The organism is Pseudomonas sp. CCI1.1, assembly GCF_034348165.1.
Classification (GTDB): Bacteria; Pseudomonadota; Gammaproteobacteria; order Pseudomonadales; family Pseudomonadaceae; genus Aquipseudomonas; species Aquipseudomonas paracarnis.
In genome coordinates this window covers 4637332-4695002 of sequence record NZ_CP133780.1, presented here as the reverse complement: position 1 = coordinate 4695002, position 57671 = coordinate 4637332, and the positions used below count along the sequence as shown (strand labels likewise).

Annotated in this window: 50 protein-coding genes (1 of these 50 running past the window's edge); 37 read left to right on the top strand and 13 right to left on the bottom strand. The window is 57.2% G+C overall.

The genetic code is table 11. From position 1 onward, the window contains the following. Both dprA and RHM69_RS21320 read right to left on the bottom strand, forming a co-directional pair. Positions 1–773, bottom strand: the 5' portion of a protein-coding gene (gene dprA, locus RHM69_RS21325; protein ID WP_200599941.1) for a DNA-processing protein DprA. The gene continues 331 nt to the left of window position 1, outside the view; the window shows 773 of its 1104 coding nt (coding positions 1–773); it begins with the start codon at positions 771–773; its stop codon lies off the left edge, out of view. 63 nt (positions 774–836) lie between these two features. Beyond that, positions 837–1613 (bottom strand): hypothetical protein, encoded by a 777-nt coding sequence (locus RHM69_RS21320; RefSeq protein WP_014716290.1) that lies wholly within the window; start codon positions 1611–1613, stop codon positions 837–839. Between the two features lie 135 nt (positions 1614–1748). On the opposite strand from RHM69_RS21320, the gene def reads away from it, so the two are divergent. The 5 genes from def (at position 1749) to RHM69_RS21295 (ending at position 6427) form a co-directional block, all read left to right on the top strand. After that, positions 1749–2255: a peptide deformylase gene (gene def / locus RHM69_RS21315; RefSeq protein ID WP_003187273.1), complete on the top strand. Its 507-nt coding sequence runs from the start codon at positions 1749–1751 to the stop codon at positions 2253–2255. 69 nt (positions 2256–2324) lie between these two features. Then, complete coding sequence (gene fmt, locus RHM69_RS21310) at positions 2325–3278, top strand: methionyl-tRNA formyltransferase (protein ID WP_200599933.1); 954 nt, start codon at positions 2325–2327, stop codon at positions 3276–3278. Next, the gene (gene rsmB, locus RHM69_RS21305) at positions 3275–4585 is read left to right on the top strand and encodes a 16S rRNA (cytosine(967)-C(5))-methyltransferase RsmB (protein WP_200599931.1); all 1311 of its coding nucleotides are present in this window, start codon (positions 3275–3277) and stop codon (positions 4583–4585) included. Before fmt ends, rsmB begins: the two co-directional genes overlap by 4 nt. 22 nt (positions 4586–4607) lie before the next feature. Then, the gene (gene trkA, locus RHM69_RS21300) at positions 4608–5981 is read left to right on the top strand and encodes a Trk system potassium transporter TrkA (protein WP_014716287.1); all 1374 of its coding nucleotides are present in this window, start codon (positions 4608–4610) and stop codon (positions 5979–5981) included. A 134-nt stretch (positions 5982–6115) separates the two neighbouring features. Next, on the top strand, positions 6116–6427 hold the full coding sequence (locus RHM69_RS21295; RefSeq protein WP_044270209.1) for a tetratricopeptide repeat protein: 312 nt from the start codon (positions 6116–6118) through the stop codon (positions 6425–6427). Positions 6428–6558: 131 nt separating this feature from the next. Here the strand turns inward: RHM69_RS21295 and RHM69_RS21290 are convergent, their stop codons facing one another. Beyond that, positions 6559–7446 (bottom strand): lysophospholipid acyltransferase, encoded by an 888-nt coding sequence (locus RHM69_RS21290; protein ID WP_014716285.1) that lies wholly within the window; start codon positions 7444–7446, stop codon positions 6559–6561. 40 nt (positions 7447–7486) lie between these two features. Further along, positions 7487–8044, bottom strand: coding sequence for a DNA-3-methyladenine glycosylase I (locus tag RHM69_RS21285; protein ID WP_014716284.1), 558 nt, complete (start codon positions 8042–8044; stop codon positions 7487–7489). Between the two features lie 81 nt (positions 8045–8125). On the opposite strand from RHM69_RS21285, the gene glyQ reads away from it, so the two are divergent. The 4 genes from glyQ to RHM69_RS21265 all read left to right on the top strand — a co-directional run bounded on the left by glyQ (position 8126) and on the right by RHM69_RS21265 (position 12522). Next, positions 8126–9079: a glycine--tRNA ligase subunit alpha gene (glyQ, locus tag RHM69_RS21280; protein ID WP_003187265.1), complete on the top strand. Its 954-nt coding sequence runs from the start codon at positions 8126–8128 to the stop codon at positions 9077–9079. Beyond that, positions 9076–11130, top strand: a complete 2055-nt coding sequence (gene glyS / locus RHM69_RS21275; RefSeq protein ID WP_014716283.1) for a glycine--tRNA ligase subunit beta — start codon at positions 9076–9078, stop codon at positions 11128–11130. Before glyQ ends, glyS begins: the two co-directional genes overlap by 4 nt. Next, positions 11130–11669: a D-glycero-beta-D-manno-heptose 1,7-bisphosphate 7-phosphatase gene (gene gmhB, locus RHM69_RS21270; protein ID WP_173877514.1), complete on the top strand. Its 540-nt coding sequence runs from the start codon at positions 11130–11132 to the stop codon at positions 11667–11669. Before glyS ends, gmhB begins: the two co-directional genes overlap by 1 nt. A gap of 82 nt (positions 11670–11751) precedes the next feature. Then, positions 11752–12522, top strand: coding sequence for a lysophospholipid acyltransferase family protein (locus RHM69_RS21265; RefSeq protein WP_003187258.1), 771 nt, complete (start codon positions 11752–11754; stop codon positions 12520–12522). A 181-nt stretch (positions 12523–12703) separates the two neighbouring features. Here the strand turns inward: RHM69_RS21265 and RHM69_RS21260 are convergent, their stop codons facing one another. Then, positions 12704–14983: a CHASE2 domain-containing protein gene (locus RHM69_RS21260; protein WP_020302120.1), complete on the bottom strand. Its 2280-nt coding sequence runs from the start codon at positions 14981–14983 to the stop codon at positions 12704–12706. 410 nt (positions 14984–15393) lie between these two features. Between RHM69_RS21260 and RHM69_RS21255 the strand changes: the two genes are divergently transcribed. Further along, positions 15394–16116 (top strand): response regulator transcription factor, encoded by a 723-nt coding sequence (locus RHM69_RS21255; protein ID WP_014716281.1) that lies wholly within the window; start codon positions 15394–15396, stop codon positions 16114–16116. Between the two features lie 105 nt (positions 16117–16221). Here RHM69_RS21255 and gyrB read toward each other — a convergent pair whose 3' ends face one another. From gyrB to dnaA, 4 genes are read right to left on the bottom strand one after another with little or no spacing between them, the layout of a single operon-like run. After that, positions 16222–18639 (bottom strand): DNA topoisomerase (ATP-hydrolyzing) subunit B, encoded by a 2418-nt coding sequence (gene gyrB, locus RHM69_RS21250; RefSeq protein WP_003187253.1) that lies wholly within the window; start codon positions 18637–18639, stop codon positions 16222–16224. Positions 18640–18643: 4 nt separating this feature from the next. Next, positions 18644–19747, bottom strand: coding sequence for a DNA replication/repair protein RecF (recF, locus tag RHM69_RS21245; RefSeq protein WP_003187251.1), 1104 nt, complete (start codon positions 19745–19747; stop codon positions 18644–18646). 20 nt (positions 19748–19767) lie between these two features. Next, entirely contained in the window at positions 19768–20871 is a 1104-nt protein-coding gene (gene dnaN / locus RHM69_RS21240) for a DNA polymerase III subunit beta (protein ID WP_003187250.1), read from the bottom strand. Between the two features lie 38 nt (positions 20872–20909). Then, positions 20910–22430, bottom strand: a complete 1521-nt coding sequence (gene dnaA, locus RHM69_RS21235) for a chromosomal replication initiator protein DnaA (RefSeq protein ID WP_032901521.1) — start codon at positions 22428–22430, stop codon at positions 20910–20912. 585 nt (positions 22431–23015) lie between these two features. On the opposite strand from dnaA, the gene rpmH reads away from it, so the two are divergent. The 5 genes from rpmH to mnmE all read left to right on the top strand — a co-directional run bounded on the left by rpmH (position 23016) and on the right by mnmE (position 26944). After that, the gene (rpmH, locus tag RHM69_RS21230) at positions 23016–23150 is read left to right on the top strand and encodes a 50S ribosomal protein L34 (protein WP_003213577.1); all 135 of its coding nucleotides are present in this window, start codon (positions 23016–23018) and stop codon (positions 23148–23150) included. Positions 23151–23163: 13 nt separating this feature from the next. Beyond that, entirely contained in the window at positions 23164–23571 is a 408-nt protein-coding gene (gene rnpA / locus RHM69_RS21225; protein ID WP_020302575.1) for a ribonuclease P protein component, read from the top strand. After that, positions 23564–23809: a membrane protein insertion efficiency factor YidD gene (gene yidD / locus RHM69_RS21220; protein ID WP_019816912.1), complete on the top strand. Its 246-nt coding sequence runs from the start codon at positions 23564–23566 to the stop codon at positions 23807–23809. Before rnpA ends, yidD begins: the two co-directional genes overlap by 8 nt. A 2-nt stretch (positions 23810–23811) precedes the next feature. Next, a complete protein-coding gene (gene yidC, locus RHM69_RS21215; protein WP_014720596.1) occupies positions 23812–25494 on the top strand; it encodes a membrane protein insertase YidC in 1683 nt (560 codons plus the stop codon). 79 nt (positions 25495–25573) lie between these two features. Beyond that, positions 25574–26944 carry a tRNA uridine-5-carboxymethylaminomethyl(34) synthesis GTPase MnmE gene (gene mnmE, locus RHM69_RS21210; protein WP_014720595.1) on the top strand — a complete coding sequence of 457 codons (1371 nt, stop codon included), beginning with the start codon at positions 25574–25576 and terminating at the stop codon, positions 26942–26944. Between the two features lie 18 nt (positions 26945–26962). On the opposite strand, the gene RHM69_RS21205 is transcribed toward mnmE, so the two are convergent. The 3 genes from RHM69_RS21205 to RHM69_RS21195 form a co-directional block, all read right to left on the bottom strand. Then, complete coding sequence (locus RHM69_RS21205; protein ID WP_014720594.1) at positions 26963–29353, bottom strand: TonB-dependent siderophore receptor; 2391 nt, start codon at positions 29351–29353, stop codon at positions 26963–26965. A gap of 135 nt (positions 29354–29488) precedes the next feature. Next, positions 29489–30433 carry a FecR domain-containing protein gene (locus RHM69_RS21200; RefSeq protein ID WP_073452715.1) on the bottom strand — a complete coding sequence of 315 codons (945 nt, stop codon included), beginning with the start codon at positions 30431–30433 and terminating at the stop codon, positions 29489–29491. Beyond that, positions 30433–30939 carry a sigma-70 family RNA polymerase sigma factor gene (locus RHM69_RS21195; RefSeq protein WP_200599929.1) on the bottom strand — a complete coding sequence of 169 codons (507 nt, stop codon included), beginning with the start codon at positions 30937–30939 and terminating at the stop codon, positions 30433–30435. The genes RHM69_RS21200 and RHM69_RS21195 overlap by 1 nt, the downstream gene beginning before the upstream one ends. A gap of 541 nt (positions 30940–31480) precedes the next feature. Here RHM69_RS21195 and mnmG point away from each other — a divergent pair. The 21 genes from mnmG (at position 31481) to RHM69_RS21090 (ending at position 55741) form a co-directional block, all read left to right on the top strand. Continuing rightward, the gene (mnmG, locus tag RHM69_RS21190; protein WP_014720591.1) at positions 31481–33373 is read left to right on the top strand and encodes a tRNA uridine-5-carboxymethylaminomethyl(34) synthesis enzyme MnmG; all 1893 of its coding nucleotides are present in this window, start codon (positions 31481–31483) and stop codon (positions 33371–33373) included. Then, positions 33370–34014, top strand: coding sequence for a 16S rRNA (guanine(527)-N(7))-methyltransferase RsmG (gene rsmG / locus RHM69_RS21185; protein WP_020302581.1), 645 nt, complete (start codon positions 33370–33372; stop codon positions 34012–34014). Before mnmG ends, rsmG begins: the two co-directional genes overlap by 4 nt. An 18-nt stretch (positions 34015–34032) precedes the next feature. After that, a complete protein-coding gene (locus RHM69_RS21180) occupies positions 34033–34830 on the top strand; it encodes a ParA family protein (protein WP_003195891.1) in 798 nt (265 codons plus the stop codon). A gap of 9 nt (positions 34831–34839) precedes the next feature. After that, positions 34840–35712 carry a ParB/RepB/Spo0J family partition protein gene (locus tag RHM69_RS21175; protein WP_003195890.1) on the top strand — a complete coding sequence of 291 codons (873 nt, stop codon included), beginning with the start codon at positions 34840–34842 and terminating at the stop codon, positions 35710–35712. Positions 35713–35860: 148 nt separating this feature from the next. After that, complete coding sequence (locus RHM69_RS21170; RefSeq protein ID WP_010565865.1) at positions 35861–36268, top strand: F0F1 ATP synthase subunit I; 408 nt, start codon at positions 35861–35863, stop codon at positions 36266–36268. Positions 36269–36284: 16 nt separating this feature from the next. Further along, positions 36285–37154: a F0F1 ATP synthase subunit A gene (gene atpB / locus RHM69_RS21165; protein ID WP_014720589.1), complete on the top strand. Its 870-nt coding sequence runs from the start codon at positions 36285–36287 to the stop codon at positions 37152–37154. Between the two features lie 133 nt (positions 37155–37287). Then, positions 37288–37545, top strand: a complete 258-nt coding sequence (atpE, locus tag RHM69_RS21160; protein ID WP_002555987.1) for a F0F1 ATP synthase subunit C — start codon at positions 37288–37290, stop codon at positions 37543–37545. Positions 37546–37601: 56 nt separating this feature from the next. Further along, the gene (locus RHM69_RS21155; RefSeq protein ID WP_200599927.1) at positions 37602–38072 is read left to right on the top strand and encodes a F0F1 ATP synthase subunit B; all 471 of its coding nucleotides are present in this window, start codon (positions 37602–37604) and stop codon (positions 38070–38072) included. A gap of 12 nt (positions 38073–38084) precedes the next feature. Next, entirely contained in the window at positions 38085–38621 is a 537-nt protein-coding gene (locus RHM69_RS21150; protein ID WP_003195833.1) for a F0F1 ATP synthase subunit delta, read from the top strand. Positions 38622–38642: 21 nt separating this feature from the next. Next, on the top strand, positions 38643–40187 hold the full coding sequence (gene atpA, locus RHM69_RS21145) for a F0F1 ATP synthase subunit alpha (RefSeq protein WP_003195831.1): 1545 nt from the start codon (positions 38643–38645) through the stop codon (positions 40185–40187). Positions 40188–40237: 50 nt separating this feature from the next. Then, a complete protein-coding gene (atpG, locus tag RHM69_RS21140; protein WP_005792602.1) occupies positions 40238–41098 on the top strand; it encodes a F0F1 ATP synthase subunit gamma in 861 nt (286 codons plus the stop codon). Positions 41099–41125: 27 nt separating this feature from the next. Further along, positions 41126–42502: a F0F1 ATP synthase subunit beta gene (atpD, locus tag RHM69_RS21135; protein ID WP_003195827.1), complete on the top strand. Its 1377-nt coding sequence runs from the start codon at positions 41126–41128 to the stop codon at positions 42500–42502. Positions 42503–42546: 44 nt separating this feature from the next. Continuing rightward, positions 42547–42963: a F0F1 ATP synthase subunit epsilon gene (locus tag RHM69_RS21130; protein ID WP_003195825.1), complete on the top strand. Its 417-nt coding sequence runs from the start codon at positions 42547–42549 to the stop codon at positions 42961–42963. Between the two features lie 122 nt (positions 42964–43085). Beyond that, the gene (gene glmU, locus RHM69_RS21125) at positions 43086–44453 is read left to right on the top strand and encodes a bifunctional UDP-N-acetylglucosamine diphosphorylase/glucosamine-1-phosphate N-acetyltransferase GlmU (protein WP_122300916.1); all 1368 of its coding nucleotides are present in this window, start codon (positions 43086–43088) and stop codon (positions 44451–44453) included. A 238-nt stretch (positions 44454–44691) separates the two neighbouring features. Further along, entirely contained in the window at positions 44692–45459 is a 768-nt protein-coding gene (locus tag RHM69_RS21120; RefSeq protein WP_014720586.1) for a DeoR/GlpR family DNA-binding transcription regulator, read from the top strand. Positions 45460–45469: 10 nt separating this feature from the next. Next, on the top strand, positions 45470–47302 hold the full coding sequence (gene glmS, locus RHM69_RS21115; protein WP_322255315.1) for a glutamine--fructose-6-phosphate transaminase (isomerizing): 1833 nt from the start codon (positions 45470–45472) through the stop codon (positions 47300–47302). Positions 47303–47586: 284 nt separating this feature from the next. Continuing rightward, positions 47587–48441 (top strand): TnsA endonuclease N-terminal domain-containing protein, encoded by an 855-nt coding sequence (locus RHM69_RS21110; protein ID WP_045061250.1) that lies wholly within the window; start codon positions 47587–47589, stop codon positions 48439–48441. Then, on the top strand, positions 48438–50606 hold the full coding sequence (locus RHM69_RS21105) for a Mu transposase C-terminal domain-containing protein (RefSeq protein ID WP_045061251.1): 2169 nt from the start codon (positions 48438–48440) through the stop codon (positions 50604–50606). The genes RHM69_RS21110 and RHM69_RS21105 overlap by 4 nt, the downstream gene beginning before the upstream one ends. Further along, positions 50603–52063 carry an ATP-binding protein gene (locus RHM69_RS21100; RefSeq protein ID WP_019816907.1) on the top strand — a complete coding sequence of 487 codons (1461 nt, stop codon included), beginning with the start codon at positions 50603–50605 and terminating at the stop codon, positions 52061–52063. The genes RHM69_RS21105 and RHM69_RS21100 overlap by 4 nt, the downstream gene beginning before the upstream one ends. A 17-nt stretch (positions 52064–52080) precedes the next feature. Beyond that, complete coding sequence (locus RHM69_RS21095; RefSeq protein WP_069556941.1) at positions 52081–53748, top strand: TnsD family Tn7-like transposition protein; 1668 nt, start codon at positions 52081–52083, stop codon at positions 53746–53748. A gap of 361 nt (positions 53749–54109) precedes the next feature. Then, positions 54110–55741, top strand: a complete 1632-nt coding sequence (locus RHM69_RS21090; RefSeq protein WP_158080547.1) for a TnsD family Tn7-like transposition protein — start codon at positions 54110–54112, stop codon at positions 55739–55741. A gap of 211 nt (positions 55742–55952) precedes the next feature. On the opposite strand, the gene RHM69_RS21085 is transcribed toward RHM69_RS21090, so the two are convergent. Beyond that, complete coding sequence (locus RHM69_RS21085; protein ID WP_010466230.1) at positions 55953–56933, bottom strand: IS5-like element IS1384 family transposase; 981 nt, start codon at positions 56931–56933, stop codon at positions 55953–55955. Positions 56934–57123: 190 nt separating this feature from the next. Here RHM69_RS21085 and RHM69_RS21080 point away from each other — a divergent pair, with 190 nt between their 5' ends. Then, entirely contained in the window at positions 57124–57456 is a 333-nt protein-coding gene (locus RHM69_RS21080) for a DUF2790 domain-containing protein (protein WP_032874284.1), read from the top strand. Positions 57457–57671 lie beyond the last annotated feature (215 nt).

Sequence of the window (57671 nt, the reverse complement as noted above, 5' to 3'; positions counted from 1 at the left end):
CCTTGCTCCGCCGCCAGGCGTGCGGTGATCAGCGAGCCGCTGGACATACTGGCCTCCACCACCAGCACGCCTAACGACAACCCGCTGATAATCCGGTTGCGCCGTGGGAAATTACCGGCCTGGGGCGCGGTATCCAGTGGAAACTCGGAAACCACGGCGCTGCCTTGGGCGATCATCGCCGCAGCAAGCTTGCGATGGCGCTGTGGATAAAAATTTTCCAGGCCAGTGCCAAGCACGCCGATGGTATGGCCGCCCACGTCCAATGCCGCCTGGTGCGCCGCGCCGTCAATGCCCACCGCCAGCCCACTGGTGATGACAAAACCGGCGCTCGCCAGGCTGCGGGAAAAGGCCGCTGCCGTGTCCATGCCTGGGCGAGAGGCACGCCGGCTTCCGACCATGGCCAACTGTGGTTTTTCCAGAATACCGGGGTCGCCCGCCACGAATAACAACGGCGGCGCATCGTCGATCTGCGCGAGCAACGCCGGGTACTCTGGTTGGTCCCACATCAGCAAATGCTGGGCCGGGCGCGCCAGCCAGGCCAACGCCTCACTGGCACCGTCACGGACTTTGGGGCTACGTCGGGCCTCGGCACTGATGGCGGGCAAACCGAGGGAACGCCAGGCGCTGGCGGGAGCACTCAGAGCCTTGGAAGCGCAACCAAAGGCTTCGATCAACACGTGAAAACGCTTGGGCCCCAGTTCTGGCAGCCTGTGCAAGCGTAGCCGGGCTTCCAGCTCTGCCGGGGAAATATCGCTACTGTTTATCGGATTCATATGATCATCCTTGACCGGAACAAGCTGTGGATAACTCTGTTGGTAACTTATTTAGCAGGCTATTTATTGCGCTTGTTGAGCCGTCTCGAAACGGTCTTGCACGGCCAACGACCTTGAAGCACTGAGCACCAGGGCATAGCTGAGCTTTTCGTAGGTGCGAAACACCAGCAGGGTGCCCGCTCGCTCATCCGGGAGCGGCGTGGGCGTACCGGTGAGGGCGTCTCGCACGGTGGCGCCAGCCTTGATCACCGTGAGCAGTTGGCCTTCCATCAGGCCATCGCGGCGGCCCTTGTTCAGGGTCACAGCATCGAGCACGCCAATCTGCGTGACGCCCTTGGGGATGTCGATGATGTGCCCTGTAATCAAGGGTGCGGGTTTGCAGGGTTCCAGGCTGGCCAAAGCAACGGGAGGCTCGGCGCGCAACAAACGGTCACCCGGGCGAATTTCCTGGGTCACCCGTTGCACTGCCAAGGTGGTGAGGCTGTCGGCAAGCACAAAGCGTGCAGTGCCGATGTCGTCGGCATTGATGCCGAGTAATTCCTGGGTAACGGGGTCGGTGTAGGCCTTGCCCCGCCGAAAGATCCCGTAGCTGGGCTGGGCCGGGTCCAGATGCCCGCGCGCATGCACACGCTCGTCGTTGGCACCCAGCACGCGCCCGCCTTGAGCCGCAATAATATAAGGCGCGTTGTCCAGGTCGTGGGGGGAGTCAAAAATACGGTTGTGCAGTAAAAAATGCTGAATGGCCTGTTGCGCGGCCTGATCCAGACGCTCAGTGGGTTGCACAATCAATGCCGTGGCGAACGGGGCCCACAGCAGCAAGACGAGTAGCGATTTCCTCATGGGGTGAATCTCCTTTATTATGTGCGTTCGCGTGAAATGCCATAGCCTTCGCGGCTTCCGAGCGTTTCACACCGGCCGTATGGGTCCATCCCACCGCCGATTTGTCTCTTCCTCACATGTGCAGCAATTACGCTTATGGCTATTTTGAACATCCTCGAATTTCCCGACTCGCGCCTGCGCACGATCGCCAAGCCGGTGGCCGTAGTGGACGACAAGGTTCGTCAGTTGGTCGATGACATGTTTGAAACAATGTATGAAGCCCCGGGCATCGGCCTCGCCGCTACCCAGGTCAACGTGCACCTGCGTGTCGTGGTCATGGACCTGTCGGAAGATCGCAGCGAACCTCGGGTGTACATCAACCCTGAGTTCGAACCGCTGACCGAAGAGATGGGCGAATACCAGGAAGGCTGCCTGTCGGTGCCGGAGTTCTACGAAAACGTTGAACGCCCGCTGCGCGTGAAGATCAAGGCGCTGGACCGTGACGGCAAGCCGTTTGAGCTGATTGCCGAAGGTCTGTTGGCGGTGTGCATCCAGCATGAATGCGACCACCTCAACGGCAAACTGTTTGTCGATTACCTGTCCACGCTCAAGCGGGACAGGATCAAGAAAAAGCTGGAAAAAAAGCATCGCCAGCAAGCTTGATGCCCTTCTTCCAAAGGCTTGCTGCGGCAAGCCTTTTTCTTTTGTGACTGTTTTTAACCGAGAACTCCCATGACCGAGCCATTGCGCATTGTTTTTGCCGGCACTCCTGAATTTGCCGCCGAACACCTCAAGGCGCTGCTTGCCAGCCCTTATGACATCGTCGCGGTGTACACCCAGCCGGATCGCCCGGCCGGTCGCGGGCAAAAACTGATGCCGAGCCCGGTCAAGCAATTAGCACTGGAGCACAACATTCCGGTGCTGCAACCGCCGACCCTGCGTAACGCCGACGCCCAGGCCGAACTGGCCGCGCTGAAGCCGGACCTGCTGGTGGTGGTGGCTTACGGTTTGATCCTGCCTCAGGCTGTGCTGGATATACCGCGCCTGGGTTGCATCAACAGTCATGCTTCACTGCTGCCCCGCTGGCGCGGTGCGGCGCCGATTCAACGTGCCGTTGAAGCAGGCGACAGCGAGAGCGGCGTGACCGTGATGCGCATGGAAGCCGGCCTGGATACCGGGCCGATGCTGCTCAAAGTCACCACACCGATCACCGCCCAAGACACCGGCGGCAGCCTGCACGACCGCCTCGCTGAACTGGGGCCGCCCGCCGTGATCCAGGCCATCGCCGGCCTGGCTGCCGGCACCCTGCAAGGTGAAATCCAAGACGACAGCCTGGCCACCTACGCCCACAAGCTGAACAAGGACGAAGCGCGCATCGACTGGAGCCGCCCAGCCGTGGAACTGGAGCGCCTGGTACGTGCCTTCAACCCATGGCCGATCTGCCACAGCACCCTGAACGGCGAGGCTTTGAAAGTGTTGGCCGCGACCCTGGCCGATGGCGCAGGCGCTCCCGGCGAGATCATCGGCGCCAGCAAAGACGGCCTGTTGGTGGCTTGCGGTGAACAGGCGCTGTGCCTGACGCGTCTGCAATTGCCCGGCGGCAAGGCGCTGAACTTCAGTGATTTGTTCAACAGTCGTCGTGAGAAATTCGCCCTGGGCACCACGCTTGGAGTGGTCACTCAATGAACCCACGTCTGGCCGCCGCCAAGGCTCTCGCCGCCGTGCTCAACGGCAAGGCTTCGCTGAACAGTTCATTGCCCACGCAGTTGGATAAGGTTGAAGACCGCGACCGGGGGTTTACGCAGGACCTGGCCTTTGGCACCGCCCGTTGGCAGCCACGGTTGTCTGCGTTGGCCGCCAAGCTGCTGCAAAAACCGTTCAAAACGGCGGACGCGGATGTCGAGGCGCTGTTGCTGGTGGGTCTCTACCAGTTGCTCTACACCCGCGTGCCCGCCCACGCCGCCATTGGTGAAACCGTCGGTTGCGCCGACAAGCTGAAAAAGCCCTGGGCCAAGGCCCTGCTCAATGCCGTGCTGCGTCGCGCCCAGCGTGAAAGCGAAGCGCTGTTGGCCGAGCTGGAACATGATCCGGTGGTGCGCACCGCCCACCCGCGCTGGCTGCAAAAATCCCTGAAAGCCTTTTGGCCCGAGCAATGGGAGGCTATCTGCGCGGCCAACAACGCGCACCCGCCGATGATCCTGCGGGTCAACCGTCGCCACCACAGCCGGGATGCATACCTGCAATTACTCGCCGACGCGGCCATCAACGCCACCCCGTGCGTGTACAGCACGGACGGTATCGTGCTGGAAGTCGCCGCCGATGTACGCAGCCTGCCGGGCTTTGCCCAAGGCTGGATCAGCGTGCAGGACGAGGCCGCGCAATTGGCTGCCGATCTGCTCGATTTGGCCCCCGGCCAGCGCGTACTCGACGCCTGCTGCGCGCCAGGCGGTAAGACGTGTCACATCCTTGAGGTTGAAAAAGACCTGGCCGGTGTGGTGGCTGTGGACCTTGAGGCCAAGCGCCTGGTGCGCGTGCGGGAAAACCTTGCACGCCTGGGCCTCAGCGCCGACCTGATCGCCGCCGACGGCCGCGACACCGCGACGTGGTGGGACGGCAAGCCATTCCAGCGCATCCTGCTGGACGCTCCTTGCTCCGCCACCGGTGTGATCCGTCGGCACCCGGACATCAAGCTGACCCGCCAGCCCGACGACATCGCCGCCCTGGCGGTGTTGCAAGGCGAACTGCTCGACGCGCTGTGGCCAACCCTGGAAGTGGGCGGCATCCTGCTTTACGCCACCTGCTCCACGCTGCCCACCGAAAATACCGAGGTCATCCAAGCCTTCCTCGCCCGCACCAGCGGCGCGCGCGAACTGGACCTCGCCACCAGCGCCGGCATCAAGCAGCCCCACGGCCGCCAACTGCTCGCGCAGGAAGGCGGGCACGATGGCTTCTACTACGCCAAACTGATCAAGATTGCCGCCGCGCGCGGCTGAATGGTTTTAAGGGAGTGACCGGATGAAAATCATCATCCTTGGAGCAGGGCAGGTGGGTGGCACGCTGGCCGAACATTTGGCCGGTGAAGCCAACGACATCACCGTGGTCGACACCGATGCCGAGCGCTTGCGCAACCTGGGCGACCGCCTGGACATTCGTACGGTGCAAGGCCGCGCGTCGTTTCCGACGGTGCTGCGCCAGGCCGGTGCCGACGATGCCGACATGCTGGTGGCTGTGACCAACAGCGACGAGACCAACATGGTCGCCTGCCAGGTCGCCCACACCCTGTTCCACACCCCGACCAAGATCGCTCGGGTGCGCGAAGCGGCTTACCTGACCCGCGCCGGGCTGTTCGACAACGACGCCATCCCGGTAGACGTCCTGATCAGCCCGGAACAGGTGGTGACCCACTACATCAAGCGCCTGATCGAAATTCCAGGTGCGCTACAGGTTATCGACTTCGCTGAAGGCAAAGCGCAACTGGTAGCCGTGAAGGCCTATTACGGCGGGCCGCTGGTTGGCCAGCAATTGCGCCAGCTGCGTGAGCACATGCCGAATGTGGAAACCCGCGTCGCCGCGATTTTCCGCCGTGACCGGCCGATCCTGCCCCAGGGCGATACGGTGATCGAGGCTGACGACGAAGTATTTTTCATCGCCGCCAAGGCGAACATTCGTGCGGTCATGAGCGAAATGCGCAGGCTCGACGAAAGCTACAAACGCATCGTCATCGCCGGCGGTGGGCAGATTGGCGAGCGTTTGGCCGAAGCCATCGAAAGCCGCTATCAGGTGAAGATCATCGAGATGAGCCCGACGCGGTGCCGGCATTTGTCCGACACCCTCGACAGCACTGTTGTACTGCAAGGCAGCGCCTCGGACCGTGACCTGCTGATGGAAGAAAACATCGCCGACGCCGATATCTTCCTGGCCCTGACCAACGATGATGAAGCCAATATCATGTCGTCCTTGCTGGCCAAGCGGCTGGGGGCGAAGAAGGTGATGACCATCATCAATAACCCGGCCTATGTCGACCTGATCCAGGGCGGCGATATCGACATTGCCATCAGCCCGCAGTTGGCGACCATTGGCACCTTGCTCGCCCACGTACGGCGTGGCGACATTGTCAGCGTGCACTCGTTGCGCCGTGGCGCAGCGGAAGCCATCGAGGCGATTGCCCACGGTGACTCCAAGTCCAGCAAAGTGATTGGCAAGGCGATCCGCGATATCGGCCTGCCGCCCGGTACCACCATTGGCGCGATCATTCGCGATGAAGAAGTGATCATTGCCCACGACGACACGGTGATCGCCACCGGAGACCACGTGATTTTGTTCCTTGTGGACAAGAAACATATCCGCGATGTGGAGAAGCTGTTCCACGTGGGGTTGAGCTTTTTCTGATTAAAAATTTGAGTGAGCCTGCCGCCGCCATCGCGGCAAGCCCGCTCCCACATGTGATCGCGTTCCAAGTGTGGGAGCGGGCTTGCCCGCGATGACGATATCGAAACCGCTATATAGCTAAAGGACGCACAGTCATGCTCGAATCCCTCGAAAAAATGCTCGCCAAGGGTGTGGATAATTCGCTGCTGCGCTTTGGCCTGGGCAAGGGTTATCTGGACCTGAAGGACAACGCAAAGGCGGCCGAGCATTTGCAGCGATGCGTCGAGTTCGATCCGAAGTATTCGGCGGCGTGGAAGTTGTTGGGCAAGGCGCGGCTGGGATTGGAAGATCGCGCGGCAGCACACCTGGCATGGGAGAAGGGCATCGAAGCCGCCCAGGCCCATGGCGACAAACAGGCCGAAAAAGAAATGACGGTGTTCCTGAAGAAACTTGATCGCCAAACCTGAGGTGATCACCTGTGGGAGCTGGCTTGCCTGCGATGCAGACACCTCGGTATATCAGGCACTCCGAGGTGATGCTATCGCAGGCAAGCCAGCTCCCACATTTGATCTCCATTGGGCTGGAGGTCAGCGGTGAGTCAGTACCACCGCGCCTCACCCGGCGGGCGTTTCTTGAAGCGTTTCATGCTCCACATGTACTGGCTTGGGTAAGCACCTACATAGCGCTCAACTACCTTGCTCATCGCCGCACAGGACGTCGCGGTGTCGGTGCTGTACATGTCCTCCGGCGCCGCTTCCAGGATCACCTTGTAGCCCGAGCCGTCCGGCAGCCGCAGGGCATGCAGGAACACACCCACCGCCTTGTGGCCCGCGAGCATGTTCGGCACGAACTTGCTGGTAAGCGCCTGGGTGGCAAAAAACGGTACGAAGATCCCGGCGGACTCAGCCGGCTCCGGGTCGGCAGGAATGCCCACCTGGCCGCCTTTGCGCACTTCCTTGATCACGCTGAGAATGCCTTCCTTGGTGGAAGCCGCCACGCGGTTGCCCAGCTGCACGCGTTGTTTGCGCAGCAGTTCGTCCACCGCCTTGAGCTTGGGGGGGCGATAGAAAATGATCGGTTTGCACTGGCTGCAATAGAAGTGGTTCAACACTTCCCAGTTGCCCAGGTGGCTGGTGATGCCCACCACGCCTTTGCCAGAAGCCAGGGCCTCGTGCAGCACTTCCAAGCCCTCGACTTCGCGGACCAGGTCGATGGAGCGCTGCGCCGGCCAGATCCACGCGCAGGCGCTTTCGGTGAGGGACTTGCCGATGTCCATCAGGCTGCGGCCCACCAGGCGCTCGCGTTCTGCAGGGTCCATGTCCGGGAAGCATTTGGAGAGGTTGATCCGCACGGTATCGCGGGAACGGTTGGGGGTTTTCCACATGATCCAGCCGATCCCCGTGCCGACGGCTTGTACGGCGCGCCAGGGCAGCAGGGCAAACAACCGAAGAGCGCCTACCAGCAAGGCGCCTTTAAACTTTTCCACAGGTCACTCCTGATCGTGTGTGGTGCGCAAAGCCGGCATTCTAACCGGCGTTGACCAAGTCCGCGTAACGGTCGCAGTCCTGGGTGTGGTCCATGACCATGCCCGAGGCCTGCATGAAGGCGTAGCAGATGGTCGGCCCGACGAAGGTGAAGCCGGCCTTTTTCAAGGCTTTGCTCATGGCTTGGGCTTCGGGCGTGATCGCCGGGACGTCGCTGCGATCCTTGAAGTGATTGACCTTGGGTTTGCCGCCGACAAACGACCACAGCAACCCCACCGGATCTTCCAGCGCCAGCCAGGCCGCGGCGTTGCGCCGGGTAGCGTTGAGCTTCAAGCGATTGCGCACGATGCCCGGGTCCTGCATCAGCACCTCGATTTCGTCATCGCTCAATTGCGCCAGACGCTGCGCGTCAAAGCCGAACAACACCTTTCGATAATGCTCGCGTTTGCGTAAAACGGTGATCCAGGACAGGCCTGCCTGGAACCCTTCGAGCAAAAGCAACTCGAACAAACCCTGCGCATCGCGCAGCGGCGTTCCCCACTCTTGATCGTGATAAGCCATGTACAGCGGATCTTCAGAACACCAAAAGCAGCGTGGCATAAGGCTCCAGGGAGTGGTGGCGGGGCCGAATCGGGTATACTCCCGCTCTTTAAATCGCAGCCCAAGTAACAGGTGAATTTCGTGAGCCAGCCTACGCCAGCCGTGCGTACCTTCCAAGACTTGATCCTCGCCCTCCAGCAATACTGGGCCGAGCAAGGTTGTGTGGTACTTCAGCCCTACGATATGGAAGTAGGCGCCGGCACTTTCCACACCGCTACATTCCTGCGGGCCATCGGCCCGGAAACCTGGAACGCCGCTTATGTGCAGCCCAGTCGCCGCCCGACTGACGGCCGCTACGGCGAAAACCCGAACCGTCTGCAGCACTACTACCAGTTCCAGGTGGTATTGAAGCCCAACCCGGACAACTTCCAGGAGCTGTACCTGGGCTCGCTGAAACATGTCGGCCTGGACCCACTGGTGCACGACATTCGTTTCGTCGAAGACAACTGGGAGTCGCCAACCCTGGGCGCCTGGGGCCTGGGCTGGGAAGTCTGGCTCAATGGCATGGAAGTGACGCAGTTCACTTACTTCCAGCAAGCCGGCGGCATCGAGTGCTACCCGGTCACCGGCGAAATCACCTATGGCCTTGAGCGCCTGGCCATGTACCTGCAAGGCGTGGACTCGGTCTACGACCTGGTATGGGCTGACGGCCCGTTCGGCAAGGTGACTTACGGCGATGTGTTCCACCAGAACGAGGTGGAGCAGTCCACCTACAACTTCGAACACGCCAACGTCGACAAACTGTTCGAACTGTTCGACTTCTATGAAAGCGAAGCCAAGCGTCTGATCGAACTCGACCAGCCGCTGCCGTTGCCAAGCTATGAAATGGTGTTGAAGGCCTCCCATACCTTCAACCTGCTGGACGCCCGCCGTGCCATTTCGGTTACTGCGCGCCAGCAATACATCCTGCGTGTGCGCACCCTGGCGCGTTCCGTCGCCCAAGCCTACCTGCTGGCTCGCGCCAAGCTGGGCTTCCCGATGGCAACCCCGGATTTGCGTGATGAAGTGTTGGCTAAGCTGGAGGCTGCACAATGAGTGCTCAAGATTTCCTGGTTGAACTGGGCACCGAAGAGCTGCCACCCAAGGCCCTCAATACCCTGGCCGATGCATTCCTGGCCGGTATCGAAAAAGGCCTGCAGACCGCTGGCCTGAAGTTTCAAGCCAAGAAGGTCTACGCCGCGCCGCGCCGCCTGGCTGTGCTGCTGACCGCGCTGGAAACCCAGCAGCCGGATCGCAGCATCAACCTGGACGGCCCACCGCGCCAGGCGGCTTTCGACGCCGAAGGCAACCCGACCCAGGCGGCCCTTGGCTTTGCCAAGAAGTGTGGCGTGGAGCTGAGCGAGATCGACCAGAGCGGCCCGAAACTGCGTTTCAGCCAGGTCATCACCGGCAAGCCAACCGCCAGCCTGTTGCCGACCATCGTTGAAGATTCCCTGAACGACCTGCCTATCCCCAAGCGCATGCGCTGGGGTGCGCGCAAGGAAGAGTTCGTGCGCCCAACCCAATGGCTGGTGATGCTGCTCGGTGACCAGGTCATCGATTGCACCATCCTCGCCCAGAAGGCCGGTCGTGACTCCCGTGGTCACCGCTTCCATCATCCAGAAAGCGTGCGCATCACTTCGCCGGCCAACTACCTCAACGACCTGCGCGCTGCTTACGTGCTGGCCGACGCCAATGAGCGTCGCGAGCTGATCAGCAAGCGCACCGAAGAGCTGGCCCGTCTGCAGGAAGGCACCGCCATCGTGCCGCCAAGCCTGCTCGACGAAGTGACCGCCCTGGTGGAGTGGCCGGTGCCGCTGGTGTGCTCGTTCGAAGAGCGTTTCCTCGACGTGCCGCAAGAAGCCTTGATCACCACCATGCAGGACAACCAGAAGTACTTCTGCCTGCTGGACGTGGACGGTAAGTTGTTGCCGCGTTTTATCACCGTGGCCAACATCGAAAGCAAAGACCCACAGCAGATCATCGCCGGTAACGAAAAAGTCGTGCGCCCGCGCCTGACCGACGCCGAGTTCTTCTTCAAGCAAGACAAGAAGCAGAAGCTGGAAGACTTCAACCTGCGCCTGCAAAACGTGGTGTTCCAGGAAAAACTCGGCAGCGTCTACGACAAGGCCGTGCGTGTTTCCAAGCTGGCGGCCTACATTGCCCCACGTATCGGCGGCGACGCAGCCTGGGCAGCGCGTGCTGGCTTGCTGTCCAAGTGCGACCTGGCCACCGAGATGGTCGGCGAGTTCCCAGAGATGCAAGGCGTGGCCGGTTACTACTACGCCCTCAACGACGGCGAGCCGGATGATGTCGCCCTGGCCCTGAACGAGCAGTACATGCCGCGCGGTGCCGGTGCAGAACTGCCGAGCACCCTGACCGGTGCGGCCGTGGCCATTGCCGACAAGCTGGACACCCTCGTGGGTATCTTCGGTATCGGCATGCTGCCCACCGGCAGCAAAGACCCGTATGCCCTGCGCCGTGCGGCCTTGGGCGTGCTGCGTATCCTGATCGACAAAAAGCTGGACCTCGACCTGACCCAGGCCGTGGTATTTGCCGTCGGCCAGTTCGGCACCAAGGTCAAGCAAGCCGGCCTGGCCGAGCAAGTGCTGGAGTTTGTGTTCGATCGCCTGCGTGCGCGTTATGAAGACGAAGGCGTGGACGTTTCCGTCTACCTGTCGGTACGTGCCCTGCAACCGGGCTCGGCACTGGACTTCGACCAGCGTGTACAAGCCGTGCAAGCGTTCCGCAAGCTGCCGGAAGCCGATGCCCTGGCCGCCGTGAACAAGCGCGTGTCGAACCTGTTGAGCAAGGCCGACAACCTCGGCACTGCCGAAGTCGACCCGGGCCTGTTTGCCGATGCCAAGGAGTTCTCGCTGAACTCAGCCATCGCCAAGGCCGAGAACGCCGTGAAGCCGCTGATCGCTGAGCGTAACTACGCTGAAGCGTTGGCGCGCCTGGCGTCTTTGCGTGAGCCGGTGGATGCGTTCTTCGAAGCGGTGATGATCAATGCCGATGATGCTGGCGTGCGCAAAAACCGCTACGCCATGCTGGCGCGCCTGCGTGGCTTGTTCATCAATATCGCCGACATCTCCGTACTGGGCTGATCATGTTGAAACTGCTGATTCTCGATCGGGACGGGGTGATCAACTACGACTCCGACGCTTACATCAAGTCGGTGGAGGAGTGGATCCCGCTGCCCGGTTCGATCGAGGCCATCGCGCAGTTGAGCAAAGCCGGCTGGACGGTGGCCATCGCCACCAACCAGTCCGGCATCGCCCGCGGTTACTACGACATCGCGACCCTGGAGGCCATGCACGCGCGTTTGCGCGCGTTAGTGGCAGAGCAGGGCGGCGAGGTGGGGCTGGTGGTCTACTGCCCCCACGGGCCGGACGAAGGCTGCGATTGCCGCAAGCCCAAGCCTGGCATGTTGAAAATTATTGCAGAACATTACAAGGTGCCCTTGGCTGGGATATGGTTCGTCGGGGACAGCCTCGGTGACCTGGAGGCGGCCAAAGCCGTCGACTCTCAGCCAGTTTTGGTTAAAACCGGAAAAGGCGAAAAGACCCAGGCTAAAAACCTGCCGGTAGGCACCTTGATTTTTGACGATCTGGCGGCCGTTGCCGCAGAACTTATCAACAACTAGCCGCCCTCGACTTCCTGACCAAGGACTGTTCGGGAGTGCGCTTTTAGCAGGCGGGCCGTGTCCCGCAACGGTAAATGCCGCCATGTCGATCTTGCAGGCCATCAGAACCTTTTTCTTTTACCTGCTGCTGGGCACCAGTTCGTTTCTCTGGTGCACCCTGAGCTTTTTTATTGCACCGTTCCTTCCCTTCAAGGCGCGCTATCGCTTTATCAACGTCTACTGGTGCCGCTGCGCGTTGTGGCTGAGCAAGGTGTTCCTGAATATTCGTTTCGAGGTCAAGGGCGCTGAAAACGTTCCTGATCAACCGTGCGTGATTCTCTCGAACCATCAGAGCACCTGGGAGACGTTCTTCCTCTCGGCGTATTTCTCGCCGTTGAGCCAGGTGCTCAAGCGCGAGCTTCTGTATGTGCCATTCTTCGGCTGGGCCATGGCCATGTTGCGTCCGATCGCCATCGACCGGGACAACCCCAAGGCTGCGCTCAAGCATGTCGCGAAGAAGGGCGATGAGTTGCTCAAGGACGGCGTCTGGGTGCTGATCTTTCCCGAGGGCACGCGGGTGCCCTACGGCACCGTGGGTAAGTTCTCACGGGGTGGTACCGCCCTGGCGGTCAACGCCAACCTGCCTGTGCTGCCAATTGCGCATAACGCCGGCAAGTTCTGGCCCAAGACTGGCTGGGCTAAACGCCCAGGCACTATCACCGTAGTGATCGGCGAACCGATGTACGCAGAAGGCGAAGGACCACGTGCCATCGCCGCCCTGAACGACCGCGCTGCGGCGTGGAATGAGGCGCAGCAACGGGCCATGGGCTCCCTGCCTCCGGAACCGGTGGTGGTGGAGACGCCGGCCGTTTGAGCATCTGTGGATAACCTGTGTACGCTTTGTTGGCGAATTGGCTTTTTTGCTTCATAACAAGCTGATTTACTTACATATTTCTGAAGCTCATAAAATTCAGAAAAACGTGCATAAGTTTTTTCTTCATAAAAAAACCGGTCCTTGTGACCGGTTTTTTATGCACAGCAGAAAAGCCGCTTTTTCAGTCCTCCAATAACGGCAGCAGCAGGATAAACGTCGAGCCCTTGCCCAGCTCACTTTCACACACGATGCGCCCACCGTGCCGCTCCAACACTGCTTTAACCATGGTCAGCCCCAGTCCAAGCCCCTCACTGCCTTGAGCCGAATCGAAACGTCGGTATTGGTTAAACAACTCCGGCAGATCCTCAGGCGCAATCCCCGGTCCCTGGTCGCTTATCCTGCATTCCAACCAACCTTGCGCACTGCCATGCCTCAACCTGACGGTGGTACCGGATGGGGAGTATTTGATCGCGTTCTCCAGCACATTGAACAACGCCCGGGTGAGCAGCGATTGGTCGGCGTAGACCATGGCCTCGTCCGCCTCATCCAGGTCGTGAACCAAATGGATGCCCTTCAACTGCGCAATCACCGCCACTTGATCAAAGGCGTCCATCACCAGCATGGCAAACAGGGTGGGCTGGAACTGGTAACCGTCCGCTTCAGCCTTGGCCAATTGCACAAAGGATTCGGTCAGGCTCAAGGCCCGCCGCACCTGCTGTTCGATCTGGGTAAACACCGGGGACTCCCCGTTGTGCACGTCCAACAGGGCAAGGATCGCTGAGTGCGGTGCACGCAGGTCGTGGGAAAGGAAACGCAGCATCGTCTCGCGGTGCTGCTGGGCTTCACGCTCCTTGCTCAGGTCCGTGAGGCTCAACAACCAGCCGAGGGCGAAATCCCCTTCGGCAGGCAGCAAAGGGGCTAGCTCCATGCGCAAACTGCGTTGGTGGATATCGCGAAACTCGACCAGTTCCAGTGCCGATAGGGCAGGGCGTACACCATTGTGCAGCGGGGGATAGCCTAGATCGGCGAGCTGTTCGACGAGGTTTTCGCCGACCAGGTCATTGCCGAATACTTCACGGGCCACGCGGTTGGCCAACAGGATGCTGCCCTGAGGGTCGGTGATCAGCGTTGCTACCGGCAGGCACTCCAGCCCGTCAGCCATAAAGCGCCGCGTATCGCGTGTACGACTGACGGCTTGTTCAAGGGCAAAGATCCGCCCTTGCAGCACATCGCCCTTACTGGCGGGCGCGCGACGACGTTCCGGAAGCACCTTGGGTTCGTTATCCAGACGTGCCAGTTCCCAGCCAAAGTAGGCGAGAATTACGCTCAGACGTCGCCAATTCCAGATCAGGTAACTCAGCAACAAACCGATCAGGCATGCTGCGGGGCTCCACCAGTGGCCCAGGCGCAATAAGCCCCATGAGCCCAGCAAAGCCACGGCCATGCACGCCAAGGTCATCCACAGGGCGTAACGGGGGCGCACAAGCAGAAGGCCCAGCAGCAGGGCCACCAGGGACGTTGCCAGCAACGCCGCGAACCAGCCGGGCAGATCGACGATGCTGCGACCCTGCAATAAACCATTCAGTACTTCAGCCTGGATCTCAACCCCCGCAGTGGTGCCCACGGTGGAAGAGAGCGGCGTCACGAAACGATCGGCCATGCCATAGGCTGAGGCGCCGATCAGAACCAGGCGACCCCGCAGCGACTCGGGAGCCACCTCGCCGCGTAGTACGCTGACGTAGGACAGACTGGGAAAATGGTCTGGTTCCGAAGTGAACGGCACACGAATCTCATGTTCCTGATGCCAGTGCCCTCCAGTAGGCTCTTGTGGCAGGCCTGGCATCGTCTCGGCATGCTCGCTCATGGCGAACGCCAGCCACGCCAACTGAGGAAGCGTGCTTCCCGGCGGGCCTTCACGTAGATACACGCTGCGCACCACACCGTCGTTGTCCGCTTCGACGTTGATGTGACCGACACCCTTGGCGCACTTGAGCAGTGGCGACAACGGCGCTATGGGAGCCTTGGGGCTGACGCTGCTGTCTCCGGCGATGGGCAGCAATACATTGCCGGCTTTGCATACGGCATCGGCCAGGCGCTGGTCGTCATTACTGTGGTCGGTCTCACTGAAGATCACATCCAACAAAATGCCCGCCGGCTGTGCGGCGTTCACGCGTTCAATCAGCTCGGCATGTACGCTGCGCGGCCAGGGCCATGGGCCAAGTGCTTCCAGGCTGGGTGCGTCGATGGTCACCAGGACGATGCGTGGATCTACCGGCAAGGGCGTGAGGCGGCGCAGGCTGTCATAGAGCGGATTATTGAGCGCTAAGCCAGCGCTCAAGGATAAGTAGGCCGTAAAGGGCAGGAGTACCAAACCGATCAGCAGCCATTCACGAACCAACCCATGGAACAAAAGCTGGGCCTGGGTAGGTTGGCGTTTCTCGGTTTTGCGCCAGAGCTTCACAGGGCTAGCGCCATGAGGGGGCCAAGGCATTGATGGTCGTTAAGTAAAGATGTCATAAGCCCAGGATCCCTCTCCATGGGGTTGCGATGAAGTGCATGCGGTGTTCTGAAACCAGTGAAGCTTATTTCGGTCTCATTGGAGGACTTCCCACGACCGCGCAATGAACGATACCGCACATTGGAGCGAGCATAACGCCCCGGCGAGGCGATCACGCCGACCCTTTTCCGGAACGACAGGAGCCGGTATCTTCTTTGAGGATCGTAGTGGATTGAGTTTACGGCGCTTTCAGCGTATCGAGAGATCCAGGCACTGTAGAATCCGTCCATAATTATTCAGATTCATAGGTCGGCATTTGTACAGCATGTGCCCCCCATTCAAGCTCTCGTATTTTTGTAGGAAGGACCCCGCCCATGCGTGTCGCAATACTGGATGACGAACCCGCAGAGTTGCGACGGGTGGAACAGACACTGCGACAGATTCCCGGTCCGGCTGAACAGCCCTGGTCCCTGCATTTTTTTGAACGTGGCGAAGACCTGCTACGCCAGCTACGTCGGGAAACCTTTGACCTGCTGATCCTCGACTGGCAACTGCCGGATATCTCCGGGATCGCGTTATTGCGCTGGACCCGCGAGCACATGGAGTCGCCTCCCGCCGTTATCATGCTCACCAGTCGCGATGCCGAAAGCGATATCGTGACGGCGTTGAACAGCGGGGCGGATGATTATGTCAGCAAGCCGTTTCGGCCCAACGAACTCAAAGCCCGAGTCAGCGCCGTGCTGCGGCGCCACGGTTTGCAAAAGTCGGCTACCCAGGAAGTGCAGAGCTTTAACGATCTGACGTTCGACGATGCCGAACTGACCGTCACCCGAGCGGGCAAGCCCATTAACCTGACAGAACGGGAATACCGTTTGGCAAGTTGTCTATTTGCCAACCTGGCCCGACCGTTGTCTCGCGAGTACCTGTATGAGCGGTTCTGGAGCCACGAAGAAATGGTGTCGTCGCGGCCGTTGGACACGCATATCTACCGCCTGCGCAACAAGCTAGGGCTGACCGCGGATCGCGGTTGGCAGCTGTTGACGATCTATGGGTACGGGTATCGGTTGGAGAGTGTGACACCCGCTGTGGAAAGTTAAATAGCCTGATGTTCCACGTGGAGCATTTAAAAAATGCGCGACTACGAACCAACAAAAAAGGCCAACGCTAAGCGTTGGCCTTTTGTTTTTAGCAGATGTTCCTGATCAGAAGTCCAGGTTAGACACCGCCAAAGCATTGCTCTCGATGAAGTCACGACGAGGCTCGACCGCATCACCCATCAGGGTGTTGAAGATCTGGTCGGCGCCAATGGCGTCTTCGATGGTCACGCGCAGCATGCGACGTTGAGCAGGGTCCATGGTGGTTTCCCACAGCTGATCCGGGTTCATCTCGCCCAGACCTTTATAGCGCTGGATGGTATGACGCTTGGTGCTTTCCGCCATCAACCAGTCCAAGGCTTCCTTGAACTCCTTGACCTGCTTCTTGCGTTCGCCACGCTGAATGTAAGCACCGTCGTCCAGCAGGGTGCTCAATTGCGCGCCGAGGGTAACCACGGTCTTGTAGTCGTTGCTACCGAAGAAGTCGCGGTTGAAGGTGACGTAATTGGACAGGCCGTGGGAGATCAGTTCGACCTCTGGCAGCCATACGTTACGTTCACGGTCCTCACGCAGGCTGGCTTTGTACACCAGACCAGACTTCTCCACAGTACGCAGGCGCACTTCGTATTGGGCCAGCCAATCCTGCATGGCGGCGTGATCGCCCAACTGCTCCAGGCTCACGGCCGGCAGGTAGATGAAGTGCTCGGTCAGCTCCTGAGGGTACAGGCGCGACAAACGCTTGAGTGTCTTCATGACCATGCGGAAGTCGTTGACCAGTCGCTCCAGCGACTCACCGGAGATACCCGGCGCTTCGTCATTCAAGTGCAGGCTGGCATCTTCCAGGGCCGACTGCGTCATGTACTCTTCCATGGCGTCGTCGTCTTTGATGTATTGCTCTTGCTTGCCCTTTTTCACTTTGTACAACGGCGGCTGGGCGATGTAGATGTAGCCACGCTCGATCAGCTCCGGCAACTGACGGAAGAAGAAGGTCAGCAGCAGGGTGCGGATGTGCGAACCGTCGACGTCAGCATCGGTCATGATGATGATGTTGTGGTAGCGCAGCTTGTCGATATTGTACTCATCGCGGCCAATACCGCAGCCCAACGCCGTGATCAAGGTGCCGACTTCCTGGGAGGAAATCATCTTGTCGAAGCGGGCCTTCTCAACGTTAAGGATCTTACCCTTCAACGGCAGGATGGCCTGGGTGCGACGGTTACGACCCTGCTTGGCGGAACCGCCAGCAGAGTCACCTTCCACCAGGTACAGTTCGGAGAGGGCAGGGTCCTTCTCCTGGCAGTCAGCCAGCTTGCCTGGCAGGCCGGCGATATCCAGCGCGCCTTTGCGGCGGGTCATTTCACGGGCCTTCCGCGCGGCTTCACGGGCGCGTGCAGCATCGATCATCTTGCCGACGACCAGCTTGGCTTCGTTCGGGTTTTCCAACAGGAAGTCGGAGAAGTACTTACCCATTTCCTGTTCAACCGCAGTCTTCACTTCGGAAGACACCAGCTTGTCTTTGGTCTGGGAGCTGAACTTCGGATCCGGTACCTTGACCGAGATGATCGCCGTCAGGCCTTCACGGGCATCGTCACCGGTGGTGGCGACTTTATGTTTCTTCGCCAAGCCTTCCGCTTCGATGTAGGTGTTCAGGTTACGCGTCAGCGCAGAACGGAAACCCACCAGGTGAGTACCGCCATCGCGTTGTGGAATGTTGTTGGTGAAGCACAACAGGTTCTCGTTGAAGCTGTCGTTCCACTGCAGGGCGATTTCCACGCCGATGCCATCTTCACGCTGGATGTTGAAGTGGAACACCTGGTTGACCGCGGTCTTGTTGGTGTTCAGGTATTCAACGAACGCTCGCAGGCCACCTTCATACTTGAACAGCTCTTCCTTGCCGCTGCGCTCATCCTTGAGGACGATGCCGACACCGGAGTTAAGGAAAGACAGTTCGCGAATCCGCTTGGCCAGGATGTCCCAGCTGAAGTGGATGTTCTTGAAGGTTTCTTCCGATGGCTTGAAGTGGATCTGGGTACCGGTGGTTTCACTGTCACCGACGATTTTCATCGGCTCCTGTGGTACGCCGTGGACGTAGGTCTGCTCCCAAATCTTGCCGCTACGGCGGACAGTGAGGATCAGTTCTTCGGACAGGGCGTTCACTACCGACACACCTACACCGTGTAAACCACCGGATACTTTATAGGAGTTGTCGTCGAACTTACCGCCAGCGTGGAGCACGGTCATGATGACCTCTGCCGCCGAAACGCCTTCTTCTTTGTGCACGTCTACCGGGATGCCACGACCGTTGTCACGCACGGTGATGGATTCATCCGGGTGGATGATAATGCTGATGTCGTCGCAGTGACCGGCCAGAGCTTCGTCGATGGAGTTATCGACCACCTCGAACACCATGTGGTGCAGACCGCTACCATCATCGGTGTCGCCAATGTACATACCGGGACGTTTGCGTACGGCATCCAAACCTTTCAGCACTTTAATGCTGGTCGAGTCGTACGTGTTTTCTTCGCTCATGCCTTCACTCCCGATGGTCGTGGGTCTGGGTGATACGGCCTTGTTCCACGTGGAACAAAGCGACTGGCGTTTCCGTCTGCCAGCCTTCCCTCAATAATTCGTGGTCTACACAGGTGATAAACACCTGGCAGCGTAAGTCTTCCAACAAGCGGCATAGCGAGCGGCGGTGCTGCTCGTCGAGTTCTGACGGCAAGTCATCCACCAAATAAATGCACTGACCGCGTCGAGCCTGGCTAACCAAATGGCCCTGCGCGATACGCAACGCACAGACCACTAGCTTCTGCTGGCCGCGAGACAAGATATCCGCAGCATTGTGTGCACCTAATCTAAGGCGCAAATCAGCGCGCTGGGGGCCGGCCTGGGTGTGTCCGATTTGCTGATCCCGTTGCAAGGACGTTGCGAGCACTGCACTCAGCTCACGTTCTTTGTCCCAACCCCGGTAATAACTCAGCGTCAGGCCCTCGAGGTCCAACAACTCGCTCAAGGTCTGCTCAAAGACTGGTTTCAAGGCTTTGATATAGGCGCGGCGGTATTCATCTATTTCGTCGCTGGCCAGGCACAGTTCACGGTCCCAGGCTGCTTGCGAAGCGGCGTCAAGTGTACCATGCCGCAGCCATGAGTTCCGCTGCCGCAGGGCCTTCTGCAGCCGCTGCCAAGTGGCCATGAAGCGTGGTTCCACGTGGAACACGCCCCAGTCGAGGAATTGCCGACGGATTTTCGGGGCACCTTCCAGCAATCGAAAGCTGTCGGGGTTGATCAGTTGCAACGGCAGGATCTCTGCCAGTTGAGCTGCGCTGCGCGCATTTTGCCCGTCGATTCGGATCTGAAATTCCCCACCACGATCACGCGATATCCCCAGGCTGCTATGACCGCCCTCAGCCAGTTCCACTTGGCCAAATACGGTACAGGCCAATTGTTCGTACTGAATCACGGGTAACAAACGGGCACTGCGGAAGGAACGCGCAAGCCCCAGCAGATGGATGGCTTCCAGCACACTGGTTTTGCCACTGCCGTTGGCGCCATGGAGGATATTGATGCGGGGGGAAGGGGAGAAGGTCACCGGGTGCAGATTGCGCACCGCGGTGACCGAGACGCGACTGAGGGACATCTAGCTTCTGCTGAGCATGATTACAGGCGCATCGGCATGACAACGTAAGCCGAGTCGTCGTTGTCGGATTCTTGTACCAGGGCGCTGCTGTTGGAGTCCGACAGGATCAGACGAACCTGTTCGGTAGTCATAACACCCAGCACGTCCAACAGGTAGCTCACGTTAAAGCCGATTTCCAGCGATGCGCCGTTGTAGTCGACACCCACTTCTTCTTCCGCCTCTTCCTGTTCCGGGTTGTTGGCCTGGATTTTCAGTTGACCGTTGGCCAGCTGCAGGCGAATACCACGGTACTTTTCGTTGGACAGAATCGCAGTACGGCTAAAGGCTTCACGCAGAGCCTGACGATCACCGACCACCAGCTTGTCGCCACCTTTAGGCAACACACGCTCGTAGTCCGGGAACTTACCGTCTACCAACTTGGAGGTGAAGGTGAACTCACCGGTGGTCGCGCGAATGTGGTGCTGGCCCAACACGATGCTGACGTTGCCGTCCGGCTCGGTGAGCAAGCGCGCCAGTTCAAGGATACCTTTGCGTGGAACGATTACCTGGTGACGATCCGGCTGACCGATATCGGCACGCATCGAGCACATTGCCAGACGGTGACCGTCGGTGGCCACGGCGCGGATAATACCTTCCGAGACTTCCAGCAGCATACCGTTGAGGTAGTAACGCACGTCCTGCTGGGCCATTGCGAAGCTGGTGCGCTCGATCAAACGACGCAGCTTGCTTTGCTCCAGGCTGCACGTCAGCGAGCCAGGGCCTTCTTCTACGGTTGGAAAGTCATTGGCCGGCAAGGTCGACAGGGTGAAACGGCTACGGCCTGCCTTGACCACCAACTTCTGCTCATCCACCTTGATGTCGATCAGCGCATCGTTAGGCAGGCTTTTGCAGATATCCATCAGCTTGCGCGCCGGCACGGTGATCTCGCCGGGTTCGGCAGGCTCTTCGAGCTGGACACGACCCACCAGTTCGACTTCCAGGTCGGTACCGGTCAAGGACAACTGTTGCCCCTCGACCACCAGTAATACGTTGGAAAGCACCGGCAAGGTCTGTCGGCGCTCGACGACGCCTGCGACCAGTTGCAGGGGTTTCAACAGGGCTTCGCGTTGAATGGTGAAATGCATGGTCTAGTCCCTTGCCTTAATAAGCTGCGCTGGTGTCATCACGTAGTCAGTGTACGCAGCAGGTTCTTGTAGTCCTCGCGAATATCCGCGTCGGATTCCTTAAGTTCATTGATCTTGCGGCATGCGTGCAAGACCGTGGTGTGGTCGCGTCCGCCAAACACATCACCGATTTCCGGCAGGCTGTGGTTGGTCAACTCCTTGGAGAGGGCCATGGCAACCTGGCGTGGACGTGCCACCGAGCGCGAACGGCGCTTGGACAGCAGGTCGGAAATCTTGATCTTGTAGTACTCGGCCACGGTACGCTGGATGTTATCCACACTCACCAGCTTGTCCTGCAAGGCCAACAAGTCTTTCAAGGACTCGCGAATCAGCTCGATGGTGATATCGCGACCCATGAAGTGCGAGTGGGCGATGACCCGCTTGAGCGCGCCTTCCAGCTCACGCACGTTGGAACGGATGCGTTGGGCGATGAAGAACGCAGCATCGTGAGGCAGATCGACTTTAGCCTGGTCGGCCTTCTTCATCAGGATCGCAACGCGGGTTTCCAGCTCCGGTGGCTCCACGGCAACCGTCAGGCCCCAGCCGAAACGAGACTTCAGACGTTCTTCCAGGCCTTCGATTTCCTTCGGGTAACGGTCACTGGTCAAGATGACCTGCTGGCCACCTTCGAGCAGGGCGTTGAAGGTGTGGAAGAACTCCTCTTGGGAACGTTCCTTGCGGGCAAAGAACTGAATGTCATCGATCAACAAGGCATCAACGGAGCGGTAGAAACGTTTGAACTCGTTGATGGCGTTGAGCTGCAAGGCCTTGACCATGTCGGCCACGAAGCGCTCCGAATGCAGGTAAACCACCTTGGCATTCGGGTTCTTCTTTAATAGGTGGTTACCGACGGCGTGCATCAAGTGCGTCTTACCCAAGCCCACGCCGCCATAAAGGAAGAGCGGGTTGTAACCATGCTTGGGGTTATCGGCGACCTGCCAGGCGGCCGCTCGGGCCAGCTGGTTGGACTTGCCTTCGACAAAGTTCTCGAAGGTAAACGTGCGGTTCAGATAACTGGTGTGCTTGAGCGCGCCTTCTACCTGCACAGTACGTTGCTCGGAGCGCACGGGCGCCTGTTGAGAGCTGGCACCGGCCATCGGGTCGAAGCTGTCGCGGGACGGCTCTTCATTCTCTGGCGCATTATTTTTGCGCGACGACGGCTTGGACGGCGCAGCTGTCGGTGCAGGTGCTGCGGCGACAGGCGCCACTGCAGCTTGGGCTTGCGACGCGGCGGCGGCCAATGGCGCATTCGGCGCGGCGCGAGGAGCTGAGCTGCGCTTGCTGCCTATTAACAAGGAGAGAGCAGGCGCCAGGCCGTTGCCATGTTCGTCGAGCAATTCGAGAACGCGGCCCAGGTACTTCTCGTTGACCCAGTCGAGGACAAAACGATTGGGCGCATAGACACGCAACTCGTCGCCTTCGGCTTCGACCTGTAGCGGACGGATCCAGGTGTTGAATTGCTGGGCAGGCAGCTCATCGCGCAAAAGCTCCACGCACTGCTGCCAAAGTTCCACTGACACGGATATCCCCTAAGTTGAAAGCCGGTGAGGCAAAAACAGCCGCCATTGTAGCGGCCAGCCGTCCACTTATCCACATGTAGGTTGTTCACAGGCCACCCAAAATCAATGCCTTAACCGCAAAAAATGCGACCAGTGGTCTGTGCATAAGCTCTGTGGATAAACCCACCTAAGCTCGTTGTACAAGTGGGGTCGAAAGTCTGTGGGTAACCGGCCTGTGGATAAGTAGCTGTTCCACACACAGCTTATCCGATAGCGCAGCACAGGCAGAGCACCGCTTCTCCCCCGTGTTGTCATTCTCTGTACAACACGTGGAACAAGGGCTCAAGGCAGTTATCCACAGATGATCGCGTCCCTAGCTTTTATAAGCTTTACAGAAAAGCTTTAAATAACTTCCTTCTTTATTTTTATATCTATCGCATGGCAGATGGAAGTCAGACGGGGAGAAGGGCGCCAGGACCCCGTCGACATCTAATTAAAGGAAAAGCTGGTTGGAAATTGACCTAGAGGCTTGCTTTCTCTAGAATCGCCGGTCTCTTAAAACGGGGGCCATTCCGGCCCGTTGTGGACGAACCAGGTAACAACGCCATGAAACGTACTTTCCAACCAAGCACCATCAAACGCGCCCGTACTCACGGCTTCCGTGCTCGCATGGCTACCAAGAACGGCCGTGCTGTCCTGTCGCGTCGCCGCGCCAAAGGTCGTGCGCGTCTGGCAGTTTGATAATCCGGTACTGGTGGTGAGTCAGGACTTCAGTCGGGAAAAGCGTCTGCTAACCCCCCGGCATTTCAAGGCAGTCTTTGACTCCCCCACCGGCAAGGTTCCGGGGAAAAATCTCCTGCTCCTTGCGCGTAACAACGATCTTGATCACCCCCGTCTCGGGTTGGTGATCGGCAAGAAGAGCGTAAAGCTCTCCGTTGAGCGCAATCGCCTCAAGCGTCTGATGCGCGAATCGTTTCGCCTCCACCAGGACACTCTGGTTGGTTGGGATATTGTTATCGTCGCGCGCAAAGGCTTGGGTGATGTAGAAAACCCCGAATTGATTCAGCATTTCGGCAAGCTCTGGAAACGTTTGGCGCGTACCCACAAGCCAGCACCAGCAGTCAGCACCGAAACTGTAGGGGTAGACAGCCTTGATGCGTAAACTGGCAATCGTTCCGATCCAGTTTTATCGCTATGCCATTAGTCCTCTGATGGCCAGCCACTGTCGTTTCTACCCCAGTTGTTCCTGCTACGCGTTAGAGGCCATAGAAAATCATGGTCTTCTGCGCGGTGGCTGGCTGACCTTTCGTCGTTTAGGTCGCTGTCATCCGTGGAATCCCGGTGGTTATGACCCGGTTCCACCTATCCCTACCTCCCGTTCTTCTTCGATGGCCGAGTAATCATGGATATTAAACGCACAATCCTGATCGTCGCCCTGGCAATCGTGTCCTATGTCATGGTCCTTAAATGGAACCAGGACTACGGTCAGGCTGCCCTGCCGACTCAGAATGTTGCTACCAATCAGGCTGCGCCGGCTATTCCGGACACCCCGCTGGGTAACAATGCGTCCGCGAGTGCCGATGTTCCCAGCGCGAATGGCGAGACAAGTGCCCCGTTAGAAACGCCAGTGGTCACCAACAAAGACCTCATCCACGTAAAAACGGATGTGCTCGACCTGGCTATCGACCCACAAGGTGGTGATATCGCACAGCTGAAGCTGCCGCTTTATCCACGTCGCCAAGACCATCCGGATGTGCCGTTCCAACTGTTCGATAACGGCGGTGAACGTACCTATCTGGCGCAAAGCGGCCTGACCGGCACCAATGGTCCGGATGCACGTGCTACCGGTCGTCCGGTTTATTCGACCGAGCAGAAGACTTATCAACTGGCAGACGGCCAGAACCAGTTGAACGTCGACCTGAAATTCAGCCTCGACGGTGTCAACTACATCAAGCGTTTCAGCTTTACCCGCGGTTTGTACGATTTGAAGGTCACTTACCTGATCGACAACACCAGCGACAAAGCCTGGAGCGGCAACCTGTTTGCCCAGCTCAAGCGTGACGCCAGCTCCGATCCGTCTTCCAGCACCGCCACCGGTACCGCCACTTACCTGGGCGCCGCCCTGTGGACAAGTAACGAGCCGTACAAAAAAGTGTCGATGAAAGATATCGACAAGGGCTCGCTGAAAGAAACCGTCCAAGGTGGCTGGGTAGCGTGGCTGCAGCACTATTTCGTGACCGCCTGGATTCCTAACAAGGGTGACGCGAACCTGGTTCAGACCCGCAAGGACAGCCAGGGCAACTACATCATTGGCTTCACTGGCCCGGCGTTGACCGTCGCTCCAGGTGCCAAGGCTGAAACCAGCGCTACCCTGTACGCCGGCCCTAAAAGCCAGGCGGTACTGAAAGAGTTGTCCCCAGGCCTGGAATTGACTGTGGACTACGGCTTCCTGTGGTTTATTGCCCAGCCGATCTTCTGGCTGTTGCAGCATATCCACAGCATCGTCGGTAACTGGGGCTGGTCGATCATCTTCCTGACCATGCTGATCAAAGGGCTTTTCTTCCCTCTGTCGGCAGCCAGCTACAAGTCGATGGCGCGTATGCGCGCCGTGGCCCCGAAACTGGCCGCGCTGAAAGAACAACATGGTGATGACCGGCAGAAAATGTCGCAGGCCATGATGGAGCTGTACAAGAAAGAGAAGATCAACCCGCTGGGTGGATGCTTGCCGATTCTGGTACAGATGCCGGTGTTCCTGTCGCTTTACTGGGTATTGCTGGAAAGCGTTGAAATGCGCCAGGCGCCGTTCATGCTGTGGATAACTGACCTGTCGATCAAAGACCCGTTCTTTATCCTGCCGATCATCATGGGCGCGACCATGTTTATCCAGCAGCGTCTGAACCCAACCCCGCCGGATCCGATGCAGGCCAAGGTAATGAAAATGATGCCAATCATCTTCACCTTCTTCTTCCTGTGGTTCCCTGCTGGCTTGGTACTGTACTGGGTGGTCAACAACGTGTTGTCGATCTCTCAACAGTGGTACATCACACGTAAAATCGAAGCGGCTACCAAAAAAGCCGAGGCGTAATTTACTCTGTGGATAACCACTCAAGACGCCCCCTAGTGGGGCGTTTTGCTTTCCGTCACTTTTGTTCTGGAACCTGCTGATGAGCGCTCCTCGTGAAACCATCGCTGCTGTCGCTACCGCTCAAGGTCGGGGCGGTGTCGGCATCGTTCGAATTTCCGGGCCATTGGCGGGCGTGGCAGCCAAGGCTATCAGCGGCCGGGAGCTGAAACCCCGTTATGCCCATTACGGCCAGTTCCTGGATGCCGACCACAGCGTATTGGACGAGGGGCTGGCCATCTATTTTCCAGGGCCAAACTCGTTCACCGGTGAAGATGTCCTTGAACTACAAGGGCACGGTGGTCCTGTGGTGTTGGACATGCTGCTGCAGCGCTGCTTGCAATTGGGTTGCCGCCTGGCCAGACCCGGGGAATTCAGCGAACGCGCATTCTTGAACGATAAGCTCGACCTGGCCCAGGCCGAAGCTATCGCTGATTTGATCGAAGCCAGTTCTGCACAGGCTGCACGTAACGCGTTGCGCTCATTGCAGGGGGCTTTTTCCCTGCGTGTGCATAATTTGACCGAGCAGTTGATCAGTCTGCGCATCTACGTCGAAGCCGCGATTGATTTTCCGGAAGAAGAAATCGACTTTCTGGCGGATGGCCATGTATTGGCGATGCTGGACAAAGTCCGCGATGAGTTATCCACAGTGCTGCGTGAAGCCGGGCAGGGCGCCTTACTGCGCGATGGTATGACAGTAGTGATTGCCGGCCGGCCCAATGCCGGCAAATCCAGCCTGCTCAATGCTCTTGCAGGGCGCGAGGCGGCCATCGTCACCGAGATCGCCGGCACTACCCGGGATATCTTGCGTGAACATATCCACATCGACGGTATGCCGCTGCACGTGGTGGACACCGCTGGTCTGCGCGACACCGACGACCAGGTGGAAAAGATCGGCGTGGAACGTGCGCTCAAGGCGATCAGCGAAGCCGATCGTGTGTTGCTGGTGGTGGATGCCACTGCACCGGAAGCTGTGGATCCTTTTGCCTTGTGGCCCGAATTCCTTGAACAACGGCCAGACCCGGCCAAAGTCACCTTGATCCGTAACAAGGCCGACCTTACGGGTGAAGCCATCGCCCTGGAAACCAGTGAAGATGGCCACGTCACGATCAGCTTGAGCGCGAAATCGGCCGGTGAGGGTCTGGAATTGCTGCGCGAACACCTTAAAGCCTGCATGGGCTACGAACAGACGTCGGAAAGCAGCTTCAGTGCGCGGCGCAGGCACCTGGAAGCGCTGCGTCATGCCAGCGCGGCCCTGGAGCACGGGCGCGCTCAGTTGACCTTGGCGGGGGCTGGGGAGCTGCTGGCTGAAGATCTGCGTCAGGCGCAGCAGCTGTTGGGTGAAATCACCGGCGCTTTCAGCTCGGATGATTTGCTGGGGCGGATTTTCTCCAGCTTTTGCATTGGCAAGTAACCGAGTTATCCACACCGTCTACCAGTTGTAAGACACCGTACCGAGCAAGGTACGGCTGTCGCCCCAATAGCAACGCCCCGCATCGTTGCAACCGGATACATATTCCTTGTCGAACAGGTTCTTGGCGTTCAGGTCCACCGACCAGTGTGGGTTGATCTGATAACCCAGTGCCGCATCCACCAAGGTGACGCTTCCTGCGTCCAGCTTCCCGTAGAGCGTAGGCGGGGTGTAGGAAAAGGTACTGTCGAAATAGCGCACCCCGCCGCCCACGGAGAAACCCTTGAGTTGGCCGTCGAGAAAGCGATATTTGCCCCACACCGAAGCCTGGTTACGCGGCACGCCCGTCATCTGACGGCCTTCTACCAGCGATGTGGCCGAATCCTTGGTTATCCGAGCGTCAGTGTAGGTATAGGCTGCCGTCACGTTGAAGTTGGAGCTGATGTTACTGTTGACCTCGACTTCCACACCCTTGGCGCGACTTTCACCGACTTGGCGATAGCTGTTGGTGGTGGCATCAAGGTAGGTATCGTCCTGCTTGCGCAGGTCATACACCGACACGGTCATCGCCGTATCCCAGCCGATCGGTTCGTACTTAACGCCCACTTCGTATTGGCTGCTGGTGATCGGTTTCAACGGCGAGCCGGCGTTGGAGATCTGCTGCACGGGGACAAACGCGGTGGAATAGCTGACATACGGCGTAAGGCCGTTGTCGAACTGGTACATCACCCCGCCCTGGTAAGTGAATTTACGATCCTGTGAGTTGATATTGCTCGATGGCTTGACCTTGTCTCGGTAATCGCTGTCGACCCAGTCCTGGCGGCCGCCGAGCAGAAAGAGCCAATGGTCGTATTTGCTTTGGATCTGTGCATAAACCCCTTTCATCTGCTGTTCAAGCAAAGTGTTTTGCACTGCCAGGGGAGTGAGCGGGTCGCGCAGGTACACCGGGTTATACACATCGATGGTGCCGGCGAAACCCGCATCCCAGTCTTGATTGAACGAGGTTCGGTCATAGCTGGCGCCCAATAGCACTGTGTTTTCCACACTGCCCAACTGGAACTTGCCTTCGAGCTGGTTATCCAGGGAATAGACCATCGACTTGTTGTAGCGGTCGTAGGCGTTCATGTTCAGCCGGGTGCCGAAGCCACCGTTATTCAATGAGCCAGGCCAGGTTTCGTGCCGGTTGATACGTGACTGCATATAGCGCGAGTTCTGACGGAACTGCCAGTCATCATTGAAGCTGTGGCTGAACTCATAGCCGGTGCTCCACGCTTCGCGTTCAAAGGTGTTCCAGTCCGGGTTGCCCAGCAAGGTGTGTTTGGACAGCTTGCCGTTGGGATTTGTAAGCAGGGTACCGGCGGCGGGTAGGCCGAGTTCCAGGTTGGTATGGTCTTTCTGATAGTTGGCCAGCAGCGTCAGGGTGTTGTAGTCGTCGAAGTTCAGGGTCAAGGATGGCGCGATATACAGACGATCGTCCGGAACGTGATCGGTCTGCGTGTCGGATTTACGCCCCAGCATCACCACCCGACCCAGGATAGTGTCACTGTCGTTGAGCGGGCCCGAGATATCCACACCCAACTGGCGTCGATTATTCGAACCATAACTCACCTGCACCTCGCCTTGCGGGGTTGCAGTCGGGTGTTTACTCACCAGATTAACCAAGCCACCGGGTGCGTTTTCACCGTAGAGCAGGGAAGAAGGACCGCGGAAAATCTCGACCCGTTCCAGGCCGTAGGGTTCGCTGGTGGTGTCGTATCGATTGCCTTGAACTCGCAGGCCATCTCGCAGCAGGCCGTAGCCGTAATCCGTGGCGTTGAAACCGCGTATGAAAAACAGATCGCCTGCCAAGCCGTCGCCCGCCGCGAACGGTGGGGCGAAGATTCCCGGTACGTAGCCCAGCACTTCTGTCAGGGTCTGGGACTTCTGGTCCTTGATACGCTGGCCAGTGACAACGGACACCGAACGCGGGGTCTCGGACAGCGGTGTGCTGGTCTTCGTGCCGATCCGGCTGCTCTGAGCCTTGTAGCCTACATCCCCGGCGATCTCTTGATTGAAGCCGCCCTGTTGATAAGCGTTGACGGTGGTAGGGGCCAAGGTCAATTGGCCAGCAGGTGCCGCCTGTAATACATAGCTGCCGGGAGCCTGTGCGACCGCCTGCAGGTCCGAGTTCTGCAACAGTAGCGCAAAGCCCTGGTCCACCGAATAGTCACCTTGCAGCCCTGGCGTATTCAAACGCGCCGTTTGCTGTGGCGAGAAGGACAGAATCACATTGGCCTTGGCGGCAAACTGGCTCAAGGCGTTGTCCAGCGGGCCTGCGGCAATGGCAAAGTGTTGCGTTGCGCTGGCGGCCATGACGGTGGTGGATAACAACACACCGGTCGTAGCGGTGATGAACTGCAGACCGTACGTCATGCCATGGCAGGAAAGTCGTTTGCGGAGCGGGGTGGGAAGGCGCATAGGTGAGTAAGCCCTGAAGGTAGCGTCGTGATTACCTGTAGGGCCGCACCAGGTCAAAAAAAGATAACCCCTCTGTGGATTATTTTTCGATTAGCCGATCCGGGTGACCGACACCCAATAGCGCGTAAAGTATTTCACTTGAATCGGCAGGCTCGCTTGCAGGTTAGCGAGGACGGCATCGGTTGAGTCCAGACGGAATGTCCCGGAAACGCGTAGGCCCGCAGAGGCTGGGTCGCAGTGCAATACGCCCGGCCGATAGCGCGCCAACTCATCGATAACTTCTCCTAGCCGAGCATCGAGCACGATCAGTTGGCCATCGACCCAGGCGGCCTGTACACCGCCATATCGCTGGGCAGGGCGCACATTGTGCCGATCAAACTCTGCGCTCTCACCCGCGCCCATAGTGCGGCGAAGTTCGGGTTGGTCGCCGGGGGATATCTCAACCCGTTCTTCCAAGACGCCCACCCGCGTGGCATCCGGCAGTTGGCGCACAGTAAACCGAGTGCCCAGCGCCTTGACCCGGCCTTGGCGAGTTTCTACATAAAACGGTAAGTGCCCACCCCGCGTGCCGGTGTGGATAAGTACTTCACCCTCGCGCAGACGGATCAAACGTTGGTACCCGTCAAAGGCCACATCGATAGCGGTATGAGTATTGAGATTGATCTGCGTGCCATCCGCCAACTCGATGCGCCGCCTCTGGCCCACCGACGTGCGGTAATCAGCCCATGCGTTACCCAACGACGTATGTTGCTGGACGTTCCAGCCCAGGTAGCCACTGCCGCCAAGCACCAGCATCCACTTGAGTACCTGGCGCCGCTGTTGCGTGGTGGATAACGCGCGGCGTGTGAGATCAGGGGGCAGGCCACCGAGGCTGCGTTGCAACTGCTCCATCTGGTCCCAAGCCGCCTGGTGGGACGGGTCATGATTAAGCCACTGCTGCCACGCTTGATGTTGTGCGGGCGTCGGTGATTGCGACTGGAATTGCACATACCAACTGGCAGCGACCTCGAACGTCTTGCGGTCAGGGCTGACCATTACCGGCTGGCCATGATCAGGGAGCACTCGGTGAGGGCACGGATCATGTGTTTCTTCACCGTGGTCAGCGATACCTGCAGTAGATCGGCGATCTGTTGATAAGTCAGCCCTTCAATCTGTGCCAGCATGAAAATTCGCCGTGCACGCTCACCCAGCCCAGACAGCGCTTTATCCACAGCCACCAGGGTTTCGATGATGATTGCCTTGTCTTCCTCACTGATAGCCGTGGCTTCAGGACGCTCTGCCAGGGTCTGCCTGTAGGCCTGCTCGATGGCATGCCGGCGATACCGATCAATCACCATGCCCCTGGCGATGGTGGCCAGATAGTCCCGTGGTTCGAGGATCTGCGCCGCATGTCGTCCACCGAGCATGCGCACGAACGTGTCGTGGGCCACATCGGCTGCATCGCTGGCGTTATGCAATTTTCCCTTGAGCCATCCGCGCAACCACGAATGGTGCTGTTCATAGATGTGCTGGACCGCTGCGGTATGTGAGGAGGGAGGCATAGGCGCGACAAGGCAGGTTAATGATAATCGCTATTATTAACTGGCCCGGTGTTTTCCCACAATAGATCTGTTTTTGTCCCACCCGGGATTAATTCCCAGCTTTGCCGTGGACGAAATCGGCCGTTTCTGTGGATTAAGCCCTGTGAATAACCGCTCCTGTGCCCAGTTGATAACAGGGCGTGAAACCTGCGTAAAAACCCATCTGTGGATAACAGGTCGCTTAATCCACAGGCTTAAAGCACTTATCCAAGGGCCTCATTGGCAGATGACCACAACGTTTTGAATCGCTGTACACATTGAAAATAAGGGCCTGTAGAGATCTATCCACAGAAATGTTGCTCAGTATAAATAAACATAAAAACAAAGATTTAATAAATTTCTCTCTTTTAATTTCTATTGTCTGTGATTCATCCACAGCTGGTTAAATTTTGTGCAAAGGGTTCTTTAGGAAGCCCTAAGTCCCTATACTTGCCCGCAAAGCTCTAAAACCCTTTCAACAAACAATTCCTGATTACCTACATAAGCAGGCACGAGGTGCGTGGTGGATTTCCCTTCCCGTTTTGAAGTGATCGTCATCGGCGGCGGTCATGCCGGTACCGAGGCAGCACTGGCGTCAGCACGCATGGGTGTAAAAACCCTGTTGCTGACGCATAACGTGGAAACCCTCGGTGCCATGAGTTGCAACCCCGCAATTGGCGGGATTGGCAAAAGCCATCTGGTCAAGGAAATCGATGCCCTTGGCGGGGTAATGGCGATGGCCACCGACAAGGGTGGTATTCAATTTCGCGTGCTCAACAGCCGTAAAGGCCCGGCCGTACGTGCTACCCGGGCTCAGGCCGACCGCATCCTGTACAAGGCAGCGGTACGCGAAACCCTGGAAAACCAGCCGAACCTGTGGATATTTCAGCAGGCCGCCGATGACTTGATCGTCGAGCAGGACCAGGTACGTGGTGTTGTTACGCAAATGGGTCTGCGTTTTCATGCAGATTCGGTCGTACTGACCACGGGCACGTTCCTGGGCGGACTTATCCACATCGGTATGCAAAATTATTCCGGTGGCCGTGCCGGTGACCCGCCGTCGATCGCCTTGGCAAAACGTCTGCGTGAACTACCGCTGCGCGTCGGCCGCTTGAAAACCGGGACCCCGCCACGTATTGATGGGCGTTCTGTGGATTTCTCGATGATGACCGAGCAAGCCGGCGACACGCCGATCCCGGTCATGTCGTTCATGGGTTCCAAAGAACAGCACCCGAAACAGGTCAGCTGCTGGATCACCCACACCAACGCCCGTACCCACGAAATCATTGCCGCGAACCTTGATCGTTCGCCGATGTATTCCGGGGTGATCGAAGGCATTGGCCCGCGGTATTGCCCGTCGATCGAAGACAAGATCCACCGCTTTGCCGACAAGGAAAGCCACCAGGTCTTTATCGAACCCGAAGGCCTGACCACCCACGAGCTGTACCCCAACGGAATTTCCACTTCGCTGCCGTTCGATGTGCAAATCCAGATCGTGCAGTCGATTCGCGGTATGGAAAACGCGCACATCGTGCGTCCGGGCTACGCCATCGAGTACGACTACTTCGACCCGCGCGACCTGAAATACAGCCTGGAAACCAAAGTGATCGGTGGCCTGTTCTTCGCCGGCCAAATCAACGGCACCACCGGTTATGAAGAAGCCGGGGCCCAAGGTTTGCTGGCCGGGACCAACGCAGCATTGCGTGCACAGGGCAAAGACAGCTGGTGCCCGCGTCGCGATGAAGCCTACATCGGCGTATTGGTCGACGACCTGATTACTCTGGGTACCCAGGAACCGTACCGGATGTTCACATCTCGGGCGGAATACCGTCTGATCCTGCGCGAAGACAACGCCGACCTGCGCTTGACCGAAAAAGGTCGCGAGCTGGGCCTGGTCGATGACGCCCGCTGGGCGGCCTTCTGCAAAAAACGCGAAAGCATTGCGCTCGAAGAACAGCGTCTGAAAAGTACCTGGGTTCGCCCGGGCACGGAGCAGGGCGACGCCATCGCAGAAAAATTCGGCACGCCGTTGACCCATGAGTACAACTTGCTCAACCTGCTTTCCCGTCCGGAAATCGACTACGCTGGTTTGGTCGAAGTGACAGGCCAGGGCGCTGAAGACCCACAAGTTGCCGAACAGGTGGAGATCAAGACCAAGTACGCCGGTTACATTGATCGCCAGCAGGACGAAATTGCTCGCCTGCGCGCCAGTGAAGACACCAAGCTGCCTGTGGATATCGACTACACCGGGATTTCCGGGTTGTCGAAAGAAATCCAAAGCAAGTTGGGGATAACTCGTCCGGAAACCCTCGGGCAGGCTTCACGTATTCCTGGCGTCACCCCGGCAGCCATCTCGCTGTTGATGATTCATTTGAAAAAACGCGGCGCGGGCCGTCAGTTGGAGCAAAGCGCTTGAGTTCGTTGGTCACCTCGCAACACGCCGAAGAGTTATCCACAGGAGCGCGCCAGTTGGGCGTTGCGCTGACCGAAGCCCAGCATGAGCTACTGCTGGGCTACCTCGCCCTGTTGATCAAATGGAACAAGGCTTACAACCTGACCGCAGTGCGTGATCCGGACGAAATGGTCTCGCGCCATCTGCTCGATAGTCTTAGTGTTATGCCATTCATCGAAAATGGTCGCTGGCTGGATGTCGGCAGCGGCGGCGGAATGCCCGGTATTCCGCTGGCGATTCTGTTTCCCGAGTCGCAAGTGACCTGCCTGGACAGCAACGGCAAGAAAACCCGCTTCCTGACCCAGGTCAAACTCGAACTCAAGCTGGACAACCTGCAAGTTATCCACAGCCGCGTCGAAGCCTTCACGCCTGAACAGCCCTTCAACGGAATTGTTTCCCGGGCGTTCAGCAGCATGGAGAACTTCAGCAACTGGACCCGCCACCTTGGCGATCGCGACACGCGCTGGCTGGCAATGAAGGGCGTCCATCCAAGCGACGAGCTGTTAGCATTGCCGGCAGACTTCCACCTCGATAGCGAACACGCCTTGGCCGTACCTGGTTGCCAAGGCCAACGCCATCTGCTGATACTGCGCCGCACGGCATGATTGGGAACACAAGCAAGAATGGCTAAGGTATTCGCGATAGCGAACCAGAAAGGTGGCGTGGGTAAAACCACCACCTGTATCAACCTCGCAGCATCCCTGGTCGCGACCAAGCGTCGGGTGCTGTTGATCGATCTCGATCCACAGGGCAACGCCACCATGGGTAGCGGTGTGGATAAACACGGCCTGGAAAACTCGGTCTACGATTTGCTGATTGGCGAATGCGACCTGGCCCAGGCCATGCATTATTCCGAGCACGGCGGTTACCAACTGCTGCCGGCCAACCGCGATCTGACCGCGGCGGAAGTGGTGTTGCTGGAAATGCAGATGAAAGAAAGCCGTCTGCGCAGCGCCCTGGCGCCCATTCGCGATAACTACGATTACATCTTGATCGACTGCCCACCGTCGCTGTCGATGCTCACGCTTAACGCGCTGGTGGCCGCCGATGGGGTAATTATCCCCATGCAGTGCGAGTACTACGCGTTGGAAGGCCTGAGCGACCTTGTGGATAACATCAAACGCATTGCCGAGTTGCTCAACCCGAAACTGCAGATCGAAGGCTTGTTGCGGACCATGTTCGACCCGCGCCTGAGCCTGATGAACGATGTGTCGGCGCAGCTCAAGGAACACTTCGGTGACCAGCTGTACGACACCGTGATTCCACGCAACATCCGTCTGGCCGAAGCGCCAAGCTATGGCATGCCGGCGCTGGCGTACGACAAATCCTCGCGTGGCGCCATCGCCTACCTGGCATTGGCTGGCGAGATGGTTCGCCGCCAACGCCGTAATTCACGCACCGCTGCAGCCCAGCCAACTTAAGGAATCCCCATGGCCGTCAAGAAACGAGGTCTCGGACGTGGACTGGATGCACTGTTGAGTGGTCCGACCGTCACATCGCTTGAAGAACAAGCGGTGCAGGCCGACGAGCGCGAGCTGCAGCACTTGCCGCTGGACCTGATCCAGCGCGGCAAATACCAGCCACGTCGGGACATGGACCCCCAGGCCCTGGAAGAACTGTCCAACTCGATCAAGGCTCAGGGCGTGATGCAGCCCATCGTGGTGCGCCCCATTGGCGGTGGCCGCTTTGAGATTATCGCCGGGGAGCGCCGCTGGCGTGCCAGCCAGCAGGCCGGCAAGGAGACTATCCCGGCGATGGTGCGCGACGTGCCGGATGAAACCGCGATCGCCATGGCACTGATCGAGAATATTCAGCGTGAAGACCTCAACCCGATCGAAGAAGCGATTGCGTTGCAGCGTTTGCAGCAGGAATTCCAGCTCACCCAGCAACAAGTGGCCGAGGCAGTGGGCAAGTCCCGCGTCACCGTGTCCAACTTGTTGCGTTTGATCGCGCTGCCGGAAGTGATCAAGACCATGTTGTCCCACGGCGACCTGGAAATGGGCCATGCCCGTGCGTTGCTCGGTTTGCCGGAAAATCAACAGGTTGAAGGGGCGCGACACGTTGTCGCACGAGGGCTCACCGTTCGTCAGACCGAGGCCCTCGTTCGCCAGTGGCTCAGCGGTAAACCTGCACCGGTCGAAACCGCCAAACCTGATCCGGATATCGCGCGCCTTGAGCAGCGCCTGGCCGAGCGGCTAGGCTCTGCGGTGCAAATTCGCCACGGCAAGAAGGGCAAAGGGCAGTTGGTCATCGGATATAACTCACTCGATGAGCTTCAGGGCGTCCTTGCCCACATCCGCTGAAACATTTGCTTATGTAGCGCGTGATCGGAAATCACTACCCGACAGTTGAATAGGGGCTGAACCGCCCCTATACTCTGCGCGCATTTTGTCGGCACAAATTATGCCAAGTTATTGATTTCCGGCAGCCGACCATTGAGGAGCAAGAGTGATGGAAACCCGCACGCCAAACACGTTGCCGTTCCATCGCTTGGCTGTTTTTCCGGTTCTACTGGCTCAATTTGTCATTTTGCTGATCGCCGCATTGGCGCTCTGGTATTGGCATGGAGTCGTAGCCGGGTATTCAGGACTCTGCGGAGGCCTGATAGCCTTGCTGCCCAATATGTATTTTGCTCACAGGGCCTTTCGGTTTTCCGGCGCCCGAGCAGCCCAGGCTATCGTCCGGTCTTTTTATGCCGGCGAAGCAGGGAAACTGATTTTGACGGCAGTGCTGTTTGCACTGACCTTTGCAGGTGTGAAGCCATTGGCGCCGCTGGCTGTATTCGGCGTCTTCGTGTTGACCCAACTGGTCAGCTGGTTCGCTCCCCTGCTAATGAAAACAAGACTTTCGAAACCTTAGGGCGTTTGAGGCAACCATGGCAGAAACAACCGCTTCGGGCTATATCCAGCACCACTTGCAGAACCTGACCTTCGGTCAGCTTCCTAATGGCGGCTGGGGCTTTGCCCACACCGCAGCAGAAGCCAAAGAAATGGGTTTCTGGGCTTTCCACCTGGATACTCTGGGTTGGTCGGTCGCATTGGGTCTGATCTTCGTCCTGATTTTCCGCATGGCGGCAAAGAAGGCGACTTCGGGTCAGCCAGGTGCTTTGCAGAACTTCGTTGAAGTATTGGTCGAATTCGTCGATGGCAGCGTGAAAGACAGCTTCCATGGCCGTAGCCCGGTGATTGCACCGCTGGCACTGACCATCTTCGTCTGGGTGTTCCTGATGAACGCCGTCGACCTGATCCCGGTGGACTGGATTCCTCAGTTGGCCATGGCGATCTCCGGCGACCCGCACATTCCATTCCGCGCCGTATCCACCACTGACCCGAACGCCACACTGGGCATGGCTCTGTCGGTATTCGCGCTGATCATTTTCTACAGCATCAAGGTCAAGGGCATCGGCGGCTTCATCGGCGAACTGACCCTGCACCCGTTCGGCAGCAAGAACATCTTCGTTCAAGCCCTGCTGATCCCGGTGAACTTCCTGCTGGAATTCGTCACCCTGGTCGCCAAGCCGATTTCCCTGGCTCTGCGACTGTTCGGCAACATGTATGCCGGCGAGCTGGTGTTCATTCTGATCGCTGTGATGTTCGGCAGCGGCCTGCTCTGGCTTAGCGGCCTGGGCGTAGTTCTGCAGTGGGCGTGGGCTGTGTTCCACATCCTGATCATTACCCTGCAGGCCTTCATCTTCATGATGCTGACCATCGTCTACCTGTCGATGGCGCACGAAGAGAACCATTAAGACCAGTCTCGACTAGTCTGATGTCCTTCCCGGTCAAACGGGAAGGTGGCCCAACAGGGCTATGAAACGATTTGTTTTACCGCTTTAAAATCTAAAAAACCTAAACCATACGACGTAAAAGTCGGGAGGAAAGATGGAAACTGTAGTTGGTCTAACCGCTATCGCTGTTGCACTGTTGATCGGCCTGGGCGCCCTGGGTACTGCCATTGGTTTCGGCCTGCTGGGCGGCAAATTCCTGGAAGGCGCAGCGCGTCAGCCAGAAATGGTCCCAATGCTGCAAGTTAAAATGTTCATCGTCGCCGGCCTGCTCGACGCCGTGACCATGATCGGCGTTGGTATCGCACTGTTCTTCACCTTCGCGAACCCCTTCGTTGGTCAACTCGCTGGCTAATCACTCGAATTTTCGAGTGATTGGGGTGATGGACAACGAATGAGCGAGGTGTTGGCGTGAACATTAATGCAACCCTGATTGGCCAATCCGTTGCGTTCTTCATTTTTGTAGTGTTTTGCATGAAGTTCGTGTGGCCTCCGGTCATCGCGGCTTTGCACGAACGTCAGAAGAAGATCGCGGATGGTTTGGACGCTGCCAGCCGTGCAGCTCGCGACCTGGAGTTGGCCCACGAGAAAGTGGGTCAGCAACTGCGCGAAGCTAAAGCACAGGCAGCCGAGATCATTGAGCAAGCCAAGAAACGCGGTAACCAGATCGTCGAAGAGGCTGTTGAAAAAGCCCGCGTCGAAGCTGACCGTGTGAAGGCTTCGGCTCATGCCGAGATCGAACAGGACCTGAACGGTGTCAAAGACGCGCTGCGTGCCCAACTGGGTGCTCTGGCCGTTGGCGGTGCCGAGAAGATCCTCGGTGCCACAATCGATCAAAACGCGCACGCGGAGCTGGTTAACAAACTGGCTGCTGAAATTTAAGCGAGGGCGATCATGGCAGAACTGACCACGTTGGCCCGACCTTACGCTAAGGCAGCCTTCGAGCACGCCCAGGCCCACCAGCAGCTGGCCTCTTGGTCAGCCATGCTCGGCCTGGCTGCAGCAGTGTCGCAAGACGACACCATGCAGCGCGTGCTCAAGGCCCCGCGCCTGACGAGCGCAGACAAGGCCGCCACTTTTATTGAAGTGTGCGGCGACAAGTTTGATGTGAAGGTGCAGAACTTCATCCACGTCATTGCCGAAAACGACCGTCTCCCGCTATTGCCGGAGATCGCCGCTCTGTTCGACCTGTACAAGGCCGAAGCAGAGAAATCGGTAGACGTTGAAGTGACCAGTGCTTTCGCATTGAACCAAGAACAGCAAGACAAACTCGCCAAGGTTCTCAGTGCACGACTCAATCGGGAAGTGCGCCTGCAAGCTTCGGAGGACGCATCGCTTATTGGTGGTGTTGTTATCCGTGCCGGCGACCTGGTTATCGATGGCTCGATTCGCGGCAAAATCGCGAAACTTGCCGAAGCATTGAAATCTTGAGTTTGAAGGGGCAGCAGAGCAATGCAGCAACTCAATCCTTCCGAAATAAGTGAAATTATCAAGGGCCGCATCGACAAGCTCGATGTGACCTCCCAAGCCCGTAACGAAGGCACTGTCGTCAGCGTATCTGACGGCATCGTGCGGATTCACGGTCTGGCCGACGTCATGTACGGCGAGATGATCGAGTTTCCGGGCGGCGTCTACGGTATGGCCCTCAACCTGGAGCAAGACTCCGTAGGTGCCGTTGTATTGGGCGCATACACCAGTCTGGCTGAAGGCATGAGCGCCAAGTGCACAGGCCGCATCCTGGAAGTTCCGGTTGGTAAGGAACTGCTGGGTCGCGTAGTCGACGCACTGGGTAACCCTGTTGACGGTAAAGGTCCACTGGGCAACACCGAGACCGACGCGGTCGAGAAAGTTGCTCCAGGCGTGATCTGGCGTAAGTCGGTAGACCAGCCTGTACAGACTGGCTACAAGGCTGTCGATGCCATGATCCCGGTCGGCCGTGGCCAGCGTGAGCTGATCATCGGTGACCGTCAGATCGGTAAAACCGCTCTGGCCATCGACGCGATCATCAACCAGAAAGACAGCGGCATTTTCTGCGTCTACGTAGCCATCGGTCAGAAGCAATCGACCATCGCCAACGTAGTTCGCAAGCTGGAAGAAAACGGCGCCCTGGCCAACACGATCATCGTGGCTGCCAGTGCTTCGGAATCTCCTGCGCTGCAATTCCTGGCACCGTACTCCGGTTGCACCATGGGTGAATTCTTCCGCGACCGCGGTGAAGACGCGCTGATCGTTTATGACGATCTGTCCAAGCAAGCAGTGGCTTACCGCCAGATTTCCCTGCTGCTGCGCCGTCCACCAGGCCGTGAAGCCTACCCAGGCGACGTGTTCTATCTCCACTCCCGTCTGCTGGAGCGCGCATCCCGCGTTTCGGAAGAGTACGTAGAGAAGTTCACCAACGGCGCAGTGACCGGCAAAACCGGTTCCCTGACCGCACTGCCGATCATCGAAACCCAGGCTGGCGACGTTTCCGCGTTCGTTCCGACCAACGTGATTTCCATCACCGACGGTCAGATCTTCCTGGAATCGGCCATGTTCAACTCGGGCATCCGCCCTGCAGTGAACGCCGGTGTTTCGGTATCCCGTGTGGGTGGTGCCGCTCAGACCAAGATCATCAAGAAGCTCTCCGGTGGTATCCGTACCGCTCTGGCTCAGTACCGTGAACTGGCGGCATTCGCCCAGTTCGCTTCTGACCTGGACGAAGCGACCCGTAAGCAACTTGAGCATGGTCAGCGCGTTACCGAGCTGATGAAGCAGAAGCAATACGCCCCAATGTCGATCGCTGACATGGCGTTGTCGCTGTATGCCGCTGAGCGTGGGTTCCTGACCGACGTTGAAATCGCCAAGGTCGGCAGCTTTGAACAAGCGCTGATTGCTTACTTCAACCGCGATCACGCCGAATTGATGGCGAAGATCAACGTGAAGGGTGACTTCAATGACGATATCGACGCTGGCATGAAAGCCGGTATCGAGAAGTTCAAGGCCACCCAAACCTGGTAAGCCGCAGCGGGAGCCGCAAGGCTTCCGCTTGCTAACCTGATAGGTGTTACATGGCAGGCGCAAAAGAGATTCGCAGTAAGATTGCGAGCATCAAAAGCACGCAAAAAATTACCAGCGCCATGGAAAAAGTGGCGGTCAGCAAAATGCGCAAGGCACAAATGCGCATGGCTGCTAGCCGTCCTTATGCGGAGCGTATCCGCCAGGTAATTGGGCATCTGGCCAACGCCAACCCGGAATACCGCCACCCGTTCATGATCGAGCGCGCCGTCAAGCGTGCAGGTTATGTGGTAGTGAGCAGTGACCGTGGTTTGTGCGGTGGTCTGAATACCAACCTGTTCAAGGCCCTGGTCAAGGACATGGCGGTAAACCGCGAAAACGGCGTCGAGATCGATCTGTGTGTTGTTGGTAGCAAGGGTGCGGCCTTTTTCCGCAACTTCGGCGGTAACGTCGTTGCAGCTATCAGCCACCTGGGTGAAGAGCCGTCGATCAATGATTTGATCGGCAGTGTGAAGGTGATGCTGGATGCGTACCTGGAAGGCCGGATTGACCGCCTGTCCGTGGTATCCAACAAGTTCATCAACACCATGACCCAGCAGCCAACCGTGGAGCAATTGATTCCACTGGTGGCAACCCCGGATCAGGAACTCAAGCACCACTGGGACTACCTCTACGAACCAGACGCCAAAGAGCTGCTTGACGGCTTGATGGTGCGCTACGTGGAGTCGCAGGTGTACCAGGCGGTGGTCGAGAACAACGCAGCTGAACAAGCGGCGCGGATGATCGCGATGAAAAACGCTACCGATAACGCCGGTGATCTGATCAGCGATTTGCAGCTGATCTACAACAAGGCGCGTCAGGCTGCGATCACCCAAGAGATCTCGGAAATCGTCGGCGGCGCTGCCGCGGTTTAACGGTTCAAATATTCAGAGGATCCAGCTATGAGTAGCGGACGTATCGTTCAAATCATCGGCGCCGTTATCGACGTGGAATTTCCACGCGACAGCGTACCGAGCATCTACAACGCGCTGAAAGTACAAGGCGCGGAAACTACCCTGGAAGTTCAGCAGCAGCTGGGCGACGGCGTAGTTCGTACCATTGCGATGGGTTCCACCGAAGGCTTGAAGCGCGGTCTGGACGTTGTCGACACTGGCGCTGCCATCTCCGTACCGGTCGGTAAAGCGACCCTGGGCCGGATCATGGACGTACTGGGCAACCCGATCGACGAAGCTGGCCCGATTGCCACCGAAGAGCGCTGGGGCATTCACCGCGCAGCACCTTCGTTCGCAGAACAAGCGGGCGGCAACGACCTGCTGGAAACCGGCATCAAGGTTATCGACCTGGTTTGCCCGTTCGCCAAAGGCGGTAAAGTCGGTCTGTTCGGTGGTGCCGGTGTAGGCAAGACCGTAAACATGATGGAACTGATCCGTAACATCGCCATCGAGCACAGCGGTTATTCCGTGTTCGCAGGTGTTGGTGAGCGTACTCGTGAGGGTAACGACTTCTACCACGAGATGAAGGACTCCAACGTTCTGGACAAAGTGGCACTGGTTTACGGTCAGATGAACGAGCCGCCGGGAAACCGTCTGCGCGTAGCCCTGACTGGCCTGACCATGGCCGAGAAATTCCGTGACGAAGGTAACGACGTTCTGCTGTTCGTCGACAACATCTACCGTTACACCCTGGCCGGTACTGAAGTATCCGCACTGCTGGGCCGTATGCCTTCTGCAGTAGGTTACCAGCCGACCCTGGCTGAAGAGATGGGCGTTCTGCAAGAACGTATCACTTCGACCAAGGAAGGTTCGATCACTTCGATCCAAGCGGTATACGTACCTGCGGATGACTTGACCGACCCGTCGCCAGCTACCACCTTCGCCCACTTGGACGCCACCGTCGTTCTGTCCCGTGACATCGCTTCCCTGGGTATCTACCCAGCGGTCGATCCACTCGACTCGACTTCGCGCCAGCTGGACCCGAACGTGATCGGCCAGGAGCACTACGACACCGCTCGCGGCGTTCAGTACGTGCTGCAGCGTTACAAAGAACTGAAGGACATCATTGCGATCCTGGGTATGGACGAGCTGTCGGAAGCCGACAAGCAGTTGGTAAACCGTGCTCGTAAGATCCAGCGTTTCTTGTCGCAGCCGTTCTTCGTGGCTGAAGTCTTCACCGGTGCTTCGGGTAAATACGTTTCCCTGAAAGACACCATTGCTGGCTTCAAAGGCATCCTCAACGGTGACTACGACCACCTGCCAGAACAAGCGTTCTACATGGTCGGCGGCATCGAAGAAGCGATCGAGAAAGCCAAGAAACTGTAATCCTGGCGCCCGGAAACGGGCGCTCATCAGGTTGAGGCAATCAGATGGCTATGACAGTCCATTGCGATATCGTCAGCGCGGAAGGGGAAATTTTCTCCGGTCTGGTCGAGTTTGTAACAGCGCACGGCGACTTGGGTGATCTTGGTATCGCCATGGGTCACGCCCCGCTGATCACAAGCTTGAAGCCAGGTCCGATCACTCTGACCAAGCAAGGCGGGGAACGTGAGGTGTTTTACATCTCCGGTGGTTTCCTCGAGGTTCAGCCGAACATGGTCAAGGTACTTGCCGACACCGTGCAACGTGCTGGCGACCTGGATGAAGCCTCCGCTCAGGAAGCCGTCAAGGCTGCCGAGAAGGCGCTGAACGAAAAAGGCGCAGACTTCGACTACAGCGCTGCTGCAGTCCGTCTGGCCGAGGCCGCAGCCCAGCTGCGTACTCTCCAGCAGATCCGCAAGAAGTAAGCGGCCACGCCGTTTTGCTTGATGCGTGATTGATTAAAAAGGGTAGCCTCGGCTACCCTTTTTCTTTTTTGCAAAACACTTCTTTGGTCTGAACCCGGACCGCCCAGGATTGGTAGCCATTCATGTCTCTTGAAATCGTCATTCTCGCCGCAGGCCAGGGCACTCGTATGCGTTCGGCCCTGCCCAAGGTGCTGCACCCGGTCGCGGGCAATTCCATGCTGGGTCATGTTATCCACAGCGCCCGGCAACTGGCCCCACAACGTATTCATGTGGTGATTGGCCACGGTGCCGACGTGGTCCGTGAGCGTCTGGCCGCGGACGACCTGAATTTCGTATTGCAAGACAAGCAACTGGGCACCGGCCACGCGACCGCGCAGGCTGTGCCTTTCATCACCGCGGACACGGTATTGATCCTCTACGGCGATGTACCGCTGATTGAAGTGGAAACCTTACAACGCCTGCTCAAGCACGTGGTGCCTGGCCAGATGGGCCTGCTGACCGTGGAGCTGGACGACCCTACGGGCTACGGCCGCATTGTGCGCAACGCCGACGGCAAGGTGGCTGCCATCGTTGAACACAAAGATGCCAGCGAAGCCCAGCGCGCGATTACTGAAGGCAACACCGGCATTCTCGCGGTGCCTGCCAACAAGCTCGCCGATTGGATGAGCCGCCTGTCCAACAACAACGCCCAGGGCGAGTATTACCTCACCGACGTCATCGAGATGGCCGTCAGCGATGGCCTGCTGGTCGCCACCGAGCAGCCCCACCATCCGATGGAAGTGCAGGGCGCCAACGACCGCAAACAACTGGCAGAGCTGGAACGTCACTATCAACTGCGCGAAGGCCTGCGCCTGATGGCCCAGGGTGTGACCCTGCGAGACCCGGCGCGTTTCGATGTACGTGGCGAAGTCACGGTGGGCCGCGACATCCTGATCGATATCAATGTGATCCTCGAAGGCCGCGTGATCATTGAAGACGGTGTGGTGATCGGCCCGAACTGCGTGATCAAGGACAGCACCTTGCGCAAAGGTGTGGTGGTCAAGGCCAACAGCCATATCGACGGTGCGGTGATGGGCGAGGGCAGCGATGCCGGGCCGTTTGCGCGCTTGCGTCCGGGTAGCGAGCTGGGGGCCAAGGCCCATGTGGGGAACTTTGTCGAACTGAAAAACGCTCACCTGGGCGAAGGCGCCAAAGTCGGCCACCTGACTTACCTGGGCGATGCCGTCATCGGCGCCCGCACCAACATCGGTGCCGGCACCATCACCTGCAACTATGACGGTGCCAACAAGTACCAGACCACCATTGGTGAAGATGTGTTCATCGGCTCCAATAACTCGCTGGTTGCTCCGGTGACCATCGGCGATGGTTCCAACACCGCAGCGGGCTCAACCATCAACCAGGATGTGGATAAGTCCCAACTGGCTGTTGCCCGGGCTCGCCAACGCAACATCGACGGCTGGAAACGCCCGGTCAAAATCAAGAAGAGCTGAGTTATCCACAACTCGATAGGTTGAGATTCACTCCTGTGGGAGCTGGCTTGCCTGCGATAGCGGTCTGACATTCATCATGATGTCGCCTGACACGCCGCTATCGCAGGCAAGCCAGCTCCCACAGTTGTTTAGCGGCATGTCCGAAAGCTCTACAAAAATGCCTTCCGCCTCTTGACGATCTTTCACCAATAGGTTTTGATTGCCTTCGTTATCTTTCGAAACGAAACTTATCACTACCATGTCGAAACGAAACACCCCCCAACGACGCCACAATATCCTGACCTTGCTCAACGAACAGGGCGAAGTCAGCGTGGACGAATTGGCCAAACATTTCGAAACTTCGGAAGTGACCATCCGCAAGGACCTTGCTGCCCTCGAAAGTAACGGCTTGCTCCTGCGTCGCTACGGCGGTGCAATCACTATGCCCCAAGAGCTGGTGGGTGACGCTGCCCAGCCCATCTCGGTCTACAAGCGCGCCATCGCCCGTGCGGCCGTGAAGCGTTTGCGTGAACATGCGCGCATCATCATCGACAGCGGCAGCACCACCGCCGCGATGATCCCCGAACTGGGCCATCAGCCGGGCCTGGTGGTGATGACCAACTCCCTGAACGTGGCCCGCGCCTTGAGCGAACTGGAACACGAACCGGTGCTGTTGATGACCGGGGGCACCTGGGACCCGCATTCGGATTCGTTCCAGGGCCAGGTCGCCGAGCAGGTCCTGCGTTCTTACGACTTTGACCAGCTGTTCATCGGTGCCGATGGCATCGATTTACAGCGCGGTACCACCACCTTCAACGAACTGCTGGGCTTGAGCCGCGTCATGGCCGAGGTCGCCCGTGAAGTGGTGGTGATGGTCGAATCCGACAAGATCGGCCGCAAGATTCCCAACCTGGAACTGCCCTGGAGCAGCGTCCATACCCTTATTACCGATGATCGCCTGCCGCTCGAGGCCCGCGACCAGATCCAAGCCCGCGGCATTACGCTGATATGCGCGGCAATCATCTAGGAGAAGCACCATGTGTGGAATTGTTGGCGCAGTCGCCGAACGTAACGTTACTGCCATCCTGATCGAAGGCCTCAAGCGCCTCGAATACCGCGGCTACGATAGCGCCGGTGTGGCCGTCTTCACTAACGCCGGCAAGCTGGAGCGCATGCGCCGCCCGGGCAAGGTCAGCGAGTTGGACCAGGCCCTGGCCGGTGAGCCACTGGTAGGTCGCTTAGGGATCGCCCACACCCGTTGGGCCACCCACGGTGCTCCGTGCGAGCGTAACGCTCACCCGCACTTCTCGGGCGACCTGGCGGTGGTGCACAACGGCATCATCGAAAACCATGAAGTGCTGCGTGAACAACTCAAGGGCCTGGGCTACGTCTTCACCTCGGACACTGACACCGAAGTGATCGCCCACCTGCTCAACCACAAGCTCAAGGACCACAGCGACCTGACCACCGCCCTCAAGGCCACGGTCAAAGAGCTGCACGGCGCCTACGGCCTGGCCGTGATCAGCGCGAGCCAGCCTGACCGCGTCGTGGCCGCCCGCAGCGGTAGCCCATTGGTAATTGGCCTGGGCCTGGGTGAGAACTTCCTTGCGTCCGACCAACTGGCCCTGCGCCAAGTGACCGACCGCTTCATGTACCTGGAAGAAGGCGACATTGCCGACATCCGCCGTGAAAGCGTGCAGATTTGGGACGTGAACGGTCAGTCCGTGGAACGTGAAGCCGTGCAATACCGCGACGGTGCCGAAGCCGCCGACAAGGGCGAGTTCCGCCACTTCATGCTCAAGGAAATCCACGAGCAGCCGTCCGTGGTACAGCGCACCCTGGAAGGTCGCCTGAGCCAGAACCAAGTGTTGGTGAATGCTTTCGGCCCGCAAGCCGCTGAACTGTTCGCCAAAGTGCGCAATGTGCAGATCGTCGCCTGCGGCACCAGCTACCACGCCGGTATGGTGGCGCGTTACTGGTTGGAAGAACTGGCCGGCATCCCATGCCAGGTCGAAGTCGCCAGCGAGTTCCGCTATCGCAAGGTGGTGGTGCAGCCCGACACCCTGTTCGTGACCATTTCCCAGTCCGGCGAAACCGCCGACACCCTGGCCGCCCTGCGCAACGCCAAGGAACTGGGCTTCCTCTGCAGCCTGGCGATCTGCAACGTCAGCATCAGCTCCCTGGTGCGTGAATCCGACCTGACCCTGCTGACCCAGGCCGGTCGTGAAATCGGTGTCGCCTCCACAAAGGCTTTCACCACCCAACTGGTGGGCCTGTTGCTGCTGACCCTGTCACTGGGCCAAGTACGCGGCACCCTCGCCGACGGTGTCGAAGCCACTCTGGTGGAAGAACTGCGCCGCCTGCCGACCCGCCTGGGCGAAGCCTTGGCCATGGACGGCACCGTGGAAAAAGTCGCCGAGCTGTTCGCCGACAAGAACCACACCCTGTTCCTCGGCCGTGGTGCGCAGTACCCGGTTGCGATGGAAGGCTCGCTGAAACTCAAGGAAATCTCGTACATCCACGCCGAAGCCTACCCGGCCGGCGAGCTGAAGCACGGCCCGTTGGCCCTGGTGGATGACGACATGCCAGTGGTCACCGTGGCGCCGAACAACGAACTGCTGGAGAAGCTCAAGTCCAACCTGCAGGAAGTACGCGCCCGTGGCGGCCAACTGATCGTCTTCGCTGACGAGAAGGCCGGAATGACCAACGGTGAAGGCACCCACGTCATCAACATGCCGCACATCCACGACACCCTGTCGCCGATCCTCTACACCATCCCGCTGCAGTTGCTGTCGTACTACGTCGCCGTGCTCAAGGGCACCGACGTTGACCAGCCGCGCAACCTGGCGAAGTCGGTGACGGTGGAGTAAGCCTCACTGGCGTACCCAAAAGGGGTGGTTTTGAACAATAAAGATTGACACAAAACAATAAAGTTTGACACTCATGAACATAGATTGACACAAGGCCCAAACCCCCGTATCTATGGGGGTTTTTCCTTTCCAGGCTTTCCCTTTGGTCTGGATTCATCGCTTCAACTCTCCGCGGGTGTAGTCTAGAAAACGCTTTGAAATATGGCCGCTACGGCGGTCATGTCCTTCTACGACTTTTTCTCGGCGTGAGGTGAAGCGGTCCGCATCGACTGAGGAGGCGTGGGTTGCGAGGTCGTAAGTTTGCATCACAGCAAGACATTGAACGGCATATTGCAAATGGATTTGGCGAAGGCGCCGGGGCAAGCTACGTGCCTTGGCTGCGGGTACAAGATGTCCCGTCGATAGGTCGTTCGCACAAGATCCAAGGTGTGAAGATCGAGAGGATTCATCACCTCCTGTCAGATCTCGAGCGTTCGTACTTCCTTGTGTGTGAATTTTCTGAAGACGTCGTGGATATACGGGAGCAATACCCTTTACTACCCACAGAGCGTGCGCAAGCGATAGCGTCGGCGATCGATGTACGCTATCCAAGATACCCTAGAACAACACTGCCTTATGTGATGACAACAGACTTCCTGTTAACTGTTAAGGACCCGAGCGGAAACTTCAAATCGGTAGCTAGGACGGTGAAGTATCGTTCCGATTTAATTGGCAATGGAAGTAAAAGAACGCTTGAAAAACTTGAAATTGAAAAGCGTTTTTGGGAAAGCCAAGGTGTTGATTGGAAAATCGTAACAGACGAGTTTTTTACACGAGATTTGATTAAAAATCTTGGACTAATCAGGAGGTACTCGAAGCTCTCTCGTGATTTAATGAAAGCGCCGTTGCATTCGAGTTTTATCGAGTGCCTTGTAAACAGCCGGGAATATTCGTGGACCTTGGCCACCTGTCTAAGAAAAATAGCATCACTTCTGTCCATTTCCTATATAGACGCTCAAGCAATTTTCTTTCATCTGGTTTGGAACAAGATACTGAAAATCGATTTGGTTAACACTCCTCTCCACCTTACTGGTCTAGTTCCTGGCTTCGAAGTTTCACCGGGCCCTGTCCAAGTATCGTTGAAGGAGAAATTATCATGACTGTTCTCGTTAATGACGTTTTCGAGCCTGTAACCGATCTGTCGGTCATTGCTACGATAGCCAGGCTCCTTTACCAGGATGAAACGCATGACTTAGCAGTTTTGATGGATCTAGCTGACCCACCCCGGCAGCCGTACGCGGTTGGTCTGGATGAGCTGCGTCGCTCGATAGCGTCTGGTCACACCAAACCAGCAGCCATCACCACGCCCGAGTTTATGCTTGTGCTTGAGGAACAGTTGGATGAGAGAGCCAAGCAAGGCCGGGACGAAAAGTGGGCCGTCATCGCCCCTCTATTAGATCCTGAATACCCGGGACAAATATTTGTACGAGGTGAGTTAGGCCGGCTTGTTAGCAGACGGGCGTCAGAGCTCGGAATCCAGCGGAAAACGATCTATCGGCTTCTTTACCGATATTGGTTTTATGGTCAAGTTCGCAACTCATTGCTTAATAATTATACGGCGGTAGGTGTTGCCGATAGAAAATATGATCCGAGCAGGCCACCAGGGCGAAAGCCTAAATTTCAAGGCGTTCTTACTTCGCCTTCCAAGATGCTCAGTGCAGTTGATAAACGATGCATCCGTGTTGGATATGCTCTTTATGTAAGAGATAAGAAATCATCTATTTCGAGCGCATATGACGAAATGTTGAGACGATTCTACTCTGTTCGAGACATCTCTAAAAACAGTGAAGAAGAGCTTCGTTTGTTGCCTGGTTCAGAACTCCCCAGCTTGAGGCAGTTCCAATATTGGGGACAGATTTTTTTCGACGAGATTGAAACCGAGCGTGGCCGTAAAGGGTTGAGGAGGTGGTTAAAGGATTGCCGTCCGCTTTCAGGTACCGTTCGAGATTGGCTGCGTGGACCCTGTCATCAGTTCGAAATCGACGCAACGATTGCCGATATTTATTTGGTCAACAGCTACTCTAGACGGATGCTCATTGGTCGGCCCGTTGTTTATATCGTAGTGGATAGTTTCTCCGGAATAATTGCTGGTCTCTATGTAGGATTGGAGGGCCCTAGTTGGAATGGGGCGAGACAAGCGCTGTTCAACGCGTTTACCTCCAAAGTCGAGTTCTGCGCTCAGAACGGCGTTGACATCAATGCAGATGATTGGAATTGTCACCACCTGCCCCACCAGATTTACGCCGACCGGGGAGAGATGCTGTCACTCGCAGCAGAGGGGTTATCCTCAGGGTTGGGAATTGAGATGGGCACTGCCCCACCTTATCGGCCTGATTGGAAGCCTATGGTAGAAAGTCGGTTTGGCATTTTGAATGATTTGACGGGTATCAGGTGGCTACCTGGCGGGGTAGCTGCGCGGGACAAAGAGCGCGGCGAGCGAGATTACCGGCTCGATGCCACGCTGAACCTCAAAGAGTTCACCCAAATCCTCATCAATTGCGTGCTCCACTATAACCGTCACCATCGACAGCCTGACCGACTGACTCAAGCGATGATGAATGACGGCGTAGAACCTACGCCTAACGGTATATGGAATTGGGCCTGCGACAACGACCTGATCGAATCCAACAAACGTCCCGACGAGCTGGTTTATCTCCACCTTTTACCGCGTGAGCGCGCGACCGTTCAAAAGGGCGGAGTGATGTTTCGCGGCATGCACTACGTGTGTGATATGGCCATAGAGAAAGATTGGTTTGCCAAGGCTCGCAAAGGGGGCGTTTGGTCAATAGAGTGTTGGTTCGATCCGAACTCTGCGGCACACATTTGGATTCAAGGAGAGGCCAAGCAGTTTATCCGTTGTGATCTTCGACGATCGGATGCCGGTTACGCGAATTATCGCTCGGACGAGATTTTTGATCTGCTCGAAGCCTATCGCCAAAAACCGCCTACTCGCCGTCGAGCTGAGCTGGAAAGCCGTGTGCAGCTTAGCGATCAGGTCCACCAGATCATCAGTCACGCGCTCGCAGAACGAAAACAGGAACCTGCTCCGCCTACTAAGGCAGAGGCCACTGGAAACATCCGCGAGAACCGCGCAGAAGAACGTCTCCGCGAGCGTGAAAATGCGGTTGTTCCTGAAGGCGTCAGGGTGGAGCCAGCTTCACTTCAATCTGAAACGACACAGAAAGCGCATGATTCATATGCCGGTGAGCGCACCGCTCAGGTTATCGATTTGCTCAAAAGAATTCGGCCAGGACAGGCAAAATGAAAGGTGCACAGACGTTTGCCAATTACGTCAGACAGGACATTAGTGAGTATGCGGGTAACCCGCTTATCGAAGCTTTGCCTCCGATATTGTCGGAGGCGGCGGCTGTTGAACTGATTTCGAACTTTCCTCAGCCGGTGGATCCGAAAGAGCTGACGCTCGAAGGAGCCACTCGAATTCACTGTATCGACAGGCTGAGAACCGTCGTACAGCCGTTCTTGCTACATCTGGAACTGGAGGCCCTGTTCTCACTGCTCATCCGTCGAGGGTATGTCGGGCGTAACCCGATGTCGCCCGCTACCGTCCGGCATTTGCATTCTTTATCGGGAGCTCAGCGTTACCACGATGCGTTCAAGTCCACTGCAGAAACGTTTACGGTCGTCGGCCTGAGCGGCATTGGCAAGTCAACGGCACTCCACGCCATCTTGAGCCTTTATCCACAGACAATCCGTCATGAGCGCTATGAGGGAAAGCAGTTTGTTCATACCCAAATCACATGGCTGAAGCTTGACTGCCCTCGGGATGGATCGCTGGCTGGATTTTGCCAGCAGTTTTTTTATGCGGTTGGAGACGCTCTAGGAGACAAGGACTACCACAAGCGCTACCGGCATCGAAACATCAATGATGCGCTGCAACAGATGGAGCAGGTGGCCAGCACGTTTTTCATCGGCGCCTTGTTGATCGACGAGCTGCAAAACCTCCACCTGGCGAAAACCGGTGGTAAGGAGAGCATGCTGAATTTTTTCCTGCACTTGGTAAACAACATCGGTATCCCGGTGGTTTTCAGTGGCACGAACTCGACGATTAGCCTGTTCTCAGAAGCCATGCGGACTGCCCGCCGAGTTTGTGGTGCTGGTACGCTCGAATTCAAACGATTCGAAAAGGATGATGAGGAGTGGCGGTTGTTGGTCGAAAATCTCTGGAGCTATCAGTGGTGCAAACAGACGGCTGAGCTGACCGACGAGATTTTTGACACGCTGTATGAGCACACTCAAGGCGTCACGGATTTCCTGGTCAAGCTGCTGGTATTGAGTCAGCGTTATGCGGTCCAGAGTGGCTCGGAGTGTTTGACTGCCGAGATCCTGGTGAAGGTAAGCAACTCAAAAATGCAGATTCTAAAGCCAGCCCTTTCAGCTCTGCGTAGCCGTGATCCGAAGCGGATGCGACAGTTTGACGATTTGCTGCCGATTGAGGATCAGCTGAGCGAAATGATGGTTTTCGATGGATTGGCACGAGAGGATCGCCTCACCTTGCTTCGAAGCGTTGTATCCCGTGAGAAGCCGGTAGACCCATCTCCGACCATTTTTGCGAAAGATCACCCATCGCCGATTGCTACTGCTGTGGAAAACTCAGAGGCTAAAGCGCTTAGCGAACATGACGCTCCCCTCGACGCTCTGCGCGCTGCGGGCTGGCTCAACGAGGACCTGTTTGAGTTCTCACCGATGTATCACAAAGCGTGAGTCGGAGGGGGGGTGAAGTGCAACTTAAACTCCATTTCTTCCCCGCCGCGTTTCCCGACGAGACGCTGCACAGCGTGATTTCTCGTTATGCCCGTCTTTGCGGTGTTCGTAATTGCCAAGCAGCATTTGCCGGACTGAAATCGGCGGCAGCATTTTCGCAAAATGTGGCATTCCCAAGTCATTTAGGGGAGTTTGTCGACGCGCTACCCAGCGGTACCGAGCTATCGATAGCCGAGGTCCTCATGCGTCACACGCTATTACCCTACTATGCGCCGTTTTTGAGTATGAGCCAGGTAGAACACGCTCGGACGCTGATGACTGCCGATGGGAAGGGCTTGATGTTGAAGCTGGGCGTCAACGCGAGCCGTATTGGATTCGCCTCCCGAGTGCGGTTATGCCCAGAATGTATCGCCCAAGATCAGGCCCAACGGGGAGTTGCTTACTGGCACAGGGTCCACATGCTTCCAGGCGTGCTGGTATGTCCGCATCACGGCACGTCACTTAGGATCCTTGATCCTCGCTGGTCCAGCCGTAGCTCTCGACAACTCAATCTGCCGAGTGATGAGAATGTGCAAGCACACACGGTACTTCTCGATACCCCGTTGCTGCGCATGCCGCCGCTTCACGAAATAGCGTTGCGATCACTTCAGGTCATCGAGTCTGAAGTCAGTGCTTTGTCGGCGGAGGCGGTGCGCTACACGCTTTTACAAAGGGCAACGCAGCTTAACCTTGCCTCTGATAACCATCGCTTGCACCTGCACATGCTGGCGCAGCACATGGCCGATTTTTTTGCTGCACTCCCGCGAGAATGGGAATTTTCTATACTCGGAGAAGTTCGTGCAGGTACACCCGCCTCATGGGTCATGAAGCTGCTTCGTACGCCAATAACCTCCCACCATCCGCTCAAATACATTTTATTGGCCGGTGCTCTGGGCATTGACATGGTGAGCTTGCTGCATGGTCAACGCCCAATGAAACAGGCGGTGGCGTGTGGTCCGAAAGCTCACATTCGACTTCACACGCGCCTTTCTCCGGTGATGCCTGGTGAAGGCCTGGACTGTTCGTCAGCCGCTGTGTGGAAACATGCTCTTGAGGGAGCTGATGCCAAAAAGATCGCTGCCGTTCTAGGCGTTTCATTGGCGTATGTCTATCGTCACATCCGAAATGTAGCCGGCGGGCAAGGTGCTTGGAGGGAGGCACGATTTCACATTGAGCTATGCGCAAGACGCGCGGCTTTCGAGGCTGATTATCGCTTTTACAAAGCACATGCATGCAGGGGGTATGCGTGGCTGTATCGCCACGATAGGCAGTGGCTTTCGGAGTCAACTGTAAACCCAAGCCCCCATCGTACGCCCCGTCTAAATAGCGCCGAAATGTTCGCTGCCCTCGATGCGAGACTGGCCGAAGAAGTCCGTCAGTGTGCTGAAGCGCTTTATGCTCTTGCGGGTAAGCCTGTCCGCATCTCGCGTACCAGAATTGGCCGGGAGCTTCATGTTCTGTCTCGCTTCGAAAAGCAGCTCTGCAAGCTTCCTCTCTGTGCAGCAATGCTCGACAAAGTATGTGAATCAATCGAAGGCTTTCACGATAGGCGTCTGCGATGGGCTAGACGCAAATTGCTCTCGGAGGGCAAGCCTGTATCACGTTCTTCGCTCTACCGGGTCGCGAGCATTCGGCCCACGCTGTAATCCAGCCCGCCATTCCCTCCATCTAAAAAACGTTCTGAATTAATTCACCGTGAACACATTGTTTTTCTGTTAATGAAAATTTGCACCTTCCAGAATAGGTCCGGAATACGCATGATCACGATCAGCAAGTAAAATGTACTAACCTGCGAGCAATCGCCATGGGCTGACCTACGCGGGTTATCGATACGTGTGTTGTATTCAAGGAGTACGGTCGCGGCAGGGTTTAAATGAATTCACTACGATTCAAAGTTGAGCGGCTGTGTCATTTCCAAATCCAGGCCGGATACAGAATTTTACGGGTTGCATATATACTGCCCTCGGATGCACGTTCTCTTCGAGCCCTACCTTTAATCGGTAAATGATGTCTGATCTATTATTTTTCCCCGTATCGATGCCGGATGAAATGCTGCACTCTCGTGTCACCCGCTATCACTATCTGTCAGGCAATAGAACCGCGACAGAAACCTACCGCGATTTGTTCGCATCGAAACCCTTTTGCATTGGTGGCATCGTACCCAAGCAGATCGAGAGGCTCGCCCACAGGCTGCCGGGGCAATCGGAGAGCAATCTCGCAGAGCTGATCAGTAGCAACACGACTTTTCCTGCTTACCGACCTTTTCTTGGGGTTAAGCAGGGTCCGGAGAACAACGTAGGACCGCTCGGTTATGACGGGGTGGTACGGGTGCCCCGCAGAGAAGAGTCCACCCATGGCAAGGCTAAGCTTTGTCCTACCTGCGTTCAGGAGGATTTGATTGATCGGGGTTCTGCCTACTGGCATCGATCTCACCAGATACCCGGTGTTGCCGTCTGTTGGCGTCATGGCGACGCATTGATCCATGCCTGCCCCGAGTGCTCTCGCCCGTTCTACCGAAAATTGAAGCTACTTCCCAATCTGACTGAGCCATGCGCGTGCGGCTGGAGCCCCTTAAACAGCGCAGCGACTCACAAGGGCTCAAATCTGGAACAGAAAGTCGCCCTGTTCGCACACGATATCTTGCAACGCAATATTCCTCCGATAGGCAGTACGGTATTAAGTTCGTGCTACGTCCGCCAATGCAAGAAACGCGGATTCATTTTCGGAAAAAATGCGGGTATCGCAAAACTATTCGACAGCATCCAAAGCGCTTACGGCGATGAGCTTTTGTCGCAGATTGATCCAGCCTATAACACCGGGAAGCATGAGCAATGGATCCGGCTCAAATCAGACAAAGGTCAGCTAAATATGCCGCTCGCGCGGCATTTGATCATTGCTCTTCATTTGTTTTCCAGTGCAGATGACTTTGAAGAGGCTCTGAAGAATGAGTCTATCCTGCTGAGTGCCTCTATTTCTCCGCGAGTTCCCAAAGGCGAAGAATCGCATCCTAACCAAAAAACTAGATATCGCCAAAAAATTGAGTTGCTTTTAGCGCTACGTGCCGACGCCGATGTCGAGTACCTCTGGAAGAAAGCGTACAAACCTACGCAATGGATTCTAGAAAATGATAACGCATGGTTAATGGCAAAACTCCGTGCACCTAAAAAAGTTGCAGTTACGGCCGAGAAGTCTGTCGACTCTAGAGACGGCGCGTATGCAGCCCTTATCGAAGCGGGCGTAGATGAGCTATACAAAGTTACGAAAGATCCGAAGAGAGTGAACATTCGGAATTTGCAATCGCTGCTCCCAAGTTCGTTACCTCATGAACTGGATCTGCGCAAGCAGAAGTTTCCCCTTACTTATCAACAGATCAAGATTCATCAAGAGTCAGTATGGCATTTCCGTCTAAGAACTTTGGTGTGGACTGTCTCTGAACTCATCAGGATGAAGCTCCCGGTGAATTACTCGACGGTAAGATTGACCTCAGCGGTAGCAAGCAAGGTTTTCCTGGTTTTTTCCAGTTTCTTCGAGTGGGATCTGGAAAGCTTGGCAAGAACCGGAGTCGACGCGGAGGCCTTGCTCAGATCTACCGGCGTATCGAGGAATTGGGAGGGACCACCGGTTCCAATAAGCTTTTGAGGGCATCTGTATTCCGTCAGCGTCTGCCAACCTCAGGTGATAATAAAAATCCCATCTGGCTCCTAAGGATGGTCTGAAGTAGCCATGTATTTCCCCGGCATACCACCTAGCGCAACTTTTAAACTCGCCAAATGATCAAAAAACAATCAATTCGACGAGTATTTCTTACGTTTTCGCCACCCGGACCCCACTCCGGTGGCCATTTCCCGCATTACAGGCGCACCTCTCCTGCATTCGTCAGTAAATGTCGGCGCGCCATCCACAGGTTCGACAGAGCGAACAGTGTCACCAGTTGCGCCGTGTTTTTGGCCAAGCCGCGAAAGCGCACCTTGGTGTAACCGAACTGGCGCTTGATTACCCGGAACGGATGCTCGACCTTGGCGCGCACCTGAGCCTTGGCCTTTTCAATCTTGCGCTTGGCTTTGTACAGCACGCTGCGCTTATCGAGTTTTTTGTAGGTGCTGCGGCGTGCCGCCACCTGCCAGATAACTTCACGTCCTTCATGCTCGGGCCGCTTTTCGACACCGGTGTAGCCTGCATCGGCGCAGACCACGTTTTCGTCGCCATGCAGCAATTTGTCCACCTGGGTGACATCCGCCACATTGGCCGCCGTGCCCACTACGCTGTGCACCAGACCCGATTCGTCATCGGCGCCGATGTGGGCCTTCATGCCAAAATAATACTGGTTTCCCTTCTTGGTCTGGTGCATTTCCGGGTCGCGCTTGCCGTCCTTGTTCTTGGTCGAACTGGGCGCATTGATCAGCGTTGCATCGACGATGGTGCCCTGGCGCAGCGACAGGCCGCGGTCGCCCAGATAGCCATTGATGACAGCGAGGATGCCGGCCGCCAGCTCGTGTTTCTCCAGCAAGCGGCGGAAGTTGAGAATGGTGGTTTCGTCGGGGATGCGCTCCAGGTTCAGCCCGGCAAACTGGCGCAGGATCGTGGTTTCGTACAGCGCTTCCTCCATCGCTGGATCGCTGTAGCCGAACCAGTTCTGCAGCAGATGCACACGCAGCATCGCCATCAACGGGTAGGCCGGACGGCCACCTTCACCTTTCGGATAATGTGGCTCGATCAAAGCAATCAAGCCCTTCCACGGCACCACCCGATCCATCTCGATCAGGAACAACTCCTTGCGGGTTTGCTTGCGCTTGCCAGCGTACTCGGCGTCGGCGAAGGTCATCTGCTTCATCGGGAAACTCGGTGGGTGGGGTCGCGGTATTTTGCCAAATCAGAAAGTCTTTTTCAGAGTTTCCCTAAGCGTAGACGCGGAGCAGGGTCCACCTTTCACATTAGTAACATTCGCGGCAGCTTTCTGAAAGCTTTCACTTGTTACTCTTTAACTCAGAAATAATTGAGCTCTGGAGATAATTATGAAAGCAATGACAGCAATGAAAGGATTTTTTGCCGCTACTATTTTGACCTTATCTGCTTTGGCCATGGCTGAGGGAGGCGGTGACCGCGTTTATGGTCGAATGATGCAAGAGAACCAACAGGCAATGGAACAATACGCCTCAAGAAATGGTAAGACACCTCCTGAAATTGTTCATTATGAATATGGTATGAACCTCGATATCCAGAAGGTCGTCAGTGTCACACAAGCCAATAAAACCTGTGGTATTGCTCCTTCGCGCATGACCTACGAAGACTCTACCGGCAAGCTTAACACCGTGGAATATAAGGTTATGGCCGACAACTGCCCACATGGAAGCTAGACCATGCAAATTATTTAAGCGCAACATAATTTTCCGTTTGTCCGAACAAGCTTACTGCCCGCTGACGTAGAAGTAATTTTCAGGACAGGCTGAAGTTATCCATTTTATGAAATCATCTCTGTCAGTTGAAAGGTTTCTAACGCGCAGTGAAGTATTGCTCAACCACCAGATACATCCCGCCTCCTTGTTTCTCCTTTGGTTTGGGAGGCGGTTTA

What these genes read in the sequence shown, in the direction of transcription:
- fmt (WP_200599933.1), top strand. Translation starts at nt 2,325, where the DNA reads ATGACCGAGCCATTGCGCATTGTTTTTGCCGGCACTCCTGAATTTGCC.
- glyS (WP_014716283.1), top strand. Translation starts at nt 9,076, where the DNA reads ATGAGTGCTCAAGATTTCCTGGTTGAACTGGGCACCGAAGAGCTGCCA.
- RHM69_RS21320 (WP_014716290.1), bottom strand. Translation starts at nt 1,613, where the DNA reads ATGAGGAAATCGCTACTCGTCTTGCTGCTGTGGGCCCCGTTCGCCACG.
- RHM69_RS21170 (WP_010565865.1), top strand. Translation starts at nt 35,861, where the DNA reads ATGGAAACCCGCACGCCAAACACGTTGCCGTTCCATCGCTTGGCTGTT.
- RHM69_RS21120 (WP_014720586.1), top strand. Translation starts at nt 44,692, where the DNA reads ATGTCGAAACGAAACACCCCCCAACGACGCCACAATATCCTGACCTTG.
- atpE (WP_002555987.1), top strand. Translation starts at nt 37,288, where the DNA reads ATGGAAACTGTAGTTGGTCTAACCGCTATCGCTGTTGCACTGTTGATC.
- atpG (WP_005792602.1), top strand. Translation starts at nt 40,238, where the DNA reads ATGGCAGGCGCAAAAGAGATTCGCAGTAAGATTGCGAGCATCAAAAGC.
- rsmB (WP_200599931.1), top strand. Translation starts at nt 3,275, where the DNA reads ATGAACCCACGTCTGGCCGCCGCCAAGGCTCTCGCCGCCGTGCTCAAC.
- glmS (WP_322255315.1), top strand. Translation starts at nt 45,470, where the DNA reads ATGTGTGGAATTGTTGGCGCAGTCGCCGAACGTAACGTTACTGCCATC.
- trkA (WP_014716287.1), top strand. Translation starts at nt 4,608, where the DNA reads ATGAAAATCATCATCCTTGGAGCAGGGCAGGTGGGTGGCACGCTGGCC.
- RHM69_RS21130 (WP_003195825.1), top strand. Translation starts at nt 42,547, where the DNA reads ATGGCTATGACAGTCCATTGCGATATCGTCAGCGCGGAAGGGGAAATT.
- RHM69_RS21265 (WP_003187258.1), top strand. Translation starts at nt 11,752, where the DNA reads ATGTCGATCTTGCAGGCCATCAGAACCTTTTTCTTTTACCTGCTGCTG.
- RHM69_RS21100 (WP_019816907.1), top strand. Translation starts at nt 50,603, where the DNA reads ATGAAAGGTGCACAGACGTTTGCCAATTACGTCAGACAGGACATTAGT.
- gyrB (WP_003187253.1), bottom strand. Translation starts at nt 18,639, where the DNA reads ATGAGCGAAGAAAACACGTACGACTCGACCAGCATTAAAGTGCTGAAA.
- RHM69_RS21255 (WP_014716281.1), top strand. Translation starts at nt 15,394, where the DNA reads ATGCGTGTCGCAATACTGGATGACGAACCCGCAGAGTTGCGACGGGTG.
- yidD (WP_019816912.1), top strand. Translation starts at nt 23,564, where the DNA reads ATGCGTAAACTGGCAATCGTTCCGATCCAGTTTTATCGCTATGCCATT.
- RHM69_RS21175 (WP_003195890.1), top strand. Translation starts at nt 34,840, where the DNA reads ATGGCCGTCAAGAAACGAGGTCTCGGACGTGGACTGGATGCACTGTTG.
- recF (WP_003187251.1), bottom strand. Translation starts at nt 19,747, where the DNA reads ATGTCCCTCAGTCGCGTCTCGGTCACCGCGGTGCGCAATCTGCACCCG.
- atpB (WP_014720589.1), top strand. Translation starts at nt 36,285, where the DNA reads ATGGCAGAAACAACCGCTTCGGGCTATATCCAGCACCACTTGCAGAAC.
- RHM69_RS21090 (WP_158080547.1), top strand. Translation starts at nt 54,110, where the DNA reads ATGTCTGATCTATTATTTTTCCCCGTATCGATGCCGGATGAAATGCTG.
- dnaN (WP_003187250.1), bottom strand. Translation starts at nt 20,871, where the DNA reads ATGCATTTCACCATTCAACGCGAAGCCCTGTTGAAACCCCTGCAACTG.
- rpmH (WP_003213577.1), top strand. Translation starts at nt 23,016, where the DNA reads ATGAAACGTACTTTCCAACCAAGCACCATCAAACGCGCCCGTACTCAC.
- RHM69_RS21205 (WP_014720594.1), bottom strand. Translation starts at nt 29,353, where the DNA reads ATGACGTACGGTCTGCAGTTCATCACCGCTACGACCGGTGTGTTGTTA.
- RHM69_RS21105 (WP_045061251.1), top strand. Translation starts at nt 48,438, where the DNA reads ATGACTGTTCTCGTTAATGACGTTTTCGAGCCTGTAACCGATCTGTCG.
- RHM69_RS21195 (WP_200599929.1), bottom strand. Translation starts at nt 30,939, where the DNA reads ATGCCTCCCTCCTCACATACCGCAGCGGTCCAGCACATCTATGAACAG.
- atpD (WP_003195827.1), top strand. Translation starts at nt 41,126, where the DNA reads ATGAGTAGCGGACGTATCGTTCAAATCATCGGCGCCGTTATCGACGTG.
- RHM69_RS21180 (WP_003195891.1), top strand. Translation starts at nt 34,033, where the DNA reads ATGGCTAAGGTATTCGCGATAGCGAACCAGAAAGGTGGCGTGGGTAAA.
- RHM69_RS21085 (WP_010466230.1), bottom strand. Translation starts at nt 56,933, where the DNA reads ATGAAGCAGATGACCTTCGCCGACGCCGAGTACGCTGGCAAGCGCAAG.
- RHM69_RS21200 (WP_073452715.1), bottom strand. Translation starts at nt 30,433, where the DNA reads ATGGTCAGCCCTGACCGCAAGACGTTCGAGGTCGCTGCCAGTTGGTAT.
- RHM69_RS21285 (WP_014716284.1), bottom strand. Translation starts at nt 8,044, where the DNA reads ATGCCACGCTGCTTTTGGTGTTCTGAAGATCCGCTGTACATGGCTTAT.
- def (WP_003187273.1), top strand. Translation starts at nt 1,749, where the DNA reads ATGGCTATTTTGAACATCCTCGAATTTCCCGACTCGCGCCTGCGCACG.
- atpA (WP_003195831.1), top strand. Translation starts at nt 38,643, where the DNA reads ATGCAGCAACTCAATCCTTCCGAAATAAGTGAAATTATCAAGGGCCGC.
- RHM69_RS21295 (WP_044270209.1), top strand. Translation starts at nt 6,116, where the DNA reads ATGCTCGAATCCCTCGAAAAAATGCTCGCCAAGGGTGTGGATAATTCG.
- RHM69_RS21150 (WP_003195833.1), top strand. Translation starts at nt 38,085, where the DNA reads ATGGCAGAACTGACCACGTTGGCCCGACCTTACGCTAAGGCAGCCTTC.
- mnmE (WP_014720595.1), top strand. Translation starts at nt 25,574, where the DNA reads ATGAGCGCTCCTCGTGAAACCATCGCTGCTGTCGCTACCGCTCAAGGT.
- glmU (WP_122300916.1), top strand. Translation starts at nt 43,086, where the DNA reads ATGTCTCTTGAAATCGTCATTCTCGCCGCAGGCCAGGGCACTCGTATG.
- yidC (WP_014720596.1), top strand. Translation starts at nt 23,812, where the DNA reads ATGGATATTAAACGCACAATCCTGATCGTCGCCCTGGCAATCGTGTCC.
- RHM69_RS21080 (WP_032874284.1), top strand. Translation starts at nt 57,124, where the DNA reads ATGACAGCAATGAAAGGATTTTTTGCCGCTACTATTTTGACCTTATCT.